The following is a 55,529-nucleotide window of genomic DNA, read 5'->3' as shown; positions in this document are numbered from 1 at the left end:
GAGCCACCTCGATCACCCCCAGCCGCGCCGCCCCCTCCGCCGTCAGCCGCACCAGCTTCGCCCGCTGGTGCTGCGGATTGTCGGCATAGGCAATCAGCTTTTCAGCCGCGAGCACATCGGCAAGCCGCTGCACGCCCTGGCGGGCGAGGCCGAGCGCCCGGGCGATCTGCGCCACCGACATGTCGCCGCGCCGTGCCGCGGCCAGCACCTGCCAGCGGGCGCTTGTCTGTCCTGCGGGCTTTGCCAGCTGGTCGCCGGCCGCCGTCAGATGGCCGGCGAGGCGTAGGGCTGTGATCGCGAAAGCGGAAAAGGCATTCCCTTCCATCGTCCGCTCCGGTCGATTTTGTTTGACAACATGTTGTCTATTTTGTATCTCATCCATAGTGACAACATATTGTCATATACAGTTGATGAAGGCAATGCCGAAGGAGGAGGCCGCCATGAAGAAGACCTACAAGGGAAGCTGCCATTGCGGCAAAGTACACTACGAGGTGGACATGGACGTCGAAGAGGGCACCGGCCGCTGCAATTGTTCGATCTGCGCCAAGCGGCGTTACTGGGGCGCCAACGTCAAGCCGGAGGATTTCCGGCTGATGTGCGACGCGGCAGAGACATCCGACTACCAGTTCAACACGATGAGCGGCCATCACCGCTTCTGCCGCACCTGCGGCGTGCCGGCCTTCGGCGACGGTTATGTCGAGGCGATCGGCGGCGCCTATGTCTCGATCAACATTGCCTGTCTCGACGATATCACCCCTGAGGAACTGGCGGCCCTGCCAGTCCGTTATTACGACGGCAGGCATGACGCCTGGTGGAACGAACCTGAAGTGACGAGTTATCTCTGAAGCAAAATAAATGCATCCTTGTCGGATCGTCATCCTCCCGTTCGTCCTCGGTCCATAGCGGATAAGGAGAACTGATGTGAAAGACGAAGCGAATGCCAGGCACGAGGAAGAGGCGGTCATTGCCATGCTGATGATGCGGGCCAAGGCGCTGGGAGAAAAGAATGCCGAGGAGGCGCTTTCCTATGAGGCCGAAGATTCCGTTGAGTTTTCGCTGGCGCCGCCGCTGGTCATCAACGGCAAGGACGAGACGGGCCTGCGGGCCTGGTTCGACACCTGGCAAGGCCCGATCGGCGGTGAAGTGCGCGATGCCAAGCTGACGCTCGGCGGGGATGTCGCTTTCTGGAGCGGTCTCACCCGCATGACCGGGACGAAGACCGACGGCACCGAGGTCGATCTCTGGTTCCGCCAGACCCTCGGCCTCGTCAAGCGGGATGGCCGCTGGCTGGTCGCCCACCAGCACGCTTCGGTGCCTTTCGCCATGGATGGCAGCGGCCGCGCGCTGCTGGATCTCCAGCCGCAAACTGCGCCTTAGACGGCACTCTCCGCCGCCTTCCGGCGGCCGGCGCGAATGCCGATCAGTCCGGCGCCCATCAACAGCGGGATTGCCGTCGCATAGATATCCGTCGTCAGCGCATAACCGGCCGATTTCGCCAGGAAGCCGGCGAGGATCGCCGGCAGGCTGAAGGCGAGATAACTCTGAACGTAGAAGGCTGACAGCAGCCCGGCCCGCTCATCCGCCTTGGCAAGCGGCATGATGGTGCCGATCGAACCGAGGAAATTGGTGCCGAAACCGGCGCCGGTAAAGACGGTGCCGACGAGAAGCAGCGGCACATTGGCAAGATGCACGCCGGCAACGACCGTCAGAATGCCGAGCGTCTTGGCCGACACGCCGAAACCGAGATTGGCCGATGCCGCCTTGCCCCGCCTGAGATAGACGGCGATCGCTCCGCTGACCATCAGCGCCGTCACCACGGCCCCGCCGGTCAGCGGCGCGCCGCTGCCGGTCGTGCTGGCGACCAGCGACGGGACCAGCGAGAGATAGAAACCGGCAAGCGTCCAGTTGGCGATGTTGATCGGCGTCACCAGCGACAGCGGCTGCTTCACCTGCGCGGGAATGGCGATCCGCGGCATCAGCGAGGCGAGCGCCCCCGGTCGCCTGCCACCGGTCTCGTGCGTCAGCCAGATGGCGACTGCCAGCATCGTGAAGGCAAGAAGCAGCAGCGCGTAAATGAGATGCATTGGGAAAGGGCCGTATTGGATCAGGGCGCTGGTGCCGACCGCGCCCACCGCCATGCCGCAAAGCGGCGCGATCGAATTGACGATCTGCCCCTTTACCCGGTCGACATCGACGAGCGCGGCGCCGAGCGAGGCGCCGGCAATCCCGGTCGCAATACCTTGCACGATCCGCGCCGCAATCAGCCAACCCGGGCCGCTGGCTGCGACGAAGAGGCCCATGGCGATGATTTCGAGCACCAGGGCGAAAAAGATCACCGGCTTGCGGCCGAGATGGTCCGAGAGCGAGCCGACGGTCAAAAGCGCCGCCAGCAGCGCGAAGGCGTAGACGGCGAAGACCACGGTGATCAGCACCGGCGAGAGCGAGAAGTTCTGCTGATAGATCCGATAGAGCGGCGTCGGCGCGGCGGAAGCACCGAAGAAGGTGGCGAGCGTCAGCGCATGAAAGCCGATCGAGGGGTGCTGCGCATTCTTTGTGGATTTGGCTGCGGCGACCATATATAAGCCCCTTAAAGCTAAGCCGTTGCGTTAGCTCCATGTAGGGCGGACGTATCGCAAAGGCAAATTATTTGCGTTTATGGTTCTGTCAAAGATTTTGAACCATGGGGCGTCAAGGGATGAAAAGTGCATGTCGGTAAAAGAGAATCTCCGGCCAGGCGGCAGAAGCGCCCGGGTTCAGGCATCGGTCCACAAGGCGGTCCGCGAACTGCTGGCCGAAATGAACCGTGCCGAGGTGACGATACCGCTAATCGCCGCCCGGGCGGGTGTGACGCCGTCGACCATCTATCGCCGCTGGGGGGATCTGCAGGAGCTTCTCGCCGATGTTGCCGTCGAGCGGCTTCGGCCGGATATGCAGCCGGTCGATGCCGGCAGCGGCAAGGCCGATCTTCAAGCCTGGGCAGAGCAATATGCCGAGGAAATGTCCTCCGGGCCGGGCCGCGAGATGATCCGCGACGTGCTGGCGGCGCAGGCAGCGGTTAATGCCTGCAAATGCTGCGAATATACCCGCCAGCAGATCGTCCTCATCGCCGAGAGGGCAAAGACCCGCGGCGAGGTCTTTCCGGATGTGGATCTCGTCATGGATCAGGTTGTCGCGCCGATCATGTACCGCATCCTGTTCGGCGACATGCCGGATACAGCGCGGGTGCGCGATCTCGTCTCGCGCCTTATGTCCACGACGGATTGAGCTTGCCTCTTACTCCGCGGCCGCGCGCTTGAGGCCGGAGATCTGGGTAATATAGGCGCGCAGCGCTGCCGGCCGCACCGGCTTGTGCTGGACGGCGATGCCGTATCGCTCGGCTTCACTGCGCACTTCAGGCGTGCGGTCGGCGGTCACAAGCAAAGCGGGGATATCGGCGCCGAACTGCCGGCGCAGATGCAGGATCGCGGCAATGCCGGTGCCGTCGTCGAGATGATAATCGGCGATGGCGAGATCCGGCGGCCCGTCACGACCGTCGCCTGATATCACGTCGGCGAGGCCGTCGAGCGCCCTGACCTCGCAGCCCCAGCCGCTGAGCAGCAGCCGCATGCCTTCGAGGATCTTCGGTTCGTTATCGATGCAGAGGATTTTCAGCCCCTTGAGTGGCTGCCCCGGCCGGTCGGCGGGCGTGACGGCCGTCGCCGCCTCGGCCGGGCGGGACATGTCGAGCGGCATGGCGATGCGGAATTCCGTGCCCCTCCCATGTGTCGACTGCAGCTCGACCGGATGGTTGAGCACCCGGGCAATGCGGTCGACGATCGACAGCCCGAGCCCGAGGCCGGAGGCGGTTTTTGCGCCTTCGTCGAGCCGAGCGAATTCCTTGAACACCGTGCGGAATTTCGACGGCGGAATGCCGATGCCGGAATCGATCACCTGGATGATCGCCTGGCTGCCGCGCCGCCGCGCGCCGACCAGCACCTTGCCGGTGATCGTGTATTTGATGGCGTTGGAAACCAGGTTCTGCACCAGGCGGCGCAGCAGGTTGGGGTCGGAGCGGACCCTGAGCGAGGTCGGCATGACCACCAGCTTCAGCTGTTTTTCACGGGCGATCGGCGCGAAATCGGTCTCGATCCGCTCCAGCAGCTCGGAGAGCTTGACGGCGGCAAGCCGCGGCCGCATGGCGCCGGTATCGAGCCTGGATATATCGAGCACCGCGCCGAGAATGGTCTCGACCGATTCCAGCGCCGAATCGATGTTGCGCACGATCGGGCTGTTGTCGGATTGCGCCATGCGCTCGACCAGTGCCGAGGAATAGAGCCGGGCGGCATTCAGCGGTTGCAGGATGTCGTGACCGGCGGCGGCGAAAAAGCGGGTCTTGCCAATATTCGCCTCGTCGGCGGCGGCGCGTGCCTCGCCGAGTTCATGGTTGACGCGGGTAAGCTCCGCCGTGCGTTCGGCGACGCGCTGCTCCAGCGTCTCGTTCGCCTGTTTCAGCGCCTGGTCGGCGCCGACGCGCTGGGTAATATCGGTAAAGGTGGCGACGATACCCTTGTCGGGCATGGCGTTGGAGCGCACCTCGATGATCCGCTCGCCGCCGCCGAGCACCAGCGAAAAGGGTTTGTCGAGCGTCAGGAAATGCCGCACCGTTTGAGTGAGATCGCCGGGGGCGATGTCGCCGCGCTGGCTGAGCGTGGTGACAATGTCGGCCAGGGGGAAACCGACCTGGCCGGCACTTTCCGGCAGATCCAGCAATTGCCGGAAGCGCCGGTTCCAGATCGTCAGCCGGTTGGAACTGTCGAAGACGGCAATGCCCTGATCCATCTGCGAAAGTGCGGTCTGCAGCATGTCCTGGTTATATTGCAGCGCCTCGCTCGCCTGGTCGAGCAGCCAGGCGGTGTCGGAAGAGGCATCCTCGATCTTCTGCAGGATCAGTGACAGCACCAGCCTTGCCGAGGACGAGCCGATGGCGCTGCCGAGCAGTTGTTCGCTGAAATGGATCAGCGCCATATCGGCCGGCTGTTCGTCCTCCAGCTTGCGGCCGGAGCTTTGTTCGTAGGTCGTCAACGAGCGCTGCATGCGCTCTTCGCCGAGATAACGCGAGATCGCTGCTTTGAGATCGCCGACGCTGATGCGGGTCTTCCAGCCGCGCGTCGCAAATTGCGAGCGCGAATGCCGCTTGACGAAGATGCCGGCCTGGATGCGTTCCAGCGGCCTGGCATTGCGGGTGAGCGAGCCGACGATAAAGAAGGCGGTGTTGACGAGCAGGCTCATGACTGTCGCATTGACCAGCGGATCGGCATCGGCCGCGGTAAACAGCGTCGTGCCGGGGAAGATGAAGCCGAGCACGGCACTGGCCACATAGGAATAGTCGGGGCCGCCGAGCGAGGGCAGGAACAGCAGGTAGATCCAGATGACGAAGCCGGAGGAAAGCCCGAGGATCGCACCGCGTGCATTCGCCCGCCGCCAGATCAGCCCGCCGAACAGCGCCGGCGCGATCTGCGCGATGGCGGCAAAGGAGAGCAGGCCGATCGAGGCAAGGCCGGCGGTGCTGTCGGTCGAGCGGTAGTAGGCGTAGCCGAACAGCAGCACCGCAAAAATGGCGCTGCGGCGGATATTGAGCAGCGTCTTGGCGAAATTGTCGCGCTGGCTGGCGCGACCGGCGAGTTTGCGCCTGAGGAAAATCGGCATGATGATGTCGTTCGACACCATGATCGACAGCGCCACGGAATCGACGATGACCATCGCGGTGGCGGCGGAAAAGCCGCCGATGAAGGTGATCAGCGACACCACCGGCATCTCACCGGCAAGCGGCAGCGACAGCATATAGAAATCGGCATTGCCGGCGCCGCCGAAGGTCAGCAGCCCGCCGATCGCCACCGGCAGCACGAAGAGATTGATGGCGATAAGGTAGGTGGGAAACAGGAAGCCTGCGAGTTTCAGCTGTTTCGGCGTCCGGTTTTCGACGACGGTCACATGGAATTGCCGCGGCAGCAGGATGATCGCGAAGGCCGACAGGAGGATCAGCGTCATCCAGCGGCTGATCGGCGTATGGTAGTTGAGCGCCGACATGACCAGTTCGTTATCGACGGTCTTTTGCCAGAGGTCGGCCGGACCGTCGAAAAGAAACCAGATGACGCAGATGCCGGCCGTCAGGAAAGCGACGAGCTTGACGACGGATTCCATCGAGACGGCGAGGATGAGGCCATCCTGGTGTTCCGTCGCATCCGTATGCCGGGTGCCGAACATGACGGCGAAACAGGCAAGCACCAGCGTCGCGAGCAGTGGCAGGTCGAGGAAATAGAGATTGCCGCTGCCGATGCCGTAGTCGGACGGATTGACCATGGCGCTGACGGTGCTGGAGATCGCTTTCAGCTGCAGCGCGATATAGGGAATGGTGCCGATCAGCGAGATCAGCGCCACGATCGTCGCGACCGTCGGGTTCTTGCCGTAGCGCGCGGCGACGAAATCGGCCACCGAGGTGAGCTTCTCCGCCTTGGCGAGCTCGATGATGCGGCGAAGCAGCGGCATGCCGAGCGTGAAGACCAGGATTGGGCCGATATAGATGCCGGCAAATTCCAATCCGCGCTGCGCGGCAAGCCCGACGCTGCCGAAATAGGTCCAGGAAGTGCAGTAGATCGCCAGGCTCAGCGCATAGACGACCGGCCATTCGCCTTCCAACGCGCCCGGGCCGCGATCGAGCGTGCCCTGGCCGCGGTTCTTGCGGTCGCCATAGCTTGCCACGGCGAAAAGCAGGAGCAGATAGCCGAAGGCAGACGCGAATATGACCCAGCCTGGAAGCATTGACCCTCCGCCGGCGGGAACCCGCCGGGACCTCCCGCAACAGGATCAGCTTAAGTTATTTCAGGTGCTTTGAAAATTCCCGACCGTCTAGGCCTTAAGTCAAAGAACCCACCGGGGTATGGCGAAATAATTGCGATTGCCGATTGATTAATTGCGGTGAAGATGGTGCTAATAAAAACAATTGCATATCGTTGAACTGCATCAGAGGGAGACGGATCCGATGCTCAATGAGTTCAAGGCCTTTATCGCCCGCGGCAATGTCATGGATCTTGCCGTCGGCGTCATCATCGGCGGCGCCTTCGGCGGCATCGTCAAGTCTTTGGTCGACGACCTGATCATGCCGATCGTCGGCGCCATTTTCGGCGGCTTCGATTTTTCGAATTACTTCCTGCCGCTATCGTCAGCGGTCAACGCCCCGACGCTTGCCGCCGCCCGCGCGCAAGGGGCGGTGTTTGCCTATGGCAGCTTCCTCACCGTTCTCATCAACTTCCTCATTCTCGCCTGGATCATCTTCCTGATGGTCAAGGGCGTGAATACGTTGCGCGCACAGGTCGAGCGCCAGGAAAAGAAAGCGCCGGAAGAGTTGCCGCCGCCGCCCGCCGATGTCCAGCTCCTGACTGAGATCCGTGATCTCTTGGCAAGACGCCCGACCGTCTGACGAGCGTTCGGCCTTGCCATCAGGGCAACGCCCATTCATCACCAAAATCGATAGGCCATCACTTGTTGTCATGGGATTTGCCGGCATAAATCCTTTATGAAGGCGGAAACCGGAGAGATGCATGTCGATCGTGAAGAGCCTCAGCCCGCGCGCCATGGCGGCGCCAGAAAGCGGGATCGTTGAAGTCGTCAATTATGCCCGCGGCCGCGAAGGCCTGTTGCCGCTCTGGGTGGGTGAAGGCGATCTGCCGACGCCCGATTTCATCAGCAGGGCGGCGATGGATGCGCTTGCTTCAGGCGAGACCTTCTACACCTGGCAGCGCGGCATTCCCGAACTTCGCCAGGCGCTTGCGGATTATTACGCCAGACATTTCGACGTCCGGCTTCCCGTCGAACATTTTTACGTCACCGGTTCCGGCATGCAGGCGATCCAGATCGCCGTGCAGACCCTGACCTCGCCGGGTGACGAATTCGTTTATCTCAGCCCCGCCTGGCCGAATATCGCCGCCGCCCTCGAGATCGCGGGTGCCCGCTCCGTCGGCGTCGAGCTGCAGTTCGAAGGCGGTAAATGGACTGTCGATCTTAACCGCTTGGCAGCCGCCATCACCCCGAAGACCAGGGGCATTTTCGTCAACACGCCGTCAAACCCGACGGGCTGGACGGCGACGAAGAAGGATCTTGGCGACATCCTGGCGCTGGCCCGTAAACACGATCTCTGGATCATGGCCGATGAGATCTACGCCCTCTATTATTATCCGGGCGGTCGCGCTCCCTCTTTCCTCGACGTCATGCAGCCGGACGATAAGATCATCTTCGTCAATTCCTTCTCGAAGAACTGGTCGATGACCGGCTGGCGGGTCGGCTGGATCGTCGCCCCGCCCGAAATCGGCCAGGTGCTCGAAAACCTCGTGCAATATTCGACGTCGGGCGTGGCGCAGTTCATGCAGAAGGGCGCTGTCGCAGCCCTCGATCAGGGCGACGATTTCGTCGCTGCCAATATCGCTAAGGCGGCCCGCTCCCGCGATATTCTCTGCGATGCGCTTGTCGCCACCAACCGCGTCGAGACGCTGAAGCCGGACGGGGCGCTTTACGCCTTCCTGAAGATCGACGGCATCACCGATAGCCGCCACGCTGCCATCGATATCGTCGACAAGACGGGCGTCGGTCTTGCCCCCGGAGCCGCCTTCGGCGCCGGCGGCGAACTCTTCCTGCGCGCCTGTTTCCTGCGCGATCCCGCCCAGATAGCGATCGCCGCCGAGCGCCTCTGCGACTATATCCTCAAGCGCTGAGAAGCCGTCCGACTGGGCGATTTTGTGCCGGAATCGCCGGATCGATAAAACTTGAACAAAGCCCGAAATCGACCCCTAACCACGACTGCAAACATACCGGTTCAAAGGGCCTCGAACGGCCATTCGATAAGAAAATTGGAAAGAAAAACCGGGCCTGATGCCCCTGCTATAAAACAAAGCAGGGATGCGGGACATGGCGGTTTTGGTGACGGGCGGCGCCGGATATATCGGCAGTCACATGGTTTGGGCGCTGCTCGATGCGGGCGAGGATGTGGTCGTGCTCGACCGGCTTTCCACCGGCTTTCGCTGGGCCGTGGCCCCGGCGGCGCGTTTCTACCTCGGCGACGTCGCCGATCCCGACATATTGAAAAAGATCTTCATCGAAAACGACATCGAGGCGATCATCCATTTCGCCGGCTCCGCCGTCGTCCCGGTTTCGGTCGCCGATCCGCTCTCCTATTACGACAACAACTCGGGCAAGACCCGGGCGCTGCTTTCGGCTGCGGTCAAGGCCGGCATCCGAAACTTCGTCTTCTCCTCGACGGCGGCCGTCTACGGTCAGCAAAAGAGCGACCTGCCGGTGAAGGAAACGGCCTCTCTCAATCCGGAAAATCCTTACGGCCAGTCGAAGCTGATGACCGAATTCATGCTGCGCGACGCCGCCGCCGCCTATGATTTCAACTATGTCGCGCTTCGCTACTTCAACGTCGCCGGCGCCGATCCCGATCACCGCGCCGGCCAGTCGACCTCAGGCGCCACCCATCTGATCAAGGTTGCCTGCGAGGCCGCTCTCGGCAGGCGCGACAGCGTCAGTGTCTATGGCATCGATTATCCCACCCATGACGGCACTGGCGTGCGCGACTACATCCATGTCAGCGATCTTGTCGACGCGCATGTGAAAGCGCTGCAGCACCTGCGCAGGGACAAAGGCTCGCTCGTTGCCAATTGCGGGTATGGCAGCGGCTATTCCGTGCTTGACGTGTTGAACATGGTCACCCGCCTGCACGGCCATTCCTTCAAGATCCACATGGCGCCGCGCCGCGCCGGCGATTCGGCCAGCGTCGTCGCCGACGCTTCGCTCGCCCGCCAGGTGCTCGACTGGAAACCGAAGCACGATTCGCTCGAAACCATCGTCCAGAGTTCGCTCGATTGGGAACTGTTCCTGTCGAACAGAAATGTCGACGACCTGCACAGCATTCACCGGGCACTCGCCGCCGCGTCTTTCTGAAGCGCTTCCGGCAAGAGTGCGCGGCGGCTTTGCCTCGGTCGCCTGTTGATCATCCCCGTGCCTGCGGGACCTGCATGACATGACGTGAATAGGGAAAAATCGAGCATTCTTCTGGCTCCGGCCACGGAAAAAGAGAAGATGAGGAACTTTCTAGCCTCCTTGCGGCTGCAAAAAGACAATCCGACCTTTCTGACGGCGCAGTTCCAGGCCCTGTCGTCGCAGATCCCCATTCTCTATGTCCTCCTGATCATCAATGCCCTTGCGGTGGCAGTCACCCATCTCCAATCCGCGCCCCTCTGGCTCTCGTGTTATATTCCGGTCGGCTTGAGTGTCGTCTGTGTCTTCCGGCTCTGCTGGTGGGAAACCAGGGGCAAGCATGTCACCGCCGAACGGGCCTACAGGCTGATGAAGGTCACGATCTCAGGCGCCTGCATCCTGTGCGTTGCTTTCGGCGGCTGGGCGATCGCGCTTTACCAGTATGGCGATGCTTACCAGCAGGGCCAAATCGCCTATTTCCTGGTGGTGACCGGGATTTCCTGCATCTTCTGCCTGATGCATCTGCCGCTGGCGGCGGTGCTCACCACAATCATCACCTTCTCGGCCATGGTCGCGACCTTCATGTTCTCGGGCAATCCGGTTTTCGTCGCCACCGCCGTCAGCGGCCTGTTCCTGATCCTCCCTTTTCTCCGGGTGATCGACAGCTATTTCCAGAATTTCGTCGGCCTCGTGCAATTGACCGAGGAGCTGAAGCAGAAGCGGGCGGAAGCCGAGGAGCTGAACCTCGTCAACAGCCGCAACGCACTGCATGACCAGCTGACCGGCCTTGCCAACCGCCGCAGCTTCTTCCTCTCGCTGGAACAGCGGCTGCAGAAGCACCCGTCCCGGCCGCCCATCATCGGCATTCTCGATCTCGACGGCTTCAAGCCGGTCAACGATGTCTTCGGCCATGCCGCCGGCGATCTCGTGCTCAAGGAGACGGCCCGCCGGTTCACCGCGCTGGTCGGCGAAGAGGGCATTGTCTCGCGTCTCGGCGGCGACGAATTCGGCATCATTTTCCCCTGTTCGATGACACGCCAGGCGATCGCCGATCTCGGTCAGGCGCTCTGCGCCGCCGTCCGCGATCCCTATGAAATCCCCGACGGCTCGGTTCGCGTTTTCGGTTCCTGCGGCATCGTTTATCCCGACGCCGGCGAATACACCGCCGAAGATCTCTACGAGAAAGCCGATTTCGCCCTCTACCAGGTCAAGAGCAAGCGCAGCAGCGGCGTCGAATTTTTCTCGGCCGAACACGAAAAGATCCTGACGCAGCGCTACCTGATCGAACTCGAGCTGCAGGCGGGCGATTTCGTCAGGGAATTGAAACTCGACTATCAGCCGATCGTCGAATTGAAGAGCGGCCGCGTCGTCGGTTACGAGGCGCTTGCCCGCTGGGACAGCGCCCGTTTCGGCCGCATCAGTCCGGAAGCCTTTATTCCCGCTGCCGAACGCACCGCCGTCATCGGCCGGATGACGCGCATCCTGTTCGCCAAGGCGCTCGAAGCGCTGGCGATCATTCCACGCCATCTCAAGCTCTCCTTCAATCTCTCGGCGCGCGATATTTGCGACCACGAAACCTCGATGGCGCTGCTCGCCATGATCACCCGCTCCGGCATCGATCCCAGGCGCATCGAGTTCGAGATCACCGAGACGGCGCTGCTCTCCGATTTCGACACCGCCGACCGGGTCATCACAATGCTGCGCGCCGCCGGCATATCGATTGCGCTCGACGATTTCGGCACCGGCTTTTCGAGCCTCAGCCATATCCACCGTCTTGCCTTCGACAAGCTGAAGATCGACAAGGCCTTCGTGATGAATTTCGATCGCGATGCCCGCTGCATGAACATCACCCGCTCGGTCGCCAATCTCTGCCAGAATCTCGGCATTGCCTCCGTCGCCGAAGGGGTCGAAAGCGAAACGATCGCTGAAGGGTTGAAGGCGATGGGCGTTCGCCTGGCACAGGGCTATCATTTCTCCCGGCCGCTGCCGCTGGAACTTGCCATCGATTATGCTGCAAAGTGCGAGAGCGCCGCTTCCGCCCGCAAATCGCTGTCTGCCTGAACCAAGCTTGAATCGACTGGAGCCACGCCTCGTCCTCGGCTATTCCTATCGCAAAGGATGAGGTGAACCATGCAGGACGGCGAAATCATCATTGAACGGCGGGGAATTGCCGGCCTCGTCCGGCTCAACCGGCCGCGGGCGCTGAACAGCCTGACGCTGCCGATGATCCGGACGATCGCCGAGGCGCTTCATGGTTTTGCCGGGGATGACCAGGTGGCGGCCGTCGTGATAACGGGGGAGGGCGAACGCGGCCTCTGCGCCGGCGGCGATATCCGCGCCCTGCATGAGAGCGCCCGGGCTGGCGACGGCCTGGCGGCAAGCTTCTGGCGCGAGGAATTCCGCCTCAACCACCAGATCGCCTCCTACCCCAAACCCTATGTCGCGCTGATGGACGGCATCACCATGGGCGGCGGCGTCGGCTTGTCGTCGCACGGCCGCCACCGCATCGTCACCGAGCGCACGCGGTTGGCCATGCCGGAAACCGGCATCGGCTATGTTCCCGATGTCGGCGCCACCTGGCTGCTGCCGCAGGCATCAGGCGAGGCTGGAACATGGCTCGGCCTGACCGGGCTCGATATTGGTGCGGCCGACGCGATCCATGCGGGTCTTGCCGACGTTCAGATCGCTTCGTCGCGGCTTGGCGAGGTGATCGATGTTTTGTCAGCCCTGCCGCGCGGCAGCGCCTCCGGCGATGTCGATGCAGTGCTTCAGGCGCTTTCCGAGCCTGCCGGAGAAAGCCGGCTCAGCCAGAATGCGGCGATGATCGATCGCGCTTTCCGTTTCGACACTGTCGAGGAGATCCTGGCAGCGTTGGCAGGCGAGGAGGGTGACTTCGCCGCCGAGACGCGCCGGGTGATGCTGACCCGCTCACCGACCAGCCTGAAGCTGGCCTTGACGTTGCTGAGAGCCGGTCGCCGCAGCGCCTCACTTGCCGAGTGCCTCGGCCGCGAACTCGGCGCCTGCCTGCAGATGCTGGATAATCCCGACTTTTTCGAAGGCATCCGCGCCGCCGTCATCGACAAGGACCGCAATCCGCAATGGTCACCCGCCTCAGTCGAGGCCGTCGGGGCCGCGACCGTCGAGCGCTTCCTGAAACCGGCCGAACCGCCGCTTGAGCTCTAAGCTATCGCCACATGCCGCGCATGCGGGCGCCGACATCGATACGCACCTGCCGCGCCTGGGCTTGCGCGGCGGACTGCGATTTCACCTGCGGCCAGCTGCAGGCTTCGAAGAACTGCAGCAGCGTCGCCGGAATGAAGCGGCTGCGCGAGGCGTAAACGTGCCGGTCGCCCTGCGCGTTCTGCCCGTAGGTGAAAAAGCGTTGCGGCACGACCAGATCGAGACCGTCCCGCGCACGTGTCATCGCCACATAGAGCAGCCGGCGTTCCTCTTCGATTTCGGCGGTGGCGCCGACGGCGAGATCGCTCGGAATGCAGCCATCGACGACATTCAGCATGAAGACCCTTGTCCATTCCTGGCCCTTGGCGGAATGGATGGTGGACAGGATCAGATAGTCCTCATCGAGCAGCGGCACGCCGGCCTGGTCGCTGGTCGCATCCGGCGGATCGAGGGTGAGCTCGGTGAGAAAACGTTCGCGCGAGGCATAACCGCCGGCAATCTGCTCGAGCTGTAAGAGATCGGCCTGGCGTGTCGCGGCGTCTTCATGCAGCCGTTCCAGATGCGGCGCGTACCATTGCCGCGCCAGTTCGATTTCCGCCGGCCAGCCGGCCTTGCCGGATTTCAGCTCCTGCAGCATCGAAACGAATGCAGTCCAGTCCTCGCCGGAGCGTGGCGGCGTCGGCATTTCGGCCAGCGCCGATAGCGGGCTGGCATCCTCGGCCATCAGGTCGAGCGCCTTCTGCGCCGTCGACGGCCCGACGCCGGGCAGGATCTGCATCAGCCGGAAACCCGCCACCCGGTCGCGCGGGTTCTGCGCGAAGCGCAGCGTAGCCAGCATGTCCTTGACATGCGCACTGTCGAGAAACTTTAAGCCGCCGAACTTGACGAAGGGAATGTTGCGCCGGGTCAACTCGACCTCCAGCGGCCCGCTGTGATGCGAGGCGCGGAACAGCACGGCCTGCTGCTTGAGCGTCAGGCCCTCCTCGCGATTGTCGAGCACCATGTCGGCGACATAACGCGCCTGGTCGGCCTCGTCGCGCACCGTGACGAGCCGCGGCCGCTCGGCCGATTGCCGCTCGGTCCACAGGTTCTTGGTGAAACGCTCCGAAGCGAGATCGATGACGGCGTTGGCCGCCGCCAGGATCGGCTGCGTCGAGCGGTAATTGCGGTCGAGCGTGACGATATCGGCAGCCGGGCTGAAGGCGCCGGGAAAATCGAGAATATTGCGCACCGTCGCTGCACGGAACGAATAGATCGATTGGGCATCGTCGCCGACGACGGTCAGCCCCTGGCCACCAGGCTTCAGCGCCATCAGGATCGAGGCCTGCAGCCGGTTTGTGTCCTGATATTCGTCGACCAGCACATGGTCGAAGCGGCTGCCGATATCCTCGGCAATCACGCTCTCGCCGACCATCTGCGCCCAGTAGAGCAGCAGATCGTCGTAATCGAGCACGTTCTGGGCCTGCTTTGACTCGACATAACAGGCGAAAAGCTCGCGCAGCTGTTTCTCCCAGGCCGCGCACCAGGGAAAGGCGTCGCGCAGGACCTGCTCGAGCGCGGTTTCCGAATTCACCGCCCTGCTATAGATGGCAAGGCAGGTGCCCTTGGCCGGAAACCGGCTTTCGGTTTTGGAGAAACCGAGATCGTGCCGGATGAGGTTGATCAGATCGGCGCTGTCTTCGCGGTCATGGATGGTGAATTCAGGATCGAGGCCGATCTGCTGGGCGTAGTCGCGCAACAGCCGCGCGCCGATGCCGTGGAAGGTGCCGGACCAATTGAGCGCGTCGGCCATGATGCCGGCATTCGCACCCAACACATCGCGGCAGATGCGCTCGACGCGCCGCGCCATCTCGGCCGCGGCCCGGCGCGAGAAGGTCATCAGCAGAATGCGGCGGGGATCGGCGCCCTTGACGATCAGATGGGCGACCCGGTGCGCCAGCGTGTTCGTCTTGCCCGAGCCGGCGCCGGCAATGACCAGCAGCGGCCCGGCAATATGGCTGCCGTCAGTGAGCGTGCCGTGTTCGACGGCCATGCGCTGCTGGGGATTGAGCTTTTCGAGATACATCCAGCCGTCCGGTCGGGCTTCCGCAGAATCACTGGGGAAAGATTAGATGTTCCTTGAATGTTCGCGATTTCCGCCGCTGTCAAGCGTTGTGGTGTGCGAGTGCCTCAATCGGGGAAATCCGGGCCGACCACCCGTCGCACCAGTTTCAGGCTGCGATCCGGCTGAAGAATATAGGTTTCCTCCACCCGCTGGCCGGTCCCGTTGTAGAATTGGTGATGGACGGCGCTGCCGATCGGCGATTTGGTCAGCTTCGTTCGCGGCTGGCCGCCATAGGTGATGCTGCCGGGGATCGGTTCCAGTGCCGGCCCCTCGGCCGAAGAGCAGCCGGTCAGCAAGACCCCGGTTAACAATGCCCCGGAGAATAGGGTGGGCAGAACCGCGTTCATCGTCGTCATCCCTCTTTCGACTGCATCCAAATATGGAAATCGCAGCCCCTTTCGCCAAGGGTCGCAACGAAATGCCTCGCTGCGGCGTTAAACCAGATCAACCAGCAGGAGACGGTGAAGGTGCTTGGGGTTCCGGCATTCATGGTGCATGAAAATTCCGGTGGCGAAGGGCACGGCGACGCGGCGACCCGCGCCTCGGTCGAGGGCGCCCTTCATGCGGACGGCGATCTCGACGCCGAGGAAATCACCGTCACCACATCGGGCTCCTATGTCATTCTCGAAGGTTTCGTGCACCAGCGCGGCGATGTCGAGCGCGCCATCGAGATCGCCGAAAGCATCGTCGGCCGCGGTTATGTGCGCAGCCGCCTGTTGCGGCGCTGAGGGAACCAAGTGTCTTCCCGGGTGTTGAAATGCCGGATCGAAACGCTGGAGACCATCATGCAGTTGCTTCCTCGCCTCTGGGCAACGACCTTGATCATGGGGTGTGGTGTCTTTGCCGGCTCCGCCTACGCCTCGCTTGAAACCGGTACAAACTATTCCGCCCTGCCGAAAGACCAGATCGCCCTCAACGAATATACCGGGACGAGCGCCTGCACGCCCGCAGAGCCGCTCTACCTGCCATCCTTCATCCGCGCGACGGACGGCACGATCATCGGCGTCGGTTATCTCGAGGTGGAGGATGAGGCCGGCGCGGCCTGCTGAGCCATCCGGCTTGCCCAAACGAGGCTCGCCCGCGTTGCCGCAGAGGTAACGAGCCTCTGACCATCATCATGATGGCTGGGCATCTTCTATGAATACAGCGATATCAGGCGCAACGCCCGTTGCACCAAAACCCGGCACGGCTTCGATGCAGGGTTAAAGAAATTAAAGCATTGCACCGTTCTGGCACGCTCCATTTACGGAAATGCCGACCGAAGGACCAGTTCAACGTGGGACGCGTGCTTTCACGTCTTGTCGACGCGTAGCGCCCTAATGCAGCTTCAGCTTTGCCTCTTCGGCCGCCGCCAGGAATTCGGCTCTCGCCTCTTCCACGCTCTTGCGTCCATCGAGTGCCGCCCGGCAGGTGCTGCGGGCCTTGATATAGTGCAGCCCGCGGGCGTTCGGCCAGAAATCCGCCAGGCATTTCAGCGCATCGAACGGCCCGCTGACCGTTCGCGCGACGGCATCTTCGAAACCGACCTTGACCGGGCTGTTCCATTTTTCAGTTGCCATCAATGCTCCTCCACGATTGTCGACAGAAACAAAGCATGCAGCGCCTCCCTATTCCTCGGTGGAGACGCCGCAATAACAGCTATTCTAGCGTGATTTTCGCGGCCAACAATGGTGAATCGTTTGTTGCTGATAAGGCGAAAAGTCAGCCTGCATGGGGAAGGATCGCGGGTGCGCGTGCCAATCGGAATTTTTCCGTAATCGCAAATAAGTTGTATAGCGCGGACGCGATACTACCGTTACCGTGCTGGGAAAGCTAAGGGCTCGACATGAGTTTAAATCGAAATTGATCCGGGCCGCTTTTCTTTGCGAGGCGCTGGTTATACCGGCTCTCGCCCATGGCGCAGAAATATCGGCTGAAGACGCTCTCCTCGTGCGCCTCTCCAAACCGATCCAAAGAATGCAGTGAGAATATTTGCGGGCCAACCTTGGGAGGCTGGGGAAGGGGGGACGATAGATATCGCCGCCTATATCCCATCAGAGAAGTCTTCATCGATAGTATGTCGAGGGCATATTCGATTGTGTTAACTCGCTGCCCCGCTTCCAGGGCCTGCATATTCGCATGGATCTTCAGCTTGAGGTCCTTTGCGGCCGCAATATCCCGCACTTTGCCCCGACGGCCATGCCAGATCCGTCAAACGCCGACCCAACCGCTTGCGAGCGCATTGGCCCATTCGTTACGGCCGCGTTCGCGGGCAAGGTTCGACATCGTCATGTGATCGTAGGAGACGCGCCGGAAGGTCACGTTCCAGCAGCCGTTCACCTTTTCCAGGATGGCATAGGATGCGTCGGGCGAGCCGGTTTCAACCATGTGAAACACCGGTTCGTCATCGTCATAACCGGGGCAGCCGACGCTGCCGGGATTGACGACAAGCCGGCCGTCGGCCAGCCGCACAGAGCGCGGAATGTGGGTATGGCCGCAGAGGATGACGGGAAAATCGATCCCCTCGGCGAAGCTTTCGATCCGCTTTCGCCCGGACATATGCACCAGGCCATCAGCCGTCAGGTCTTCCAGCCAGTAGGTGAGATCGTCCTGCGGCGTGGCATGGCAGAGAAACAGCTCCTGCCGGTGGACGAGCGTCGCGGGCTGGGTGCGCAGCCAGTCGAGATGGTGCGGCCGCAGCTCGGCATGCGCCATGCTGTCGGAGCTACCCATCTCAGCCGGTTCCAAGAGAGACCAGCCAGCGATCGTGATTGCCGCGGATCGAGGGGAAATTGCGCGCCATCAGGATGTCGGCCGTTCGGGCTGCGTTCATCGGACCGCTGAGATGATCGCCGAGATTGACGACGTCGCTGATGCCCAGTGCTGCGATATCGGCAAGCACGCCTTCAAGGGCGAGGTCATTGCCGTGGATATCGGCGATCACTGCGATTTTCATGGTATCGTCTTTCGGCTCAACGCGGTTTTTGCGGGCTTTTCCGTCCACTTGATAAGCATGGCGGGTCGAATCCACAACAGGCCGGTGAAAAACAAATAGGCCATATGCACCCACCAGGGTGACGTGCCGAGGAGAAGCGAGGCAAACGTGGTGGCCGCCCGCGCGTAGACGATGACGAGGATGATGACCAGGCCGGTGCCGATCAGTTTTCTCAAGCGTAGGGGCATTCAGGTCTTTTGGTTGGCAGGTTTCGCGGGCTTCTTCCGTTACTTTCGACCAACTGCTAAAGCTTCGACATCGAGGAGCGAGAACGTCGAGGGAACAAGCTGCACGGATTGTCTTCGCAATTCGCGTTATGTTCTGGGTGATTGCGTTGCTCTGTGCAGCCGTGGTGGCTTCTAGTCTGCAGTTTTCTCTTTGAAATCGTTGGAGAAACTGGTGCTGCCGAGTGGGATTGAACCACCGACCTCACCCTTACCAAGGGTGTGCTCTACCACTGAGCTACGGCAGCAGGACCAGGACCCGTGGAGCCAAGCGGCTCAATTGCGGGAACGGGGCGGCTATTGCCACAGCTTGACGGCAAGCGCAAGCAGCAAATTCCAACTTCGCGTGGATTGGCGCGCAGGGGCCTTTTGGATCGGCGCGAATTCGGCTAATCCTGTTTGCATGAACGACAAGACCGAAACCGGCCAGCAGAGCCGCAAAGAGGCCATCGAGGCACAGGCGAAACTGCGCCGCGAGCGCGCCGCCGACAAGCTCAGAGAAAATCTTTCAAGACGCAAACAGCAGGTGCGCGCCCGCCGTTCCGGCCAGGCCGACGAAACAAATGGCCTGCCCGCCGCAAAAATGGACGAATCGTAATGTTCCGTCCCTCGCCAATTGAAGCGTTTTGATAAATCCCCTAAACACCCCACTCCTTCTTTCAAGGCAGAACTTTCAGGAAGTAAGCCCACATGGATCGTATCAGAATCGTCGGCGGTAATGAGCTGAATGGCATCATTCCGATTTCCGGCGCCAAGAATGCCGCACTGCCGCTGATGATCGCCTCGCTTCTGACCAGCGATACGCTGACGCTGGAAAACGTGCCGCATCTGGCCGATGTCGAGCTCTTGATGCGCATCCTCGGCAATCACGGCGTCGATGTCGCCGTCAACGGTCGCCGCGAGCGCCAGGAAGATTCCTACGCCCGCACGATCCATTTCACCTGCCGCACCATCGTCGATACCACCGCTTCCTATGAGCTGGTCTCGAAGATGCGCGCCTCTTTCTGGGTCATCGGCCCGCTGCTTGCGCGCGAAGGCTATTGCCGCGTGTCGCTGCCGGGCGGCTGCGCCATCGGCACGCGCCCCGTCGATCTCTTCATCGAGGGCCTGACGGCGCTCGGCGCGACCATGGAAATCGATGCCGGTTATATCAATGCCAAGGCGCCGAATGGCGGCCTGATCGGGGCGCGCTACACCTTCCCGAAGGTTTCGGTCGGCGCCACCCATGTGATGATGATGGCGGCAACGCTTGCCCGCGGCACGACTGTCATCGGCAATGCCGCACGCGAGCCCGAGGTCGTCGATCTCGCCAACTGCCTGAACGCCATGGGCGCCAAGATCTCCGGCGCCGGCACGGCCACCATTACCATCGAAGGCGTCACCTCGCTCTCCGGCGCCCGCCACCGCGTCCTGCCGGATCGCATCGAGACCGGCACCTATGCCATGGCGGTTGCCATGGCCGGCGGTGACGTCGTGCTCGAAAATACCGATGTGGCGCTGCTCGACACCGCGCTGGAAACCCTGCGCCGCGCCGGCGCTGACATCTCGTCGACCAACAACGGCATGCGCGTCAGGCGCAACGGCGCCGGCATCAAGCCGGTCGATATCGTCACCGATCCCTTCCCGGGCTTCCCCACCGATCTGCAGGCGCAGTTCATGGCGCTGATGACCCGCTCTACGGGCATCTCGCATGTCACCGAAACCATCTTCGAAAACCGCTTCATGCATGTGCAGGAGCTTGCCCGCCTCGGCGCCAGGATCACGCTGTCGGGCCAGACGGCGAAGATCGAGGGTGTCCAGCGCCTGCGCGGCGCCCCCGTCATGGCGACCGATCTGCGCGCCTCCGTCTCGCTCGTCATCGCCGGCCTTGCCGCCGAGGGCGAAACCACCGTCTCCCGCGTCTATCACCTCGACCGTGGTTTCGAGCGGCTCGAAGAGAAGCTGACCCGCTGCGGCGCCGTCGTCGAGCGCATCAGCGAGTAAGCGCTCTTCATCGCGGTTGCGTAATTGATCGCGGCATCTTATTTCCCTTGTCTGACGCATCGCCATTCCGGCGATGCCAGAACAGGATGTTTCCAGGCTAGGCGGCCTGGAATCCGAATCCTGTTCTGAATATTGGTAAGAGCATGATGTTGTCCGAAAACCGCTCACACTTTTCGGCATCATGCTCTGGGGATTGAGGCTGAATGACCGATCTGAAGCTTGTCGCGCTCGATGACGAAGACCTTGCGGTCATTTCCGCGCATATGCAGGACAGCGTCTTCAAGGTCGGTGATATCGACTGGTCGCCGCGCGAGGCGCAGTTCGCGCTTGCCGTCAATCGTTTCGTCTGGGAAGGTGCCGAGCGCAAGCGCAAGGGTTTCGAGCGCCGCCGGGCGGCCCTGGTCTTCAAGCGGGTGCTGGCGGTCCGCTCGCTCGGCATCGATCGCGGCAAACGGGACGAGGTGTTGTCGCTGCTGGCGCTGCGTTTCGACAAGAAGGACGATGGACCGGAGGGCACGATCGAGCTGTCGCTGTCCGGCACTGCCTCGATTGCGCTCGATGTCGAATGCATCGAGGTCCAGATGGCCGATATAGGCGGTGCCTGGCAGGCCTCCTCCAAGCCTCGCCACCTCTGACGCGGCTGACGCCGGACGTTTGAACATTGTGGTTTCGAGTTGAGAAGGAATATCGGCCTTGGCAATCTGGCTGGATCAGGCATCGGAAGGTTTCGAGCAGCATTTCGCCGCCTTCCTGACGACGAAGCGTGAAGTATCCGAGGATGTGAACGCCGTCGTTCGCGCCATCATCGACGACGTGCGTGCACGTGGCGATGTGGCGCTTGCCGAATATTCGCTGAAGTTCGACGGCATCGATTACGCCACCGTGCCGATGCGCGTCACGCCTGAGGAGATCGATGCTGCCATCGAGGCCGTGCCTGCCGAAGTGCTGGGGGCGCTGAAGCTCGCGGCACTGCGCATCGAATCCCATCATCGCCGGCAGCTGCCGAAGGACGATATCTATGAGGACGATCTCGGCGTCGGTCTCGGCTCGCGCTGGACGGCGATCGAGGCCGTCGGCCTCTATGTTCCGGGCGGCACGGCGAGTTATCCGAGCTCGGTGCTGATGAATGCCGTGCCGGCCAAGGTCGCCGGCGTCGATCGCATCGTCATCGCCGTTCCCGCGACCGGCGGCGCCGTCAATCCGGCGGTGCTTGCCGCCGCCAAGCTCGTTGGTGTCACCGAGATTTATCGTGTCGGCGGCGCCCAGGCGATCGCGGCTCTTGCCTATGGCACCGAAACGATCGCCCCGGTCGCGAAGATCACCGGCCCCGGCAATGCCTATGTCGCCGCCGCCAAGCGCCATGTCTTCGGCACGGTCGGCATCGATATGATCGCCGGCCCCTCCGAGGTGCTTGTCATTGCCGACAAGGATAACAATCCCGATTGGATCGCCGCCGACCTCCTGGCGCAGGCCGAGCACGATGCCGGCGCCCAGGCGATCCTGATCACCGATAATGGCGAATTCGGCAAGGCGGTGGAGCAGGCGGTCGAACGCCAGCTGAAGACCTTGAACCGCGCCGAGACGGCGGCGGCAAGCTGGCGCGATTTCGGCGCCGTTATCCTGGTTGCCGATCTGAAGCAGGCCATTCCGCTCGCCAACCGCATCGCTGCCGAGCATCTGGAGCTTGCCGTCGCCGATCCGGACCGGCTGCTCGACGGCATCCGCAATGCCGGCGCAATCTTCATCGGCGCTCATACGCCCGAGGTGATCGGCGATTATGTCGGCGGGTCGAACCACGTGCTGCCGACGGCGCGTTCGGCGCGTTTCTCCTCCGGCCTTTCGGTGCTCGATTTCGTCAAGCGCACCTCGATCCTGCGGCTCGGCCCGCAGCAATTGCGCACCCTCGGTCCGGCGGCGATCGCCCTTGCCGTCTCCGAAGGCCTCGATGCCCATGCGCGATCGGTTGCGATCCGCCTCAACCTCGAAAGGTGAGGGGATGGCGGCGGGCGATTTCCGGCTTTGCGACGTCGTCCTGGACGATACGATCGGCCGTTCGACGCCCGATGTCGAGCATGAACGCGCCGTCGCCATCTTCGATCTGATCGAGGAGAACAGTTTTGCGCCGCTCGGCCATGCCGGCGGGCCTTACCGGCTGAACATCTCGCTGGTGGACTCCAAGCTGGTCTTTGCCATCACCACGGAGGAGGGCGGCAATGTCGCCACCCATATCCTGTCGTTGACCCCCTTCCGGCGGATCGTCAAGGATTACTTCATGATCTGCGAGAGCTATTATGAAGCGATCCGTTCGGCGACGCCAAGCCGCATCGAGGCGATCGACATGGGCCGGCGCGGCATCCACAACGAAGGTTCGCAGACGCTGAAGGACAGGCTGGCCGGCAAGATAGAGGTCGATTTCGACACCGCCCGACGGCTGTTCACCCTGGTCTGCGTGCTCTACTGGCGCGGGTGACGGCCATGGATCTCGGCGCCGACATCAAGGAGGGAAAGAGGCCGGGCGCCATCCTCTTCATGTGCGGGATGAATGCCATCCGCTCGCCGATGGCCGAAGCGATCGCCCGTAGTCTTCTGCCCGCCAATACCTACATCAGGTCGGCCGGCGTGCGCGCCGGCGAGCGCGATCCCTTTGTCGATGTCGTGCTCGATGAGATCGGCCTGTCCCTCGGGCGCCGCCTGCCGCAGACGCTGGAAGAACTCGAGGACGATTATTTCGATCTGATCATCACGCTGTCGCCGCCGGCCCACCACGCCGCACTCGAGCTGACGCGGTCGAGCGCGGTCGATGTCGTCTACTGGCCGACGATGGATCCGACCGTCGTCAGCGGCACGCGCGAGCAGATTTTGGAAAGCTACCGTGAGGTCCGCGATCACCTGTCCGGCCTCATCGAAAGCCGGCTCCTCAAACGAAATGGCATTGCCGCGCAATCGGCATAAAAACAAATAAAGGAAAGCCTGATCAACAAGGTTCACAAACCCTCGTTGATTGTGTAGTTTCCGCCCAAATTTTAAGGGCGCGCGCTGCGCTGCCTATTCAACCCACAGGAAGAAAACCACTATATGCCTAAAGAAGAAGTCCTCGAATTCCCCGGTATCGTCACCGAACTTCTGCCGAATGCGACGTTCCGGGTGAAGCTCGAAAACGAACACGAGATCATCGCCCATACCGCCGGCCGCATGCGCAAGAACCGCATCCGCGTTCTCGCCGGCGACAAGGTGCTGGTGGAAATGACGCCCTATGACCTGACCAAGGGCCGCATTACCTACCGTTTCAAGTAAGCTTGCCCCGAAGGCCCTGCTAAGGGTTTTCGCTCCCGTCTGCCGATGGTCGAGGTTCCATGGCGCTGAAATACAAGCTCATTCTCGCCTCGGGCTCGCCCCGTCGCGTCGACCTGCTCAACCAGGCAGGCATCGAGCCTTCGCGCCTGATGCCGATGGATATCGACGAGACGCCGAAGAAGTCGGAGCATCCGCGTTCCCTAGCGCGCCGGCTTTCGGCTGAGAAGGCGGAAGCAGCGCTTGCCGCCATCAAGAGTGATATCACCTGGAAGGGCAGCTATATCCTGTCTGCCGATACAGTGGTCGCCGTCGGCCGGCGCATTCTCGGCAAGGCCGAGTTCGCCGACGAGGCGTTGAGCTCGCTGCATCTGCTGTCGGGACGCAACCATCTCGTCTACACCGGCGTTTGCCTGGTGACGCCGGATCGCAAGATCCGCCAGAAGATCGTCGAGACCAAGGTGCGCTTCAAGCGCCTCTCCGGCTTCGAGATCGAAAACTACCTGGCCTCCGGCCAGTGGCGCGGCAAGGCAGGCGCCTATGGCATTCAGGGCCTTGCCGGCACCTTCGTGCAGAAGATGGTCGGCTCCTACACCAATGTCGTCGGCCTGCCGCTTTATGAAACCATCGTGCTTTTGACCGGCGAAGGCTTCGACGTGCATAGCCGGTGGCCAGAGGGCTGAGTCCCGAAGGCCCATGCTTAAAGCGCGTCACGATTTTTAGATCAGCGCGTCGCGCTTTAAGGCTCTATTTTCTCGCATGTCGTTATCGCGAAACCGCTGCACAATTTTGCGCGACGTGCTTTAGGACGGACCGATCATGCCCGAAGACAAGAAAGCTGCCGCCAAGGTCGAACCGCTGCGCAAGGCGCGCCCTTGCCCCGAATGCGGCAAGCCCTCGCACCGCGAACATTACCCCTTCTGCTCCAACCGCTGCCGCGAGGTCGACCTCTCCCGCTGGCTGACCGGCGCCTATGCCATTCCCGTTGCCGACGACGAGACAAAGGCCGAATATCCCGATGAGGAAAACTAGAGAATTAGGTCGGCGAAGCTCTTATTTTTCCTCATGAATCCGCAAAACCGGCAAGACCGTCAAAAAAGAGTCATTTGACGCTTGCCATGGCCGAACAAGATGCTATAACCCCGCTCGCTTCCGGGGCGAACCAAGGCCCCGCGGTTCTTTTTCCAAAGGGAACCATCGGAAGCAGGTTAGCCCAGGTAGCTCAGTTGGTAGAGCAGCGGATTGAAAATCCGCGTGTCACTGGTTCGATTCCGGTCCTGGGCACCACAGCACCATCACTGATGATCGTTATCTTTTCGACTTCTGTGCCTGCGCGGCTCGTAGTGGTTTGACAGATTATTGATGCGGGTTTGACAGGCTTTCGTTTTCGTTTGTGCAATTCCGCCTCGAAATTGGCTGCCGCGTCGGCCACCAGATTCGTCCGATCGGCGCGCCTGGAGCTTCGACTTGGTGAAGAAGAATAGCTGCTGAAATACTGCCTCCCCCGCACCCCTTTGCGCCAGCAGATGCCCCCAAAACTTTCCGACTGGCGAGTGAATTAGCACCTAGCTCGGCGGCCTTGACCTGACCATCGACAAGCACCCCAGAGAATCACTTCTGGAAAACGTTGTGATGGACTTTTGCCGAAACGCATCGTCGCGATTCTTAATCGTGCCCACCAAATGCGGCCGCCGACAAGTCCAAACTGTGAATTGTGTGGAAAGCCGCAGGTTAATGGCGCGGTTTCACAAGTATTTTCATAGGGTTAGTGTTTCAGGTGAAACACATTGATTTTAAACAGCTTTTAATTGTGGATTGGAAAAAAGTTAGTTGGTGCAGATGCTTACCGTATGCACCCGGTCCACGGGCGTTAACTTTCAACCCCTTGACGGACTCAGTGTGTTTACATTTTACTTTCCCCACTGGTCGCCGATCGGGCGAGCAGCGCACGAAAAAGGCCGGGGGTGCAACCCCGGCCTCGTGTCGAATAAACCGAATGCCTCAATCGGCGAAACAGCTCACCCCTTAACAATCCCAAGGATACTTCGGGAGGATGGCCTGTCAAGCAGATCGAGGTTTCTTAACCAATAGGAAACTCGAAAATGAAGCATACAAACCACCGCCTCACCCTCGACGACGCCGTACAGGTTTGGCTACACAGTTGGAACGGCGAGTATCAGCACGAGATCGCCTTCCGCTTCGGCGTCAATCAGGGACGGGTCAACGAAGTGCTGAAGGGCAAGCGCCATCCTGGCAGCGAGCAGATTGCTCGGGAAAAGCGTGATCTCCATTAGGGCCGGGTGACCTAGCAGATCCCCTTGCTTAAACACCGCCCCGCCGAAACAAAGAGCTTCGGCGGGATCGGCCCAAACCCTTTTGTGAAAGAGCCGTGACCGTGCTGTTCAAAATTCTAAGCTCACCATTTGCACAGACGGCCATAATTACAATCGTGACTATTGTGTTGACGCAGATCGCTCTGGCGAAAGGACGTTTGAGGTGGGCTAACCGACATCAACATTCTTTCCTGCTTCCGAACGCGGGTCCGAACGGGACGCAGCTTTTAATTAATACGCGTGAGATCTGGGTGACTAACACCGGCCGTGCCGCAGTTGAGGACATCGAAATTGTTTTCAACTGGGAGCCTCAGCATTTTGAAATTTGGAACCCGCGTGAATATTCTCAGGCTCACCTTCTCAATGGAAGGTTTTCGCTGAAGGTGCCGACACTTGCAGGCAAGGAGTTTTTCTCCGTGGCCCTTCTGTCAACTGCGCCCTTGCCAGAGATAGTCAACGTTCGAAGCAAGAACAGTATCGCCAAACCATTTATGTTGCTGCCCACGCGGCAGTTTCCCACATGGTTCAATGTAATTGGCTTAGCCCTTCTGATCCTTGGCATGGCGATTGTAATCTACGGCCTGGTGGTCCTGGCATCTTTGTTGTGGGCAGGTAGCCCGCCTCCGCCGCCGAAACCCTGACAAGCATCGTGACGCTCATCCTTGACCTGCTCGCGCAATGGTCCGCCTTGGCTCCGAAAGCTTACGGCTATTGCCGATCTATGAACGGTTGGAAGCCGAGCTTGACACACTCCCCCATCAAGAAAAAAAGATGGGCGAGGTGCGAAAACGCGCAGAACGGAATTTCGCCAAAATCCGTTGCTGGCGCGCGAAAGGAAGCCATGAGGGGGAACCAGGCGTATGAAACCCATTGCATACGCCGCGAAGTTCGAACCGATATCGATGAATGATGGGCTCATCGTCATCTTCCATGACGTACCTAGGGAGCGGTCGAGCAGAAGCTTGTGAGATGGCGATGGATCTCTTGATGAGCCTGGTCGCCGGCCTCGCTCATCTTGTTGGCGATTGCGTCGCCGGATCTCACACCAGAACCCTCGATCGCCCGCTGGCTTTGGTGCCGCCAATCCATGAGGCTGTGTTGAAGTCGCCGCTCGACCCCCCCAAACGCATCCATCTGTCCGGGTGACCGTTCCAGCATATTTGGACGTCGTAGAAAAGCCTCACTTAAAATCGCATCTGCGCAGGGCAAACGCATCGCGTCGCATGTTGAACCTAACTATTTGCTTATAGAGAATTTTTGATGTCAGTAATTCGCAAGCTCCTATTCGGGCTGACTGCAGCTTTGGCCGTTATGATTGTTGTCGGCGCCGGTTGGCTCTGGCAGGTCGCCGGCGCCTATGGGTTCAACACGGTCTTGCGCCGTGGCGGAACCTACTGGATCACCGTGAAGCCTGACGATGAGCGGCTATCGGCGTCGATGCAATTGGCGTTGAAGAACCCAGTCCCGGCCGTGCAGCCGGGGTCGCTGGTGGTAGCGATGGGTCCCAGGCAGTATGATGCGAAGGCCGGCGCCTTCATCGCGGATGCTGCCTCCTCTGACATCCGTGACCTGACCCACCAAGATTGGGGAAGTGCCTTTGCCGGCGCGACGAATGCGATGGTTTCTTATCCGCTCCTCATCGGCGACGATGGGCAAACCCATGTGAACGTGAAAAGCCGCTGGCTGGCCAACCGTACCTTTGTCGCCAAGGATGGCTCAGGCCGCATCGTGATCGGCACGACGAAGGAAGCATTCTTCTCGCTTGACCGCTTGGCGGAATTTCTCAAGGCGTCGCCGCTGGATCTCAAGGTAGCCCTCAACCTCGACGGCGGACCCATCGCTTGCCGCAGCGTCCGGCTGAACGGCTATAGCCAGAAATTTTATGCGCGATGGGAAGCGCAGGTCGAGGATGACAATGTCAAACTGCTGCGTTGGCCGATTCTTCAGGCCGCTTGGGCTATGCCGATGGTTTTGACGGTCGAGCGGAGATAGTTTGAGGTCGAAGCCGCAAGTCCGATACTTCTCGTCTCCGCCGGCCGCTTGGATCTCTAGCGACCCGTCGGGGCGGCAGCTGACCAAATGCTCAGCAGGAGGACAGCACCGGTGGTCTGCGCCGCCGACTCGGACTTTAGAATCTTTATGCACCGATCCGCTGTATCTGCATGTCGGCGGAAGGCTCGGCATGACGGCCTGATTTCGGCCCGGCTGCTTGGCGCGATAAAGCGCGCGATCGGCTTCCAGTCGGCGCATCGAGACATTGCTCGATGGATTGCAGCGATTAAGTGAAGTCCACACGTTAACAAAGAATGCTTTCGCTGGAGCGCCGCCGATCTTGCCCGCGCAATTTGGATAGAATGGGAAAAACCGATCAACGGTTGTTCCGTCGGCCGCGCGGCTTTGGCGGCAAGCCGTTCACGTCAGCAACAAGCCGGCCGCGCCGACAAGGATCGCTATGCCGGTTGTGATCGCCAGCCGCACCGAATAGCCGAGGCTTCCAGCACTTGCCGCAAGACCGGCTTTGGCAAGGAGATTGGCGCAGGCGGCAACCGCGATCGCGTGGGCGGCCGCATCCGCAGGCACGGCTGGCGACGACAGCTTGGTGATCGAGAGGGTGATCGCATCGAGATCGCCCAGTCCCGTGATGAAGGCGACGGCAAGCAGCGACTGAGTTCCAAAGGCGGCCAATGTCGCCCGTGTCACGATGGTCACGGCGGCAAGCAGAAGTGCAAAGCGGAAAACGACCATCACCTCCAGCGGATTTTTCGGTGAAAAATCGGAACCGCCCTCGGAGCGCCGCCACAATCCGGCAAGGCCACCGCCCGCGGCAAGGATCGCAGCAGCCGGGCCGAGCGATGCGGCGAGTTCCATCAGCACATCCGGCGCGATGACGCCGCAGATCAACAGCACGCGGGTGAGCGATACGGCTCCAGCCAGCATCGCTCCTGCCGAAAGCAGCGGTGAGAGGGCGGGCATCTCGACCGACTGGCGGGCAAAGGAAAGGGTCAGCGCCGTTGAGGACACGATGCCGCCGCAGGCGCCTGTCAGCAGTATTCCGGCCGTGGCGTCGCTGAGCCTGATCATCACGTAACCGGCAAATGAGACGGCTGCCACCAGGACGGTCAGCATCCACAGTTCGAAGGGATTGATCATGTCCCAGGGGTCGACCGTCTCATTGGGAAGAATGGGAAGAATGACAACCGTCATGGTCAGCAGGATCAGCGCGGCCCGCAACTCGAGCCAGGTCAGTTTCCGGAGAAATCCATGCAGCGGCTCCCGCGCCGCCAGAAGCGCCGTCACGGCCACGGCACTCGCCGCCGTCGCCGTCATGTCGGCAACCACGGCGCCGAAGCCGAGCGCGAACACCGTGATCGCGGCGATAGCGCCGGTTGCGCTGTAGTCTTTCTCCTGCTCGGCCTGCATGCGGCTGAAGCTGAGGATGGTGATGCAGAAAAACGCAAAGATCGCCGTCGGCAGGATCGGGCCGGTGATCGGCTGCAGAAAACCGCAAATGCCGCCGAGGAAGCTCGACAGGCCATAGGTGCGGATGCCCGCCACTCTCTTGCCCGGCGCGGCCTCGCGTTCCTGCCATCCACGTTCGATGCCGACGAGGATGCCGATCGCGAGCGCGAGGCTGAGACGTTGAAATGCGTCCGTCATAACCAATGAAGTCATCGTCGACTCTTCGCAACATCCGGCGCGAGCGCTTAAATCCCTGACTCTCGAGCTGCCGGGCGCCGTTGCCTTCCCAGGATGAGTGCATCGGCATCCGGCACGGCAGTTCCGGTGCAGTATAGTCGATGATCCGCCCGGGCCAAATCGACCAGGACGCGAGGTCAGTGGCGCACTGATAGCAGCGCGAAGCGTGGTGGCGCGGACCAGAAGGCGGCCGACTGACCGCTCTGTTCAGCGGTCAGTTTCGCCCCTTCGATGTCTTCGCCAGCATCTCGCTCAGTGTTGCCGCCGAGAGCATGGATTCGGCCAAAAGCTTCTTGAGCTTCTGGTTCTCCTCCTCCAGGGCTCTCACCCTTCTGGCATGGAGGCCGACATTTCCGAACTGCAGCGATTGCCACCGATAGAAGGTCGGCTCGCTGATGCCGTATCTGTGGCAAACATCGGCCACCGTCACTCCGGCCTGATGCTCCTTCAGAATGCCCGTAATCTGGTCGTCGTCAAATTTTCGTTTGCCCATCACCGCTTCAGTCCTCACGAAATGCTCTGTTAAAACTGTCGAGAAGCGGTCTGACAGCATAGAGCGCTACGCTGCTTTTGCCGGTTTCGATCAGTGTCTGTGCGGGCATGCCCGCGACCAGTTCGACATCACGCATTTTCGCCAGCCGCTCGTCCGTTACGCGGATTGTCGCGGCAAAGTAGGGCTGGCCGCTCTGCGTATCGGTGAGGCGGTCGGCTGACACATACTCGACCCGACCTTTCAGCAGTGGAACGCGCCGCTGATTGTATGGAAGGAGGTGAACCTGTGCCTCTAGCCCCGCATGGACAAGATTGATGTCCTCCGGTCTGACATGGGCAGAGACAATCAGGCGATCGGAGCGTGGCAGTAGATCGACGAGCGGTTCGCCCGCGCCGACCACCCCGCCTGATGTGTGGATACGCAGGTTCATGATTGTTCCATCTTCGGGAGCCCTGATATCGGTCCTTGAAAGCTGGTCGTCGATCGCCCGCAAGCGCTCGCGCAATTGCATGATCCGACTTTCCGTATCGCGCATGCCCTGGGCGACTTCGCTCAACCGGTCGCTTTCAAGCTTTGCGAGATCGGCCTGTGCCTCGCTGATCACCTGGTAGGCGCGAGCGATCTGTGCCTCGACTTGGCCCTGCTGGCCGTCAAGGTCTGCTTTTTCGCGCTGCAGGTTGAGAAGCCTGCTCCTTCGTTCCAGTCCTTTAGCAGTGAGGACCGTAACCTGATCCAGTTCTTCCTGCGAGATTGCGGCTCTGTCGGCCAGCGCTGCCTTCTGCGCGCCAAGTCCGACGATTTCCTGCCGCACCTGCGCGATTTTTTCATTGGCGATCTGAATTTCCGCCTGCATGACCCGGCGGCGGGCTTCGAAGATTTTCTGTTGCCCGATCAGAATCGCATTGACCGAAGGATATTTGTCCATGGCCGCTCTGAGATCCTCGGGATAGGCGACATGGTCGCCGCCCGTTTGCTCCGCAAGCAGGCGGGCGCGGCTGCCTTCGGCGTCCCAAAGCTGGCCTTGAATGCTGTCGCGCTCCGAGCGGGACTTCGTGTCGTCGAGTTCTATCACGATTTGCCCGGCCATCACCGTATCGCCGTTTCTGACAAGAATTCGTCGCACAATTCCGCCTTCCAGGTGCTGAATGGTCTTGCGGCTGGTCTCCGGTTCGATCACGCCCGACGCGACCGCAGCGCTATGCAGCGGCGCCAGAGCCGACCAGATTCCCAATCCAATCACAAAGACCAGGATCAGCAGGTTGCCCGTCCAGACGACGCCTCTGAGCACCGGCATGGGCGAAGGGGCGGCGGGTCCGCGCTGTTTTTGTTCGATCACCGGCAGATAGGCCGTCTGTTGCCTGGCTGTCGATCGTTGAGCAAACCGCTGGCCCATCCTTGACGAATTTGAAAGTTTCGCCGGCGTTGCGTCCAGTGGAACAAGGGTCATGGCATCGTCACTCCCTAGGTTCCCGTTCGAGCCGGTGGTTGAAGATAGGTTTCATAGATCCGCTCGCTGTCGCCGAAGGCAGCCACCATTCCATTACGCATGATGGCAATCTTGTTGGTGACCGGCAGGATCCCCATCCGATGCGTTATGATAACCACGGTCATCCCCCTGGATCTCATGCGCTCGATTGCGGTAAACAGCATGCGTTCGCCGTCATAATCCAGGCTCGAATTCGGATCGTCGAGAACGATAAGAGACGGATTTCCATAGGCCGCCCGTGCCAGTCCCAGCTGTTGGCGCTGCGCCCGCAGGAGCAGGTTGCCACCTTCACCGATGTCGGTCTCGTAGCCCTGCGGCAGCCGCATGATCGCGTCGTGCAATCCAACCAGCTTTGCGGCGTCTATTGCCTTGCCGGGATCACCTCCGTCCAGCCGGCCGATCACATCCTTGATTGCTCCGCCGAAGAGTTCGATATCCTGCGGCAGGTATCCGACATGGCAGGTTCCCCCGCAAAGGCGCAGAGCCGAGATATCGACCCCGCCGAGAAGCGCATATCCGCTTGTCGCCGGCACGACGCCCGCCATGATGCGACCAAGTGTCGATTTTCCCGACCCCGACGGACCGATGAGCGCAATGCAATCGCCAGGCGCCAGGCGCAATGTGATATCGCTCAATATCGGCCGATCGGCGAATGGCTTGATATAGCTGACATTATCGAGAACGAGGCCATTGGGTTCCGGCAGCGGCACCATTCGGGCATCGCATTCCGATGCAACTGTTATCAGCATTCTGTTCAAGCGATTGAAGGCGTTGCGCGCGAACATAAAGGAGCGCCATGCCCCCATTGCGCCTTCGATCGGTGCGAGCCCGCGCCCGAGCAGCAGGCTCGCAACGAAGATGATTCCGGGACTGCCGCTGTTGACGAGCACCAGCCATGTCGCCGATCCCATCATCAGGATCTGCGCAAGCGTGCGGATCGATTTGGAGAAACCAAGAATGATCTCCGTGCGATGCATCGCGATGTCCTGGGCCCTTCTTGCCATTTCCGCATCGCGATAGACGATCAGCGCTGCGCCGTCCTGCATGCCCATGGCCCGGATCACTTCGATGTTTTTCAGCGCGGTCGCAAATCGCAGATAGCTCCGCGAAAGGGCAAGATTGGCGTGAGCAAGCGGCGCCCGCGTCGCCAGTTCCGTCGCCAACGCAAACAGCAGCAGCGCAACTGCGCACAGAAGACCGATGGTTCCAAGCAGCGGGTGAACAAGAAAGAGCAGAAGCAGGAATACCGGCGCCCAGGGAACGTCAAATAAAAGCGAGCTGGCCGGTGAATCGAGGAACTGCCGTAATGCGGCGAGATCCCTGTAGCACTCGGTGGCTGCTCCCGTATCGGCGTGAGCGGCATATTCGAACGATGCGGTGAGCACCATGGGCCGCAGCCTGTGGTCCAGCCAGCTGCCGATGCGCGAAAGCGCTGCCCTGCGCACGATATCCAGCGTCGACCCGACCAGGACAGCGATGGCGATGATCATCGTCAGCATCAGGAGCGTGTCGGTGCTTCGGCTCGACAGGACCCTGTCATAGATCTGCAGGAGATAGATGGAAGGCGTGAGAAGAAAGAGATTGTAGCCGCAGCTGTAAAGGAAGACCAACCCGAAGGCTCCGGCACAAGCCCGGAACGCAACAACAAGCTGTGTCGGCGGGAGCGGTGGCTTTATGGAAATCGTTGTCATTATCAGATCTCGCTGCACTTGATACTGACAAGAAGAGGCTGCTTACCTTGAGGGCCGCCGGCCGAAACCAGCGGCCCTTGATGTCTGAATTCAGGAGCCGAGATGGTCGACGTCGATATGACCGAAGGCGTTTATGAAGTGATCGAGAGAATTGGTCACTGTCGTCGTTTCGGGATCCGAGTGAACCAATGCCGACGAGATATCGCCGCCATGAGCCATGTTTCCGTTGCCGCCGTTACCGCCGACACCGGCGAGGATGGTGGCATGCTGATCGGCCATAAGCTGCGTATATTGTGTCGCGGTCGTCGCCGCAGCCACCGCAGCCGTGTCGCCGCCGCTTGTGTTTCCTTGACTGCCATTGGAGTTGGAATCTCCGCCGTCGCCGCCGGGGCCGCTATGCGCGAGTGCCGCCAGGAAGTTGTTCTGGGCTTGGCTAAAGCCACCGTTTCCGCCATGGCCGGCGTCCCAATCTGCCGTCTGCCAAACGTGATCGCCGTTGTGCACATCGGTCGTTGCCCCGTAGACCTTTTGTGTGGGGTCGACATAGGCGACCGGGTTGTAGTTGATGTTCCCATCATTGTGGCCATCACCACCGTTGCCGGCATTCGCGTCACCCGCATCCGGATGGTTGAGATGAATCGTGTCGGAGATTTGTGGAATAGGCATTGATGTCACTCCTTCTACTTGGTTTGGTGCGTGTTTGTTTTTACGGCGTCCCCCTGCGGCCTGCGTTCCAGCATGTCACCGCAGCCAATACGACCGCGGACGAATATTGCCTGCGATTTAAACTTCGAACTACCCGGATATTCGGGGACATTCCTTGGGATGTATACTTGCTATGGCTGGCGTTATTTGGATTGGTGTTTGGTGATTTGGCGCAGGGCGGCATGGTCATGATCGTGTCTTCGACTTCACCGAAGCGACGCCAGACCTCTCATCCAAAGACCGATTTGGTGGCTTTCAACGCGCACAACGGGCACGTCGGCCATGACAGCCAAATGGCTACAGAACTAGCCGACTGGATGTAGACGAATTGCAGGCTCTGCTTTTGCTAGGTTCAGATGCACAATGCCTCAACAATTCAGGCTGCAAGGCGCCGCATGCTTGGCGGATCTGCGGTCGACCGCGAATGGAGACGGTAATGGCGGAATCTCGTCCCTTATTGGAAGACCTGCCCAAGACGGGCACCGATCAACACCTCGCCCCCAACGTGGCCGCGGGGCACCTGGCATTGGTGCCGACCTGGCTTCCATTGGATGTCGCTTCCGGTCCAAGCCATAATTCAGCCGGCAGCGGTGGTGACGGGATCAGCGAAGGCGTGATCAGCAGCAACGCACTGGCCGTCTTCATGCCGTCCAATGCGGCGATCGCGGGACCTCATTCGAGTGCCGACGCTTTCCAGGGCAACGATGCGCTCATCAATCAGCATCCCACCGAAATGGCTGGGATCGGCGGGAATGGCGGAAGCGGCAATGTTGCCATCGGCAGCGGCGAGGGCGCCAGTCATGCCGGCACCGGCGGCAATGGCGTCTTCTACGGTGGTCTCGTCAGCACTGAAGTCGCGCTATTTGCCCCCGTCAATACTGCCGTGGCCGCTGGCCCCGGCGCGGAGGCTCACGCCGACCAATCGAACAACGCAATGTTCCTTCAGGGCGCAACCCAGATAGGCGGCATGGGCGGCTCGGGTGGAGACCATAATGTCGCGACCCATGGCTCGTCGATGAGCCCGGGAACTGCGCTGACATTGACCGGCGACTTTTACGCGGGCCACGGCGGCAATGGATATTTCGTCGGCAGCATGGTCGACGTGAGCATCGCCATCTTCTCGCCGATCAACATCGCCATCGGCGCCGCAGGCGGCTCGGCGGAGGCTCATCAGACAAACAACGTCATTTTCGATCAGGGCACTGTGCAGATCGCAGGCATCGGCGGTAATGGCGGTGGCTTCAACCTGTCGTCGGACACGATTTTTACCGGCAACCATGCCGGTGGCGGTGGCGGCGACGGATCGTCGACCGGCAGCATGGTCGACGTTAATTTCGGTTATTTCCATCCCATCAACATTGCCGTTCCCGCCGGTGGAACGGCGGACGCCCAACAGGTCGATCATGTTCTCTATGATCAGCACGCGCTTCAATTGGCCGGTATCGGGGGCCACGGCGGAGAGGGCAACCTCACGGACGCCCATTCGGCTCTCGTAGACGGCATTCTGAGTTTCATGCATAGCTAGAGAATCATGCATAGCCAGAGAATGAAGTGTGAGCGGTTTTCGGACGACATCCTGTTCTCGATGATAGAATCCTCACTTGTAGTGCGCAGGCCCAACGGCACGAGACTGTTCCTGGTGCCATTTTTCAAACCATATGTTGGTTCGCTTCCCGCCCGGTATTCGTCTCTTCGGCCGGCATGGGCCGCAACGGCCGGCTCACGGATACCAACCGTTCCACCATGATCTTATCCATTGTCGACGATTCCGGCCGATGGAGGCCGTGATCTGTCGGCGCCGGCGCGGTTCCAAAGGGAAAAACGATGCTAAACTGGTATTAATGCGTCATCAGAACGCAGTTTTCAGTAATCATAACGGGTAGTCGGCGATCTCAGACTTTTTTGCTCTTCGCGTTTGTCGTTTTGCTGTCGATGTTTACGGCTGTATTGAATTGCGATAGGCAACCAAGGCCGCGCCGATCGATGGATCGTTGTATCGAGCAGCTTATTGCCGAATATGGCGGTAGAAGATCGGTTGGCTTTTCAGTGTCTTTTGAAGATTTGTTTACCCGCTTCCCGTACGTAATTTTTCGAAGACTCAAAACTCTTCACGGGCAAGTCGAACCAGAAGCTCATGATGAAAAATATCTTGAATGTGCTCTGCGAGCCACAATTATCTATCGATGATATCTTATAGACTATAAGAATTATCGTGAGAGATCAGACTATTGATATTGAGAATACACTCGCTTTTTATCATGACATGCAGCGAGAACTGGAATAATATGAATAGCTGTTGGGTTGCACAACTTCTGGGGAGCACGCAAGTGTCCGACAGTGCTGGAATAAAGCGCCGGCGCAATGCACCAACTGTGATCATTATTGAGCATTCGACACTGGCGCGCACGACCGTGGTGAAGCTTCTTGAGCGTGAACTCGCCGGGTGGAACTTTATCGATTTGATCTCGACCGAGAGTCTCGATCGGGCGCTTGGAGCCGAGGTGCGTTTGATTGCATTGGATCTGGCCGGGAGAGGCGTTGAGAGCACGAGCCTGCGCGATGATCTCGCCGCGATCGCTGCACGTTTTCCTGAGATTCCTATCACGTTGCTCTCAAGTACGGATGACGCCATCATCGCCCGTCAGGCGCTCAAGATGGGCATCCGCGGCTTTTTCTCGACCTCCCTTCCCATCGACATTGCCCTTGCCGGTCTTCGTCTGGTTCTGGCAGGAGGAACATTTTTCCCACAGCTTTTGGGGACGGCCGCAAACGGCTCGAATGAGCATAGCCCGGCCAGAAGTGAGGCCGAAAAAAGCTTGGATGAGAGAACGCAGTACTTGGCGCTTGCCGATTTCACTCCCCGGGAGGCGGATGTCCTCGCTGAGTTGCAATCCGGCTGTTCAAATAAGGTCATTGCAGGAAAACTCAATTTGTCAGGGCATACGGTGAAGATGCATCTGCAGCACATAATGCGAAAGCTGCAGGCGCAAAACCGGACTGAAGTGGTTGCCCGCTTGATTCAAAGAGCCGCCGGCGGGCCTGACGCCTCGCCGAGTTAGACCGCCCGCGCGGCCGCCGGTCGCATATCGATCGGAGCCTTCGTGTCATCTGGTTTCATATCGTGAATCCTCGGATGGGAACCGCGAGTCCGGCCGTCCGTTACCCCAGAGCGTTCCGGGTTCATCTAACCCGGAAAGGCTCTCGTGAACGGAGGAGATGACATGCGCAAGAAAAAGGCCATCGTCGAGGCGGCGCTCGAGTCCGAGTATGAGCGCCAGCCGCTCGGGATCATGAATACGGAGCAGGCTCTGCAGCTTGAGGATTCCGACGGGCTTGTTTTCAGTCATCCGGATAAGGAGGCCGGCGTGACGGATGATTTTGTCGATCAGGAACAGCTGCGCCGTTTGGTGCAGAAGCCAAAGTCGCCGCCTGTGTCCTTGTGACCCTTGCAAGACGCGGCGCTGCCGACCTCAGGCAATCATATAGCCGCCGTCCACCGGCATCGATATCCCGTTCACCATTGCCGCCTCATCCGAGAGCAGGAACAGAACAACCTCGGCGACATCAGCCGGTTCAGCGAAGCGGCCGACGGGAATGCGCTGCATCATTCCGGCGGCCTTCTCGGGATCGCTCCATGCTTTCACCGCCATCGGCGTCAGCGTCACCGTCGGGTGGACGCCATTGGCGCGGATGCCGTGCGGCCCGAGCTCTTTGGCCATGACTCGCGTCAAGCCATCCAACCCACCCTTCGACGCACAATAGGCCGCGTGGTCGGGGAGGCCGATGAAGGAGGCAACCGACGAGACATTGACGATGGCGCCGTTGCGGCCCTCCCTGATCAGGAAACGGGCATATTCCTGCGCGACGATCATCGGCGCACGCGTATTGACCGCGACAAGGCGGTCGAACGCCTCGACTGTCGTCTCCAGGAACGGTTGAAGTTCGGTCGTGCCGGCGCAGTTGACGAGGAAATCGGCGGGAAGGGCAGCGATCGCCGCCTTCCTCGTCGCATCGGCGTCGGCGAGATCGACCTGTATGGCGCGGCAGCCGGATTCCCCTCGCAGCGCGTCGACGTCGGCAGCACTCCGGGTCAGGGCGCTGACCTTCGCACCCCGTTCTGCGAGCATCCGTGCAATTTCGCGTCCGATGCCTTTTCCGGCACCGGTAACGATGACGGTCTTTCCATTAAAGTCCATGGTCGTCTCCCTTACAGTCGCTGGCCCGTTTCCCGATCGAAGATATGTGCACGGCGGGGATCGATGTGGAAGTACATTGTCCGTCCGGGATCGACCTCGATGCGCTCGCGGATCAGCGCGTCGATCGGCACGCCTCCCGTGCGGCCGAAGATCAATGTCTCCGAACCAGTGGGCTCGAACACCGAGACCTCCACCGGAACGCCGTTGTCGCCGATGGTGATGTGCTCCGGTCGGATGCCATAGGTAACGGCTCTTCCCTCGTCCGCATTGGTATTTTCCACCGGAAGGGCAACGCCCTGGTCGGTGACGACGACCTTGCTGCCGTTTCGGGTTTCTACACGGCCCTGAAGGAAGTTCATCGATGGGCTGCCGAGGAAGCCGGCGACGAAGAGGTTGACCGGGAAGTCATACAAATCGAGGGGCCTGCCGATCTGCTCGACCCTGCCGTCGCGCATCACCACGATCTTGTTGGCCATCGTCATGGCCTCGATCTGATCGTGCGTGACATAGACGGTGGTGGTCTTCAGCCGCTGGTGCAGTTCCTTGATTTCGACGCGCATGGTGACGCGAAGTTTGGCGTCGAGGTTCGACAGCGGTTCGTCGAACAGGAACACCTGCGGATCGCGGACGATGGCGCGGCCCATCGCCACGCGTTGACGCTGCCCGCCCGACAGTTGCTTCGGATAGCGGTCGAGATAGCGCGTCAGGTCGAGGATCTCGGCCGCCCTGCCGACCTTCTCGTCGATCTCCGCCTTGGGGCGCTTGGCCATCTTCAGCGGAAAGCCCATATTCTCCGCCACCGTCTTGTGGGGATAGAGCGCGTAGCTCTGGAAGACCATCGCGATGTCGCGCTCCTTCGGCGGAGCGTTGGTGACGACACGGCCGCCGATCCGGATGTCGCCGCCGCTGACGGTCTCGAGACCGGCGATCATGCGCAGCAGCGTGGACTTGCCGCAGCCGGAGGGGCCGACCAGCACGACGAATTCGCCGTCCTCGATGTCGACGCTCACGCCGTGCATCACCTGAAGCGCGCCATACCTCTTGGTGACGTCGCTAACCTGTACATTTGCCAATCTCGTTCCTCCCTAAAGCAACGCGGCTTGTGTGTTGACGGAAGTCATCGGCTCATCCCTTCCAGACGATATAGGCGCCGAGCACCGCCGAGATTGCCGCTGCGAACCATACCGAAAGCCCGGACGGTTCGATGAACCGCATCCAGAACAGCGAGAGCGCGACCCAGATCACCACCGAGATGAAGAGCCGGTCGAACCAGTTCGTTTCGATCGGCAGGAAGCCCGGCTTGCGTTCGTTATTTCCTGATTGAGACGTCATGACTTTACCCTTTCACCGCACCGAAGGTCAGGCCGGCAACGATGTGACGCTGCACCACCGAAAAGACGATGAGGGCGGGAACCAAGGTCAGCATCGAGATCGCTGCCATGATGCCCCAGGCAGTCCCCGTGGTCGTCACATATTCCGACAGGCCGGTGGTCAGCGTCCGCGCGTTGAAGTTGGTGAGCGTCGCTGCCAGCAGATATTCGTTCCACGCAAACACCCAAGTCAGGATCAGCGTCACCGCAAGTCCCGGCCGCGCCAAGGGAAAGACGATGTCATAGAGCACGGTCCATGGGCTGGCGCCATCCATATAGGCTGCCTCGTCCAACTCCTTCGGAATGCCTTCCACCGTCGGGCGTAGCGTCCAGATGGCGAAGGGAAGGTTGAAGGAGCAATAGACCAGGATCATGCCCAGCCGGGAATCGGCGAGCGAGAAGTCGCCGATCCTGTAGACCTGCGTCAGCAGCAGGAAAAGCGGCAGCAGGAAGACCGCCGGCGGCGCCATGCGGTTGGTGATCGTCCAGAAGAAGATGCTTTCCTTGCCGGCGAGGTCGAAGCGGCTCAGCGCGTAGCAGGCAAAAAAGCCGAGTGTGGTGACGAGCAGCGCGTTGCCCGACGAAATGATCATCGAGTTGAGCATGTATCCGCGCAAGGTCGGATTGGTCAGCACATCCTGATAGTTCTTCCAGAAGAAGCTCCGGAGAATGACGTCGGGCGTCGAGAACAGGTCGAATGGCTGTTTCACCGATATGACGAAGAGCCAGTAGATCGGGAAAAGCGTCGCCAGGCTGATCAAGGTCCACAACACGACCGGCAGCCAGGGGGTCTGGTTCTTCATCGCGTCAGCCTCTCTTCACACGGGGCGCAATCAGGCCGACATAGAGCAGCCAGCAGACGACGATGGTGAGGTAGAGGACGATGACCGAGATGGCCGAACCATAGCCGTAATTCGTCTTGGGGAAGACTTCCCGGAAAATATGGACGCCGATATAGCGCGTCGATGAACCCGGGCCGCCTCCGGTCAGCATCAGCACCTCGTCGACGGTGCGCAGCGCGTCCATCAGCCGGATGAACACCGTAGCGAGCAAAGCCGGGCGGATCAAGGGAAGCGTTATGTGCCAGAAGATCTGGCTCTTGCCGGCGCCGTCGATCTGCGCCTGCTCGAACGGGTCTGGCGGAAGCGAGACGAGGGCCGCGATCAGCGACAGGGTGACGAGCGGCGTCCAGTGCCAGATGTCCATGATCACCGTCACCGTGAAGGCCGCAACGGCGCTCTGGCCGATATTCAGATCGTAGCCGAACCAGTTCCTCAGAAGATAGGGGATGATGCCGATCGATGGCGTGGTCATCAGCTTCCAAACGGAGCCGACGATGATCGGCGCCATGATCAGCGGCAGGGTGTGGATCGTGCGAAACACCGCCTTTCCGGGGAAGTCCTTGAGCAGCGCCTGGGCGAGGATATAGCCGAGCACCAGCTCCGATACGACCGCGAAGAAGACGAATGCCAGGGTGATGCCGAGCGATGCCAGGAACTGGGCGTCGAAGACGAGCCGCCGATAATTATCGGCCCAGTTGAAGACCATGCCCGGATTGGCCGCGAACGGGTTCCATGCATGGAACGAGACCCAAAGTACGTAGATGAACGGAAAGATCCCGAACAGCCCGAGGATTATTATGGTCGGTGACAGCAACAGCCACCCGAGCTTCTGCGAATGCATCGCCTACCCCCATTGAACGCTATATGGACGTCCGCTCCAGCCGGGAGCGAAAGATGCCGGGTCGTCGGAACGACCCGGCAGTTGGGGAGGAGGTCTTATTTGCGATAGCCGAGCGAGGTGAGTTCCTCTTCGGCCTTGGCCGCCATCTGGTCGAGGCCTTCATCGGCGCCGATCTTGCCGGTCAGGATGTCGTAGAAGATCGGCGCGGTCGCTTCACGCACCTGAGCATGGAAGGGGTAGGGAGGAGCGCCCGCAAACAGTTTGCCTTCGTCCTTCAGCATCGTGTAGAAGCCGCCGAGCTTGGTATCCATCTCTTTCACCTTCGGGTCGTCGAAGGTTGCCTTGTTGGTGATGCGCGGTGCAGCGATGGCCCATTCTGGCTGCACTTCGTTCTGGCCGATGAATTCGAGGAACAGCAGCGACGCTTCCTTGTTTTTGGAGGTCACCGGCACGCCGAAGGCGCCGCCGTCGTAGTAGCCGATATAGCCCTTTCCGGCTTTCGCATCGTCCAATACGCCCGGCTCGAGCGGCGGCAGAGCGAAACCGACCTGTCCAACCACCTTAGACTGCGCCGGATCGCTGGCGATCCATGCGGCATTCTCACCATAGATCAGCCCCTGGGCGACGCGGCCGGCAGCGAATGTCGTTGCGGTTTCCGTCCAGGTCGACTGCGTCGATTCAGGCGGTGCGATGTCGCGCAGGTGCAGCCAATATTTCAGCGCGGCCTTCGCCTTGTCGCCGTTCATGGTGCCGCCGTGTTCGACCGTCGCCGCATAATTGTTCTTGGCGTCGATGCCCCAATTGTAGACGCCGAAGGTAGGCACGATGGACTCGAAGAATTCATACCAGGAGGCCGGATGGCCCGTATGGGCCTGAGCGGTCGTGCCCCAGAGCTCCATGCCATTGTCCTTGCCGTACTTCGTGAAGAATTCGGCAATCTCGGTATATTCCGCGTGGGTCGTCGCCGGCTTCAGGTCCTTGCCGGTTTCCTTCTTGAAGGCCTCTTTGATCTTCGGATCGTCGAAGAGGTCCTTGCGATAGAGATAGGTCTTCAGGAAGGCTTCCATCGGCGTGCCGAACAGATCGCCGTTGGCGTCCTTGAAGTAGTCGGCGAAGCTGGTGAAGTTGGAGTCGTCGTAAGTCGGCGCTTTCAGATCAGGTTGATCTTTCAACGTCTTGGTGATGTCGACGAGGAAGTCCCTGGCCAGATACGAGTAGATGATGTCCTGCTCGATATAGACCATGTCATAGATACCGGTCTTGGCTTCCATGTCCTTGATGGCCTTGTCGTACATCTGATCCCAGGATGTCGTCTCGATCTCGACCTTGATGCCGGTCTTCTTTTCGAATTCCGGAGCGAGAACATTCTTGATGTAGTTCGATGGCGGGGTGCTTTCGGTGACGCCGTGCAGCGTCACGCCCTTGTATTTAGCCCCGGCGTCGGACCAGAAGTCAGCCCGGGCCGGCGACGCGGTAGTAGCGAGGCCGAGCGTCAGCGCAAGCGCGCTAGCCTTCAAAACGTAATTCATTTCATCCTCCCCAAAGTGCAGCGAGATCATTTCGCCGGCATTTGTGTAGGCCAAAAAACGCCATCGCGCAACATTTGTTGTCTAAACATGCAAATGATTGGTCTATCCTATTGATTTCCGCAGAAACTAATTTCCATGAAAAAGCTGACGCCATCAAGCTCAAAATAAAATGCTGCAATGCAAAGAGATTTTGCCAAGCAGCAAAAAAGTGACCATCGAAATTATTTGTTGCCTTACCAAACTAAAAGGCATAGCTATGCCCGATCAACGGCATTTTCGTGGAGGAAGAACCTATGCGTCGATTGGGTATCCATTCATTTGTATGGACGGGCGGCCAAACGCAGGAAGGGCTGGAGATGGCCCTCAACAAGACGGCCGAACATGGATATCGCACCATCGAATTTGCCTATCTGCGGCCTGAGAAATTCAACCTCGATCGACTGGCAAAACTTGCGCAGTCCCTTGACGTCGAGATTGGCGTGACCATGGGTCTGCCGCTCGATAAGGACGTTTCAAGCGAGGAGGCGTCTGTGGTGTCCGCCGGCAAGCAGACGCTGGCCGACGCCGTACGTGCCGTCCGTGACATTGGCGGCAACAAGCTCGGCGGGATTCTCTATTCCGCGCACACCAAGTACAATCGCCAGCCGACGAAGAAGGGCTGGGACAACAGCGTCGCCGCGATCGCCGCGACCGGCGAAATCGCCCGTCAGGCGAATGTCGATCTCGTGCTGGAGGTGGTCAACCGGTTCGAGACCAACCTGCTGAATACCGCGGCGCAGGGGCTGAAGTTCATCGCCGAGACGGGATCGGAGCATGTTCGTCTCCATCTCGATACGTTCCACATGAACATCGAGGAAGCCAATCCGGCCGCCGCGATCCGCCTGACCGGCGACAAGATCGGTTACTTCCACATCGGTGAAAGCAATCGCGGTTATCTGGGTGACGGCGTCATCAATTTCGATCTGATTTTCGACGCTCTGCTCGATATCGGCTACATCGGCGACGTCGTGTTCGAGAGCTTCTCGACGACGGTCGTCGACGAAGGCCTGTCGCTCGCCTGCGCAATCTGGCGTGATACCTGGGAGGATAATGATCCGCTCGCGGCGCACGCCAAGCGCTACATCGAGCTGAAATATGACGAGGCCAAGCGCCGCCGCGCCACAAACGCGCGACCCTGATTATCCTTCTGACAGCCTGTTCCAGTCGTGTAAGGGTGGGCGGCGTGAAGGGAATGGAAATATGAACGACAGCGTCTCCATCGGAAGTTCGCCGCGCAGGATCCGGCAGAACAATATCGTCGCCGCCTTGCAGTCGATCTACACCCACCGAAGCCTCAGCCGCGCCGATCTGGCCCGCAAGCTCGGTATGAATCGCTCTTCCTCGGGAGAGATCGTTGCTGCACTGACGGAAGGCGGATTCGTTCAGGAGTCGGACGACAGCGGCAAGCAGCGGCTGGAGCATTCCCGGGCCGGTCGTCCCGGCATCCTGCTCGAACTGGTGCCCGATGCTGCATTTTTCGTCGGAATCGAAATTGGCGTCGAACATATATCGGCCGCAGTGATCGATCTCTCCGCCGAGGTTCGGGCATGTCGGAAAATGGCGTTCGACACACCGTCTTCGACCGTGGAGGAGGCCGTCGCGCAGGGTGTCGAGCTCATCGTCGGCGAGATGACGAAAGGGATGATCGGAAGGTGCAAGGGCTTGGGCATATCGACGCCGGCCCATATCCAGCCGGATGGATTTGTCACCCTGGCGCCGATCATCGGCTGGCGAGACGTGCCGTTGAAGGAGATTGGCCGGTCAGCCTTCCCGACCGTCGTCCCGATTGCGGTTGAAAACGACGCCAACGCCTTTGCGATCGGCGACAGCTACCGTCACGGCGCCGCAGGCGTGACCCTGTTCCTGCTGATGGAAACGGGCGTCGGCGGCGGCATCATGATCGACGGCAAGTTATTCCGTGGCGGCCACGGTCTGGCGGGAGAAATCGGCCACACGCTGGTGCCGGGAAGCGGCGGCCAAAAGTTCGAGCAGTTGATCGGCCGCGAGGTGCTGATCAGGCAGTATCGCGAGGCTGTCGGACGCGAGGACGCGGATCTGCAGGAATTCCTGGGCGACGTTCGTGATCGTGTCCCGGCCGCGGTCAATATCGCCGAAACCTGGTCGCGCCATCTCGCCTATGCCTTGCTGCAGGCCTGTCGCCTGCTCGACCCGGACAGGATCGTGCTCGGCGGCTCCGTCGCATCCCTCTATCCGATGGTGGCTGCCCGCGTTGCGGTCCACATGTCGGAAGGCCAAAGCATCGCTTTTCCCACGCCGGAGATCGTCGTCGACGATGATGCGGAGTTCGGCTCCGCCTTCGGGGCGGCCTGCATGCTGCACCAGCGCTTTCTGTCGCTGGAAAACGAGGAGTTCGGCAGCGAGGACGGTGCGCCGGTGCAATCGGCGCTGAGTTAAAGACAACCGGGATCGAAAGCAGGATTGCACATGGCTTTAACACTGGCTCCGGACGCGCTTGGTCCCACGGTTTGCGTCGGCGAGATCCTCGTCGAGATCGTCGCGACCACGGTTGGAGACGGGTTCCTCGAAGCCCAGCCGCTCGTCGGTCCGTTTGCGAGCGGCGCGCCGGCGATCTTCATCTCACAGTGCGGCCGGATGGGCGGTCAGGCCGCCATGGTGGGCGCCGTCGGTGATGACGATTTCGGCCGGGTCAATACCGATCGCCTCAAACGCGACGGCGTCGATATCTCGGCGATCTCGATCGATCCGGCCTATCCGACGGGAAGCGCTTTCGTTCGCTACCGCAAGGATGGCTCCAGAGATTTCGTCTATAACATCGCCACCTCCGCAGCTGCGCGCTTCGGCTGGTCTCGAACGGTCGGTGATCTCATCGATCGGACCGGGCATCTTCACGTCATGGGCTCGGCGTTGTCGGTCCCGAGTGCGCGCGCGGTGATCGACAGAGCGGTCGACATCGTCAAGGCGCGCGGCGGCACGCTCTCGGTAGATCCGAACATCCGCAAGGAATTGAAGCTGGACGAGGACACGGAGCGCCGCTTTTCCAAGCTCGTCGCCATGGCCGATCTGCTTCTGCCGTCCGGAGAGGAACTCGAGCGTGCCGCAGGTGTCGAAGGCGAGGCGGAAGCGATCCGCCGCTTGTTCGAGATCGGCGTCAAGGAGATCGTGCTGAAGCGCGGCGCCGGCGGCGCGAGCTACTTCGACAGCCAAGGAGACCGCATCGACGCTCCGGCATTCCTGGTGCAGGAGGTCGACCCGACCGGCGCCGGCGACTGCTTCGGCGGTGCCTATCTCACCTGCCGGCGGCTCGGAATGTCGCCACAGCAGGCTCTGACCTATGCCTCGGCCGCGGGTGCCCGCAACGTCACGCTGCTGGGGCCGATGGAAGGCGCCGGCACTCGGCAAGAACTCGATGCGTTTATCGCGTCAACGGAAAGGCGGCCGTGATGCAGGTGCATCTCAACGAACTGGCCAGATTTAGGATCGAAGGCCAACCCAGAGGTATCGTCTCCGTATGCTCGGCCCATCCGATCGTGCTGCGCGCCGCCCTCCGGCACGGGCGGCAACAGGCAAGCACTGTGCTGATCGAAGCGACCTGCAACCAGGTCAATCATCTCGGCGGCTATACCGGCATGACGCCGGACGATTTCGCGTCGCTGGTGATGAAGATCGCGGCCGAGGAGGGGTGCCCCGAAAAAAGCATCATCCTCGGCGGTGACCATCTCGGCCCCAATCCGTGGCGCGACCGCCCGGCGGAAGAGGCGATGGCCGAGGCGGAGAAGATGGTTGCCGCCTATGTCGAGGCCGGGTTCCGCAAGATTCATCTCGACGCCTCGATGGGCTGCAAGGGCGAGGCACTGGCGCTCGACGACGAAACCACGGCTCATCGCGCCGCCCGGCTGGCGGCAGTTGCCGAGGCCTCGGCCAAGAGGGCCGGAGGCGCAATGCCGGTTTACGTCATCGGCACCGAAGTGCCGCCGCCGGGCGGAGCCGACCATGCCCTGACAGCGATCGAGCCGACGGCAGCGACAGCGGCGCTGAAGACGATCGAAGTCCACCGCCGGGTCTTTGCGGAGGCAGGCCTGGCGGAGGCGTTCGGGCGCGCCATCGGGCTGGTCGTTCAGCCGGGCGTCGAGTTCGGCAATCACAATGTCATCTTCTACGACAGCAGCAAGATAGCGGCGCTGCAATCGGTGCTGACCGAGGAGCCGCAGTTCGTCTTCGAGGCGCACTCGACGGATTATCAGGGCACCGGACCGTTGACTTCGCTGGTGAGGGATGGGTTTCCCATTCTGAAGGTCGGCCCCGAGCTGACCTTTGTCCTGCGCGAGGCGCTCTACGCGCTGGATGCGATCGCTTCGGACCTGTTGCCCGACTACGGCCAGCGTCCGCTCTATCAGGTGATGGAAGCGCTGATGCTCGGTCAGTCAGGCGATTGGTGCCGCCACTACCACGGGACCGAGGCCGAGATGCGCTGGCTGCGGCATTATTCGCTGTCTGACCGGATCCGCTATTATTGGGCGTCGGCTGAAGCACAAGGTGCCGTCCGGTGCCTGTGCGCGGCCCTTCGAGGACAATCCGTACCGCTGCCATTGCTGTGGCAGCATATGCCGGCCGCGCTGCATTTCGCAGACGCGCCGCTCGACCCGGATGCGGTTCTGATCTGGAGAGTGATGAAGAGCCTTTCAGACTATCACGCCGCCTGCGGCGTCGGGAAGAATGAGCAACCAGTATCAAGATAGGAGGAGAAATCGATGAATGACTTGAATGGGAAGATCGCGGCGGTCACAGGTGCGGCATCCGGCATAGGATTGGCCTCGACGGAGGCAATGCTCGCCGCAGGCGCGACGGTCGTGCTGGTGGACCGGGATGAGAAGGCTCTTGAGGCGGTTTGCAGCCGGCTTGGCGAGCGCGCTATTCCGCTGATGATCAATCTGCTCAATCCGAACGAGTGCGCGGGACTGCTGGACGGCGTGCTGTCGAAGACCGGCAAGCTCGATATCCTGCATGCCAATGCCGGCACCTATATCGGCGGCGACCTGATGGAAACCGACCTCGATACGATCGATCGGATGCTCAATCTCAACGTCAATGTCGTCATCAAGAACGTTCACAACGTCATTCCGCACATGATCGAACGCGGCACCGGCGACATTGTCGTCACCAGCTCCGTCGCCGGACATTCGGCCATCCCCTGGGAGCCGGTCTATTCCTCGTCGAAATGGGCGATGACCTGCTTCGTCCAGACCATGCGGCGTCAGCTTCTGAAAAATGGCATTCGTGTTGGGTCGGTTTCTCCTGGGCCGGTGATCAGCGCTCTGCTCGCGGATTGGCCGGAGGAAAACCTTCGCAAGGCCAAGGAGGCCGGCGCCTTGATCGAGCCCAAGGAAGTCGCCGACGCGATCATCTTCATGCTGACCCGGCCGCGCAACGTCACCATCCGCGATATCGTGGTGCTCCCAAGCGCATTCGACATCTGAAGGAGCCTGATATGAGCTACCAGCAGAAATTTCGCCTCGACGGCGAACGTGCGGTGGTCACCGGCGGAGGGCGTGCGATCGGGCTGTGCTGCACCGAGGCGCTGGCCGAGGCGGGTGCCGCGGTCGTCGTCATCGAACGCAGCGAGGCCGACGCCAAGCAAGCGCTGGCGCTGCGCGACAAAGGTTACGATGTCGACGTCCGTGTGGGCGACGTCACCGACGCCGGCCGAATGGACGAGATCGCCGCCGAGCTTGCTGACGCAGGGCGGCCGGCGACGATCCTGGTCAACAATGCCGGGATCGGCCAGAACGGCATCTCGGCGGAGGATGTCACCGACGCCGATTGGCTGCGGATGATGGACGTCAATCTCAACGGCGTCTTCTGGTGCTCGCGCGCCTTCGGCCGTCACATGATCCCGATGAAGCGGGGCGCCATCGTCAACCTCGGCTCGATGTCGGGGCATATCTGCAACCGGCCTCAGCCTCAGACGGCCTACAACGTTTCCAAGGCGGCCGTCCATCACCTGACGCGCTCGCTGGCCGCCGAGTGGGCGCAGCACGGCATCAGGATAAACGCCGTCGCGCCCACCTATATCGAGACGCCGATGGTGGTGGCCGTCGAAGCCAATCGCGAGCGGATCCCGATCTGGCTCGCCGACACGCCGATGGGCAGGATGGGAACGCCGGAGGAGGTCGCAAGCGCCGTCCTCTTCCTGGCGTCCGGCGCCGCCAGCCTGATGACCGGAGCCATCGTCAACGTCGATGCGGGGTTCACCTGCTGGTAGCCTGAGCGAATGTGGAAACGTTACCACATTTCTTGACTCGTAATTCTGGCCCGTCTATTCCACTGTGGAAACGTTGCCATACAGGGAGGAGCTTGATGAAATCCGCACGGTTGAACCGACTTTTCGGCGTGTCCGGAAATTGTTTTGACGTTGCTATCGATCACGGCATGTTCAACGAACGGACCTTCCTCGCCGGCATCGAGAACATGAAGACGGCCATCGAGGTGATCGCCCAGGCCGCACCCGATGCCATTCAGCTTCCGCCGGGCACCGCACCCATTCTGCAAGCGATCCCCGGCAAACATCGTCCGGCTTTGGTGCTGCGCACCGATATCGCCAACATCTACGGCAATCCGCTGCCGTCGCAATTGTTTTCCGAAATGATCGACAGGGCGGTGGAGCAGGGCGTGGTGTTGGATGCCGCCTGTGTCGTCGTCAATCTTCTGATGCTGCCCGACCAGCCGGAGGTCTATCGCGCCTGCGTGCGCAATGTGAACAGCCTGAAGCGCGAATGCGAGATCTACGGCATGCCGCTGATGGTCGAGCCGCTCGTCATGCAGGACAATTCCAAGGGCGCCTATATGGTCGACGGGGCGATCGACAAGATTCTGCCGCTGGTGCGCCAGGCGGCGGAGCTCGGCGCCGATATCATCAAGGCCGACCCCTGCGACAATGTCGCGGAATATCACCGCGTGGTCGAGATCGCCCAGGGTCTGCCGGTGCTGGTGCGCGGCGGCGGCCGCGTTTCCGATCAGGAAATCCTGATCCGCACCAAGCAGTTGATGGAGCAGGGCGCCCGTGGCATCGTCTATGGCCGCAACGTCATTCAGCACAACAATCCCGGCGGCATGACGCAGGCCTTGATGGCAATCGTCCATGACAAGGCTTCCGTCGAGCAAGCCTCGCTGCATATTGGCTGATGCGCCTCTGGGAGGAGATGTCATGACGAAAATATTCCGCTTCGGCGTCATCGGCTGCGGTCTGATGGGGCGCGAGTTTGCCAGTGCCGCGGCGCGCTGGCTGCATCTGGCTGATGTGAAGGCGCGGCCGGAAATCGTCGCCGTCTGCGATACCAACGCGACGCTGCTCGACTGGTTCACGGATCATGTGCCGACCGTTCGGCAGGCGACCGCCGACTATAAGGAGCTTCTGGCCAATCCCGAGATCGATGCGGTCTATTGCGCCGTCCCGCATGTGCTGCACCAGCAAATTTATATCGACGTCCTGAAGGCAGGAAAACATCTTCTCGGTGAAAAGCCCTTCGGCATGGACGCAGCTCAGAACCGGGAAATCACAGCGGTTCTTTCCGAGCACCCCGAACTGCTGGTCCGCTGCTCGTCGGAAATGCCGTTCTTCCCCGGCGCCCAGAAGGTCATCGCGCTCGCAAGAAGCGGCGAGATGGGGGAGATCCTCGAAGTCGAGGCTGGGTTCCTGCACTCTTCGGATATCGACCGGCAAAAGCCGATCAACTGGAAGCGCATGACCGAGATCAATGGCGACTATGGCTGCATGGGTGATCTCGGCATGCATGTGCTGCATGTGCCGCTGCGCCTTGGCTGGCGCCCGGCGAACCTGCATGCGCAACTGGTCAAGAAGGTCAGAGAACGTCCTGACGGCAAGGGCGGCATGCTGCCCTGCACCACCTGGGACAATGCCACGATCAGCGGCCGCGTGCGCAGCGGGGATCAGGATTTCCCGATGGTGCTGAAAACCTGGCGCATCGCCCCCGGCGAATCCAACACCTGGTACATCCGTATTCTCGGCATGAAGAAAAGCGCATTCTTCAGCACGAAGTCGCCGCGCCAGTGGCAGTGGATGGATTACAACGGTGGTGCGCAGGCCTGGAGCACCGAGGATCTCGGTTATGCCTCGCTGTTTCCCGCCATCACCGGCAAGATCTTCGAATTCGGTTTTGCCGACGCCATCCAGCAGATGTGGGCGGCCTTCGTCGATGAGCTTGCCGGCGGTAATGCGAACGGTTTCGGCTGCGCAACGCCGGCCGAGGCGCAGGCCCATCATGCGGTCCTGACGGCCGCCCTCAGATCCGGCCGCGACGACGTCGTCGTTCCGGTCGACTATGACGGGGCGTCGGTCTGATGGAGCCGATCGCACGCTTTGCCGCGATCGAAGAGGATGGGTCACTGCTCACACCCTTGTGGAACGAAGGAGGCCGCTGATGCGAACCGGGGAGGAGGTTCACCATCGCGACGGCCGGAAAGAGGGCGGGATCGTCTGCGCCGGAAACTTCATTGTCGATCGCGTCCACACCCTGTCCTATTGGCCCGAACAGGGCAATCTCGCCCATATCCTGCACCAGGATCTGGGCGTGGGCGGCGGGGCTGCCAATGTGGTCACGGATCTCGCCTCGCTTGGATTTCCCGCAAAGCTGGCGGCGGCGGGATGCATCGGCGCCGATCAGGACGGAGAGATCGTCAAGGCCCGGCTTGCGGTTGCCGGCGTCGATGTCGATGGGCTGACCGCGCTTGCCGATCGGGTAACGGCGCACACGCATGTCATGAATGTGCCCGGTCAGAACCGGACCTTCTTCTATCATGGCGGCGCCAATGATGCCGTCACCGACAGGCTCATCTCACCCGCGACCTTCGCCAAGGCCGGCTATCGGCTGTTCTATCTCGGTTATCTCATGCTGTTGCCTGGCCTCGACGAAATCGGCCCCGACGGTCTTTCCGGAGCGTCGCGCCTGCTCGAAGCCGCGCGCCGCGCGGGACTGACGACCTGCGTGGATTTCGTCTCGAGCGAAGACCCGGAATTTGCAGCCAAGGTCGGCGTCGCTCTGCCCTTCTGCGATTTTGTGATCATCAACGAGATGGAGGCGGGCCGGGCAACCGGTGTCAACGTTCGCGATGCGAGGGGAGATCTGATCGAGGCGGGGCTTTTGCAGGCCGGCGAGCGTCTGCTGGCCGCAGGCGTCGCAAAGGGAGCGATCATCCACGCGCCGGAAATCTGCTTCTGGTTTGCGCCGGGCGCTTCGCCGATCAGGACGCGATCGCAACCGGTCGATCTCGATGACATTGTCAGTACCGTCGGCGCAGGAGACGCCTTTTGCGCCGCCGTGCTCTACGGGCTGCATGAGAACTGGCCCGTCGAGCATATTTGCGCTGTCGCCCATGCTGCGGCTGCGCGTTGCCTCAAGGGTGCGACGGCCACCGACGGTATCCCCGACATATCAATCCTCCTTCGCGAGGCGAAGCAGACAGTCGAAAGGGAGGAGCAGATATGAAGCTATTCTTTACGGCAGCCGCGTCCGGCGCCTTTGCCGGTTTGGATGGGGAGGCAGCAGGGCGATGAGCTACACGGAAACGGCCCGGCTCCTGGGCAAGGTGGCGTTGGTCACCGGCGGAGCGAGCGGCATCGGCAAAGCGGTATGCAAACGCTTCGCCGCCGAAGGCGCCAAGGTTGTCGTCGCCGACCTCGACGGTGAACGCAGTGCGCGGGTGGCGGAAGCGATCGGCGCTCATGCCTTTGGTGTCGCGCTTGATGTGACCAGCCAGGATAGCATCGACGAAACGGTGCGTTTTGCCATTGCCGCCGCCGGTCAGGTCGACATCCTGGTCAATGCCGCAGGCATTTACGAGGTCGAGTCGATCCTGGAGATATCCCGGGAGCGGACGGCGAAAGTATTTCAGGTCAATATCGAAGGCCTGATTTTCATGACGCAGGCCGTGGCCCGGCACATGGTGGAACGAGGGGCAGGTGGACGCATCATCAACTTCTCGTCCCAGGCCGGACGCCGGGGCGAAGGACCTGCCGTGGCTTACTGCGCCTCCAAGGCGGCCGTCATCAGCATCACGCAGAGCTGCGCTCTGGAGCTGATCCGCTACGGAATCAATGTCAACGCCATCGCTCCGGGCGTCGTCGATACGCCGATGTGGGACGTCGTCGATGCAAAACTCGGCAGCCGGGAAGGTTTGCAACCCGGCGACGTCAAGCGCCGCGTGGCCGCCGCCGTCCCGGCCGGACGATTTGGCGCCGCCGAGGAACAGGCTGCGATGGCGGCCTTCCTGGCCGGGCCCGATGCAGCATACATCGTGGCGCAGTGTTACAATGTCGATGGCGGCAATGTCATGAGCTGAGCGCTTCTCTTCATCAGCAGGAATAGGCAATCAAGTTTGAGGTCTGGAGGAGTGGTATGAGAGCTGTACGCTTGGAGTCGATCGGGTCTTTGACCATGCGCAGCGTCGAGAAGCCGGTTGCCGGGCCGGGCGAGTTGCTTGTCCGGGTCGTGGCGGCAGGCATCTGCGGTTCCGATCGCCACATGTTCAAGGGCGAATATCCGACCTCCATCCCCGTCACCCTGGGCCACGAATTTTCAGGCATCGTGGAAGCGATTGGCGATGGTGTCTCCCGCTTTGCCGGCGGTGAGCTGGTGACGGTGGATCCGAATATTGCCTGCGGCACCTGTCCGGCTTGCACGCGAGGGCGGCCGAACTTGTGCGAGAGCCTCACCGCCATCGGCGTAACGCGGGATGGCGGCTTTGCCGAATATGTCGCGGTGCCGCAGGCGCAAGCATTCATGCTGCCGGCCGACCTCGATCCCGTTCACGGCGCCTTCAGCGAACCACTGGCCTGCTGTATCCACGCCATCGATAAGGCAGGGATCCGTCCGGGCGATGGCGTGGCGATCCTCGGCGGCGGCGTGATCGGCCTGCTGATGGTGCAACTGGCCCGCCTGGCCGGGGCGGCCAAGATTATTTTAGTGACGCGTCAGCAATCGAGACGCCAAACCGCTCTGCACCTGGGCGCGACGAACGCCTTCGACCCGGTCTCGTCGGATACGATTGCTTCGGTCCGGGAGGTGACGAAAGGCGGCGCAGATGTGGTGATCGAATGCGCCGGCGTCAGCGACACGCTTCAAAGCGGTCTGAAGATGGCGCGGCGCGGCGGCACCTTCGTGCTTTTCGGGGTCACGCCGGCGGGTGTCGAGGTGCCGGTTCTGCCATTCGATCTGCTGATCAACGAAGTCGATATCAGGCCCGCCTACCTCAACCCCTTCACCCATTCGCGCGCTGCGGCAATGGTCGCAAGCGGGGCATTGGAACTGGACGCATTGGTCACCAGAACCATCGGTCTCGAGGAGGTCGCCGAGGTGGTGGGCAACGCGCCCTTGCCGGGCGAGATCAAGGTCATCGTCCGGCCCTAGCCAGCTTCGGGGTCTCGCCTCAGCTGCGGACCGGACCGGTGGAATCGCGCGCGATCAGCGTGACTGGCACCTTGACGATCGCACCCTGCCGAAATCCCTCGCCTGTCTGCTGTGCCTCGATTAGCGCTTCCAGCAGCCGTGCGGCCTGCTGCCCGACATTGCGGATCGGCTGCGCGACCGTTGTCAGCCGCGGAAAGACATAGGCTGCCTCCGGCAGGTCGTCGAAGCCGACGACCGAATAGTCCTTGGGAACGGAAAATCCGCGATCCTGGATGGCATGGATTGCGGCAATCGCGGAAATGTCGGTGGTGCCGATGATCGCGGTGACCTCGGGCCGGGACGCCAGCAGTTCCCGCGCCAGCCGGTAGGTCTCGGCAAAGCTGTGCTCTTCCGCCATCGCCACGACGGCAGGCGTGATGCCGTCTTTGGCCATTTCCGCCGTGACGCCCTGGAGGCGAAGCTGGATCGGCTGGCTGTGTGCCGGCGCCCCGACGATGGCGATCGCCCGGTGGCCGAGGCCGATCAGATGGCGCGCCATCAGCCGTCCGCCTTCCTCGTGATCGGCCATCACGGCGTCGTCGGCGATGCCGCTCAGCTCGCGGTCGATGGCGATGATGGGAATACCGGCATCCCGCAGCACCCCGAAATGCTCGATGCTGCCGAACGCGCTTGCGACGATGACGCCATCGACGCGCTGGGCAAGCAGCATCGAGATATAGCGCGCCTCGTGATCCATATTTTCCGCCGTGCTGCAGATCAGCGTCTGATAGCCGTGCTGAAACAATTCCTGTTCGATGGCATGGGCGAGGATGCCGAAGAACGGCACGTCGATCGACGGCAGCATCAGTCCGATCATCCGGCTTGGTGCACCGCGCAGCATACGGGCGCCCTTGCTGGGCGTGTAGTTCAGTGTCCGGATCGCTGCCTCTACGCGATCCCTGAGCTCAGGCGAGGCGTAACCGCTGTTGTTGAGCACACGCGAGACCGAAGAGACCGACGTTCCCGCAAGTTTGGCGATATGTCTGATGCTGGTCGTCACGGGCCCGCACTTCTCTCTTTCTGCAGCACGGAGCGTCTTTGCAGCTGCGCAAGGGACGCTGTAGCAGTTTGAATGCCGCACAACTTATCCCTAAATCGATTCC

Annotated in this window: 57 protein-coding genes, 2 tRNA genes and 1 pseudogene (1 of these 60 only partly in view); 39 read left to right on the top strand and 21 right to left on the bottom strand. The window is 61.0% G+C overall.

Translation table 11 applies throughout. The features are described from left to right. Window positions 1–325, bottom strand: partial view of a MarR family winged helix-turn-helix transcriptional regulator gene (locus ATY29_RS08030; protein WP_003570493.1) — the 5' portion only. It extends 119 nt beyond the left edge of the window; the window shows 325 of its 444 coding nt (coding positions 1–325); its start codon is at window positions 323–325; the stop codon falls past the left edge of the window. A gap of 115 nt (window positions 326–440) precedes the next feature. Here ATY29_RS08030 and ATY29_RS08025 point away from each other — a divergent pair, with 115 nt between their 5' ends. Then, window positions 441–845 carry a GFA family protein gene (locus tag ATY29_RS08025; protein ID WP_003570491.1) on the top strand — a complete coding sequence of 135 codons (405 nt, stop codon included), beginning with the start codon at window positions 441–443 and terminating at the stop codon, window positions 843–845. Between the two features lie 76 nt (window positions 846–921). Beyond that, window positions 922–1,377, top strand: a complete 456-nt coding sequence (locus tag ATY29_RS08020) for a YybH family protein (RefSeq protein ID WP_003570489.1) — start codon at window positions 922–924, stop codon at window positions 1,375–1,377. Here ATY29_RS08020 and ATY29_RS08015 read toward each other — a convergent pair. After that, entirely contained in the window at window positions 1,374–2,576 is a 1,203-nt protein-coding gene (locus ATY29_RS08015) for an MFS transporter (RefSeq protein WP_097535768.1), read from the bottom strand. The genes ATY29_RS08020 and ATY29_RS08015 overlap by 4 nt on opposite strands. 130 nt (window positions 2,577–2,706) lie before the next feature. On the opposite strand from ATY29_RS08015, the gene ATY29_RS08010 reads away from it, so the two are divergent. Beyond that, complete coding sequence (locus ATY29_RS08010) at window positions 2,707–3,264, top strand: TetR/AcrR family transcriptional regulator (protein WP_003570487.1); 558 nt, start codon at window positions 2,707–2,709, stop codon at window positions 3,262–3,264. Window positions 3,265–3,273: 9 nt separating this feature from the next. On the opposite strand, the gene ATY29_RS08005 is transcribed toward ATY29_RS08010, so the two are convergent. Beyond that, complete coding sequence (locus tag ATY29_RS08005) at window positions 3,274–6,798, bottom strand: PAS domain-containing hybrid sensor histidine kinase/response regulator (protein ID WP_097535766.1); 3,525 nt, start codon at window positions 6,796–6,798, stop codon at window positions 3,274–3,276. A gap of 220 nt (window positions 6,799–7,018) precedes the next feature. Here ATY29_RS08005 and mscL point away from each other — a divergent pair, with 220 nt between their 5' ends. From mscL to ATY29_RS07980, 5 genes are all read left to right on the top strand, one after another. Beyond that, a complete protein-coding gene (gene mscL / locus ATY29_RS08000) occupies window positions 7,019–7,456 on the top strand; it encodes a large conductance mechanosensitive channel protein MscL (protein WP_003570485.1) in 438 nt (145 codons plus the stop codon). A gap of 121 nt (window positions 7,457–7,577) precedes the next feature. Beyond that, on the top strand, window positions 7,578–8,744 hold the full coding sequence (locus ATY29_RS07995) for a pyridoxal phosphate-dependent aminotransferase (RefSeq protein WP_003570484.1): 1,167 nt from the start codon (window positions 7,578–7,580) through the stop codon (window positions 8,742–8,744). 193 nt (window positions 8,745–8,937) lie between these two features. Next, window positions 8,938–9,972, top strand: coding sequence for a UDP-glucose 4-epimerase GalE (galE, locus tag ATY29_RS07990; protein ID WP_003570481.1), 1,035 nt, complete (start codon window positions 8,938–8,940; stop codon window positions 9,970–9,972). A gap of 138 nt (window positions 9,973–10,110) precedes the next feature. After that, window positions 10,111–12,069 (top strand): putative bifunctional diguanylate cyclase/phosphodiesterase, encoded by a 1,959-nt coding sequence (locus tag ATY29_RS07985; RefSeq protein WP_025415294.1) that lies wholly within the window; start codon window positions 10,111–10,113, stop codon window positions 12,067–12,069. Window positions 12,070–12,138: 69 nt separating this feature from the next. Next, on the top strand, window positions 12,139–13,191 hold the full coding sequence (locus ATY29_RS07980) for an enoyl-CoA hydratase/isomerase family protein (RefSeq protein WP_097535764.1): 1,053 nt from the start codon (window positions 12,139–12,141) through the stop codon (window positions 13,189–13,191). A gap of 1 nt (window position 13,192) precedes the next feature. Here ATY29_RS07980 and ATY29_RS07975 read toward each other — a convergent pair whose 3' ends face one another. Together ATY29_RS07975 and ATY29_RS07970 are read right to left on the bottom strand one after the other, a co-directional pair. Beyond that, complete coding sequence (locus ATY29_RS07975; RefSeq protein ID WP_097535762.1) at window positions 13,193–15,253, bottom strand: ATP-dependent helicase; 2,061 nt, start codon at window positions 15,251–15,253, stop codon at window positions 13,193–13,195. 104 nt (window positions 15,254–15,357) lie between these two features. Then, on the bottom strand, window positions 15,358–15,639 hold the full coding sequence (locus ATY29_RS07970; RefSeq protein ID WP_003570474.1) for a hypothetical protein: 282 nt from the start codon (window positions 15,637–15,639) through the stop codon (window positions 15,358–15,360). 120 nt (window positions 15,640–15,759) lie between these two features. Here ATY29_RS07970 and ATY29_RS07965 point away from each other — a divergent pair, with 120 nt between their 5' ends. Together ATY29_RS07965 and ATY29_RS07960 are read left to right on the top strand one after the other, a co-directional pair. Beyond that, complete coding sequence (locus ATY29_RS07965; protein ID WP_097535780.1) at window positions 15,760–16,020, top strand: BON domain-containing protein; 261 nt, start codon at window positions 15,760–15,762, stop codon at window positions 16,018–16,020. A 57-nt stretch (window positions 16,021–16,077) separates the two neighbouring features. Next, complete coding sequence (locus ATY29_RS07960) at window positions 16,078–16,341, top strand: hypothetical protein (protein ID WP_097535778.1); 264 nt, start codon at window positions 16,078–16,080, stop codon at window positions 16,339–16,341. A 267-nt stretch (window positions 16,342–16,608) separates the two neighbouring features. Here the strand turns inward: ATY29_RS07960 and ATY29_RS07955 are convergent, their stop codons facing one another. The 4 genes and pseudogenes from ATY29_RS07955 to ATY29_RS07935 all read right to left on the bottom strand — a co-directional run bounded on the left by ATY29_RS07955 (window position 16,609) and on the right by ATY29_RS07935 (window position 18,738). Next, window positions 16,609–16,851: a DUF982 domain-containing protein gene (locus tag ATY29_RS07955; protein WP_003570471.1), complete on the bottom strand. Its 243-nt coding sequence runs from the start codon at window positions 16,849–16,851 to the stop codon at window positions 16,609–16,611. Window positions 16,852–17,482: 631 nt separating this feature from the next. Further along, window positions 17,483–18,227 (bottom strand): annotated as a pseudogene (locus ATY29_RS07945) (metallophosphoesterase family protein). Further along, window positions 18,224–18,454, bottom strand: coding sequence for a DUF2842 domain-containing protein (locus tag ATY29_RS07940; protein ID WP_003570465.1), 231 nt, complete (start codon window positions 18,452–18,454; stop codon window positions 18,224–18,226). The pseudogene ATY29_RS07945 and the gene ATY29_RS07940 overlap by 4 nt, the downstream one beginning before the upstream one ends. Window positions 18,455–18,663: 209 nt before the next feature. Continuing rightward, window positions 18,664–18,738, bottom strand: a tRNA-Thr gene (locus ATY29_RS07935). Between the two features lie 155 nt (window positions 18,739–18,893). On the opposite strand from ATY29_RS07935, the gene ATY29_RS07930 reads away from it, so the two are divergent. The 14 genes from ATY29_RS07930 (at window position 18,894) to ATY29_RS07870 (ending at window position 28,089) form a co-directional block, all read left to right on the top strand. Next, window positions 18,894–19,088: a hypothetical protein gene (locus ATY29_RS07930; protein ID WP_010069185.1), complete on the top strand. Its 195-nt coding sequence runs from the start codon at window positions 18,894–18,896 to the stop codon at window positions 19,086–19,088. 92 nt (window positions 19,089–19,180) lie between these two features. Continuing rightward, window positions 19,181–20,473, top strand: a complete 1,293-nt coding sequence (gene murA / locus ATY29_RS07925) for a UDP-N-acetylglucosamine 1-carboxyvinyltransferase (protein WP_097535758.1) — start codon at window positions 19,181–19,183, stop codon at window positions 20,471–20,473. 203 nt (window positions 20,474–20,676) lie between these two features. Next, on the top strand, window positions 20,677–21,108 hold the full coding sequence (locus ATY29_RS07920) for a DUF2948 family protein (protein ID WP_097535756.1): 432 nt from the start codon (window positions 20,677–20,679) through the stop codon (window positions 21,106–21,108). Between the two features lie 58 nt (window positions 21,109–21,166). Continuing rightward, the gene (gene hisD, locus ATY29_RS07915) at window positions 21,167–22,465 is read left to right on the top strand and encodes a histidinol dehydrogenase (protein WP_025415301.1); all 1,299 of its coding nucleotides are present in this window, start codon (window positions 21,167–21,169) and stop codon (window positions 22,463–22,465) included. 4 nt (window positions 22,466–22,469) lie between these two features. After that, entirely contained in the window at window positions 22,470–22,943 is a 474-nt protein-coding gene (locus ATY29_RS07910; RefSeq protein WP_003570455.1) for a UPF0262 family protein, read from the top strand. 5 nt (window positions 22,944–22,948) lie between these two features. After that, window positions 22,949–23,425, top strand: a complete 477-nt coding sequence (locus ATY29_RS07905; protein WP_003570454.1) for an arsenate-mycothiol transferase ArsC — start codon at window positions 22,949–22,951, stop codon at window positions 23,423–23,425. A gap of 123 nt (window positions 23,426–23,548) precedes the next feature. Continuing rightward, complete coding sequence (gene infA / locus ATY29_RS07900) at window positions 23,549–23,767, top strand: translation initiation factor IF-1 (RefSeq protein ID WP_003545338.1); 219 nt, start codon at window positions 23,549–23,551, stop codon at window positions 23,765–23,767. Between the two features lie 59 nt (window positions 23,768–23,826). Next, on the top strand, window positions 23,827–24,447 hold the full coding sequence (locus tag ATY29_RS07895; RefSeq protein WP_003570453.1) for a Maf-like protein: 621 nt from the start codon (window positions 23,827–23,829) through the stop codon (window positions 24,445–24,447). A 136-nt stretch (window positions 24,448–24,583) separates the two neighbouring features. Continuing rightward, the gene (yacG, locus tag ATY29_RS07890; RefSeq protein ID WP_049732883.1) at window positions 24,584–24,796 is read left to right on the top strand and encodes a DNA gyrase inhibitor YacG; all 213 of its coding nucleotides are present in this window, start codon (window positions 24,584–24,586) and stop codon (window positions 24,794–24,796) included. Between the two features lie 179 nt (window positions 24,797–24,975). After that, window positions 24,976–25,051 (top strand) — tRNA-Phe (locus ATY29_RS07885). Window positions 25,052–25,866: 815 nt separating this feature from the next. Further along, entirely contained in the window at window positions 25,867–26,058 is a 192-nt protein-coding gene (locus tag ATY29_RS07880) for a hypothetical protein (RefSeq protein WP_097535754.1), read from the top strand. 95 nt (window positions 26,059–26,153) lie between these two features. Next, a complete protein-coding gene (locus ATY29_RS07875; RefSeq protein ID WP_097535752.1) occupies window positions 26,154–26,738 on the top strand; it encodes a hypothetical protein in 585 nt (194 codons plus the stop codon). Window positions 26,739–27,066: 328 nt separating this feature from the next. Beyond that, entirely contained in the window at window positions 27,067–27,243 is a 177-nt protein-coding gene (locus tag ATY29_RS36790; protein WP_165779403.1) for a hypothetical protein, read from the top strand. 114 nt (window positions 27,244–27,357) lie between these two features. Beyond that, window positions 27,358–28,089: a phosphodiester glycosidase family protein gene (locus ATY29_RS07870; protein ID WP_097535750.1), complete on the top strand. Its 732-nt coding sequence runs from the start codon at window positions 27,358–27,360 to the stop codon at window positions 28,087–28,089. 420 nt (window positions 28,090–28,509) lie between these two features. On the opposite strand, the gene ATY29_RS07865 is transcribed toward ATY29_RS07870, so the two are convergent. The 5 genes from ATY29_RS07865 to ATY29_RS07845 form a co-directional block, all read right to left on the bottom strand. After that, window positions 28,510–29,769, bottom strand: coding sequence for an MgtC/SapB family protein (locus ATY29_RS07865; RefSeq protein WP_097535748.1), 1,260 nt, complete (start codon window positions 29,767–29,769; stop codon window positions 28,510–28,512). Window positions 29,770–30,007: 238 nt separating this feature from the next. Further along, complete coding sequence (locus tag ATY29_RS07860) at window positions 30,008–30,286, bottom strand: transposase (protein ID WP_003570447.1); 279 nt, start codon at window positions 30,284–30,286, stop codon at window positions 30,008–30,010. A gap of 7 nt (window positions 30,287–30,293) precedes the next feature. Beyond that, window positions 30,294–31,733 (bottom strand): HlyD family type I secretion periplasmic adaptor subunit, encoded by a 1,440-nt coding sequence (locus ATY29_RS07855; RefSeq protein WP_003570445.1) that lies wholly within the window; start codon window positions 31,731–31,733, stop codon window positions 30,294–30,296. Window positions 31,734–31,747: 14 nt separating this feature from the next. Beyond that, window positions 31,748–33,463: a type I secretion system permease/ATPase gene (locus ATY29_RS07850; protein WP_097535746.1), complete on the bottom strand. Its 1,716-nt coding sequence runs from the start codon at window positions 33,461–33,463 to the stop codon at window positions 31,748–31,750. A 90-nt stretch (window positions 33,464–33,553) separates the two neighbouring features. Then, the gene (locus ATY29_RS07845) at window positions 33,554–34,129 is read right to left on the bottom strand and encodes a hypothetical protein (RefSeq protein ID WP_025415308.1); all 576 of its coding nucleotides are present in this window, start codon (window positions 34,127–34,129) and stop codon (window positions 33,554–33,556) included. A gap of 2 nt (window positions 34,130–34,131) precedes the next feature. Between ATY29_RS07845 and ATY29_RS07840 the strand changes: the two genes are divergently transcribed. The 4 genes from ATY29_RS07840 (at window position 34,132) to ATY29_RS07825 (ending at window position 37,611) form a co-directional block, all read left to right on the top strand. Continuing rightward, window positions 34,132–34,491 carry a hypothetical protein gene (locus tag ATY29_RS07840; protein WP_038573584.1) on the top strand — a complete coding sequence of 120 codons (360 nt, stop codon included), beginning with the start codon at window positions 34,132–34,134 and terminating at the stop codon, window positions 34,489–34,491. A 113-nt stretch (window positions 34,492–34,604) separates the two neighbouring features. Continuing rightward, window positions 34,605–35,693, top strand: a complete 1,089-nt coding sequence (locus ATY29_RS07835) for a hypothetical protein (protein WP_097535743.1) — start codon at window positions 34,605–34,607, stop codon at window positions 35,691–35,693. Window positions 35,694–36,453: 760 nt separating this feature from the next. Continuing rightward, window positions 36,454–37,227, top strand: coding sequence for a response regulator transcription factor (locus ATY29_RS07830; protein WP_037092481.1), 774 nt, complete (start codon window positions 36,454–36,456; stop codon window positions 37,225–37,227). 162 nt (window positions 37,228–37,389) lie between these two features. Beyond that, window positions 37,390–37,611 (top strand): hypothetical protein, encoded by a 222-nt coding sequence (locus ATY29_RS07825; RefSeq protein WP_003570438.1) that lies wholly within the window; start codon window positions 37,390–37,392, stop codon window positions 37,609–37,611. A 27-nt stretch (window positions 37,612–37,638) separates the two neighbouring features. Here ATY29_RS07825 and ATY29_RS07820 read toward each other — a convergent pair whose 3' ends face one another. From ATY29_RS07820 to ATY29_RS07795, 6 genes are all read right to left on the bottom strand, one after another. After that, window positions 37,639–38,364, bottom strand: a complete 726-nt coding sequence (locus ATY29_RS07820; protein WP_003570437.1) for an SDR family oxidoreductase — start codon at window positions 38,362–38,364, stop codon at window positions 37,639–37,641. Between the two features lie 11 nt (window positions 38,365–38,375). Beyond that, window positions 38,376–39,437: an ABC transporter ATP-binding protein gene (locus tag ATY29_RS07815; protein ID WP_097535740.1), complete on the bottom strand. Its 1,062-nt coding sequence runs from the start codon at window positions 39,435–39,437 to the stop codon at window positions 38,376–38,378. Window positions 39,438–39,489: 52 nt separating this feature from the next. After that, a complete protein-coding gene (locus ATY29_RS07810; protein WP_025415311.1) occupies window positions 39,490–39,696 on the bottom strand; it encodes a DUF2160 family membrane protein in 207 nt (68 codons plus the stop codon). 4 nt (window positions 39,697–39,700) lie between these two features. Next, entirely contained in the window at window positions 39,701–40,537 is an 837-nt protein-coding gene (locus tag ATY29_RS07805; RefSeq protein WP_003570432.1) for a carbohydrate ABC transporter permease, read from the bottom strand. Between the two features lie 4 nt (window positions 40,538–40,541). Further along, window positions 40,542–41,417 carry a carbohydrate ABC transporter permease gene (locus tag ATY29_RS07800; protein ID WP_003570431.1) on the bottom strand — a complete coding sequence of 292 codons (876 nt, stop codon included), beginning with the start codon at window positions 41,415–41,417 and terminating at the stop codon, window positions 40,542–40,544. Between the two features lie 95 nt (window positions 41,418–41,512). Beyond that, a complete protein-coding gene (locus ATY29_RS07795; protein WP_025415312.1) occupies window positions 41,513–42,946 on the bottom strand; it encodes an extracellular solute-binding protein in 1,434 nt (477 codons plus the stop codon). A gap of 293 nt (window positions 42,947–43,239) precedes the next feature. On the opposite strand from ATY29_RS07795, the gene ATY29_RS07790 reads away from it, so the two are divergent. The 11 genes from ATY29_RS07790 (at window position 43,240) to ATY29_RS07735 (ending at window position 54,387) form a co-directional block, all read left to right on the top strand. After that, on the top strand, window positions 43,240–44,124 hold the full coding sequence (locus ATY29_RS07790; RefSeq protein WP_003570428.1) for a sugar phosphate isomerase/epimerase family protein: 885 nt from the start codon (window positions 43,240–43,242) through the stop codon (window positions 44,122–44,124). A gap of 61 nt (window positions 44,125–44,185) precedes the next feature. Continuing rightward, entirely contained in the window at window positions 44,186–45,400 is a 1,215-nt protein-coding gene (locus tag ATY29_RS07785; protein ID WP_025415313.1) for an ROK family transcriptional regulator, read from the top strand. Between the two features lie 30 nt (window positions 45,401–45,430). Further along, on the top strand, window positions 45,431–46,408 hold the full coding sequence (locus ATY29_RS07780; protein ID WP_025415314.1) for a tagatose kinase: 978 nt from the start codon (window positions 45,431–45,433) through the stop codon (window positions 46,406–46,408). Then, entirely contained in the window at window positions 46,408–47,703 is a 1,296-nt protein-coding gene (locus tag ATY29_RS07775; RefSeq protein WP_097535737.1) for a class II D-tagatose-bisphosphate aldolase, non-catalytic subunit, read from the top strand. Before ATY29_RS07780 ends, ATY29_RS07775 begins: the two co-directional genes overlap by 1 nt. A 12-nt stretch (window positions 47,704–47,715) precedes the next feature. Next, window positions 47,716–48,441 (top strand): SDR family oxidoreductase, encoded by a 726-nt coding sequence (locus ATY29_RS07770; protein WP_097535734.1) that lies wholly within the window; start codon window positions 47,716–47,718, stop codon window positions 48,439–48,441. Between the two features lie 11 nt (window positions 48,442–48,452). Continuing rightward, on the top strand, window positions 48,453–49,226 hold the full coding sequence (locus ATY29_RS07765) for an SDR family NAD(P)-dependent oxidoreductase (protein WP_097535730.1): 774 nt from the start codon (window positions 48,453–48,455) through the stop codon (window positions 49,224–49,226). A 95-nt stretch (window positions 49,227–49,321) separates the two neighbouring features. Beyond that, window positions 49,322–50,146, top strand: coding sequence for a class I fructose-bisphosphate aldolase (locus ATY29_RS07760; RefSeq protein WP_097535728.1), 825 nt, complete (start codon window positions 49,322–49,324; stop codon window positions 50,144–50,146). Between the two features lie 22 nt (window positions 50,147–50,168). Continuing rightward, a complete protein-coding gene (locus ATY29_RS07755) occupies window positions 50,169–51,323 on the top strand; it encodes a Gfo/Idh/MocA family protein (RefSeq protein WP_097535726.1) in 1,155 nt (384 codons plus the stop codon). Between the two features lie 79 nt (window positions 51,324–51,402). Then, the gene (locus ATY29_RS07745) at window positions 51,403–52,467 is read left to right on the top strand and encodes a carbohydrate kinase family protein (RefSeq protein WP_097535724.1); all 1,065 of its coding nucleotides are present in this window, start codon (window positions 51,403–51,405) and stop codon (window positions 52,465–52,467) included. Window positions 52,468–52,531: 64 nt separating this feature from the next. Then, window positions 52,532–53,320 carry an L-iditol 2-dehydrogenase gene (locus tag ATY29_RS07740; RefSeq protein ID WP_097535722.1) on the top strand — a complete coding sequence of 263 codons (789 nt, stop codon included), beginning with the start codon at window positions 52,532–52,534 and terminating at the stop codon, window positions 53,318–53,320. A gap of 56 nt (window positions 53,321–53,376) precedes the next feature. After that, window positions 53,377–54,387 carry a zinc-dependent alcohol dehydrogenase family protein gene (locus ATY29_RS07735; protein ID WP_003570412.1) on the top strand — a complete coding sequence of 337 codons (1,011 nt, stop codon included), beginning with the start codon at window positions 53,377–53,379 and terminating at the stop codon, window positions 54,385–54,387. 19 nt (window positions 54,388–54,406) lie between these two features. Here ATY29_RS07735 and ATY29_RS07730 read toward each other — a convergent pair whose 3' ends face one another. After that, window positions 54,407–55,426, bottom strand: coding sequence for a LacI family DNA-binding transcriptional regulator (locus ATY29_RS07730; protein WP_003570411.1), 1,020 nt, complete (start codon window positions 55,424–55,426; stop codon window positions 54,407–54,409). Window positions 55,427–55,529 lie beyond the last annotated feature (103 nt).

Origin of the sequence: Rhizobium hidalgonense (assembly GCF_002914525.1) — a bacterium.
Lineage (GTDB): Bacteria > Pseudomonadota > Alphaproteobacteria > Rhizobiales > Rhizobiaceae > Rhizobium > Rhizobium hidalgonense.
The sequence above is the reverse complement of the archived record's forward strand: the minus strand, read 5'-3'. Positions and strand labels throughout refer to the sequence as shown.

Excerpts from the sequence above, each read along its gene's own strand:
- ATY29_RS08005 (WP_097535766.1), bottom strand. The coding sequence starts at position 6,798 with ATGCTTCCAGGCTGGGTCATATTCGCGTCTGCCTTCGGCTATCTGCTC.
- ATY29_RS08010 (WP_003570487.1), top strand. The coding sequence starts at position 2,707 with ATGTCGGTAAAAGAGAATCTCCGGCCAGGCGGCAGAAGCGCCCGGGTT.
- ATY29_RS07920 (WP_097535756.1), top strand. The coding sequence starts at position 20,677 with ATGACCGATCTGAAGCTTGTCGCGCTCGATGACGAAGACCTTGCGGTC.
- ATY29_RS07850 (WP_097535746.1), bottom strand. The coding sequence starts at position 33,463 with ATGACAACGATTTCCATAAAGCCACCGCTCCCGCCGACACAGCTTGTT.
- ATY29_RS07970 (WP_003570474.1), bottom strand. The coding sequence starts at position 15,639 with ATGAACGCGGTTCTGCCCACCCTATTCTCCGGGGCATTGTTAACCGGG.
- ATY29_RS07785 (WP_025415313.1), top strand. The coding sequence starts at position 44,186 with ATGAACGACAGCGTCTCCATCGGAAGTTCGCCGCGCAGGATCCGGCAG.
- ATY29_RS07795 (WP_025415312.1), bottom strand. The coding sequence starts at position 42,946 with ATGAATTACGTTTTGAAGGCTAGCGCGCTTGCGCTGACGCTCGGCCTC.
- ATY29_RS07860 (WP_003570447.1), bottom strand. The coding sequence starts at position 30,286 with ATGGGCAAACGAAAATTTGACGACGACCAGATTACGGGCATTCTGAAG.
- ATY29_RS07870 (WP_097535750.1), top strand. The coding sequence starts at position 27,358 with ATGTCAGTAATTCGCAAGCTCCTATTCGGGCTGACTGCAGCTTTGGCC.
- ATY29_RS07780 (WP_025415314.1), top strand. The coding sequence starts at position 45,431 with ATGGCTTTAACACTGGCTCCGGACGCGCTTGGTCCCACGGTTTGCGTC.
- ATY29_RS07905 (WP_003570454.1), top strand. The coding sequence starts at position 22,949 with ATGGATCTCGGCGCCGACATCAAGGAGGGAAAGAGGCCGGGCGCCATC.
- ATY29_RS07740 (WP_097535722.1), top strand. The coding sequence starts at position 52,532 with ATGAGCTACACGGAAACGGCCCGGCTCCTGGGCAAGGTGGCGTTGGTC.
- murA (WP_097535758.1), top strand. The coding sequence starts at position 19,181 with ATGGATCGTATCAGAATCGTCGGCGGTAATGAGCTGAATGGCATCATT.
- ATY29_RS36790 (WP_165779403.1), top strand. The coding sequence starts at position 27,067 with ATGGCGATGGATCTCTTGATGAGCCTGGTCGCCGGCCTCGCTCATCTT.
- ATY29_RS07765 (WP_097535730.1), top strand. The coding sequence starts at position 48,453 with ATGAGCTACCAGCAGAAATTTCGCCTCGACGGCGAACGTGCGGTGGTC.
- ATY29_RS07995 (WP_003570484.1), top strand. The coding sequence starts at position 7,578 with ATGTCGATCGTGAAGAGCCTCAGCCCGCGCGCCATGGCGGCGCCAGAA.
- yacG (WP_049732883.1), top strand. The coding sequence starts at position 24,584 with ATGCCCGAAGACAAGAAAGCTGCCGCCAAGGTCGAACCGCTGCGCAAG.
- ATY29_RS07985 (WP_025415294.1), top strand. The coding sequence starts at position 10,111 with ATGAGGAACTTTCTAGCCTCCTTGCGGCTGCAAAAAGACAATCCGACC.
- ATY29_RS07800 (WP_003570431.1), bottom strand. The coding sequence starts at position 41,417 with ATGCATTCGCAGAAGCTCGGGTGGCTGTTGCTGTCACCGACCATAATA.
- ATY29_RS07760 (WP_097535728.1), top strand. The coding sequence starts at position 49,322 with ATGAAATCCGCACGGTTGAACCGACTTTTCGGCGTGTCCGGAAATTGT.
- ATY29_RS07960 (WP_097535778.1), top strand. The coding sequence starts at position 16,078 with ATGCAGTTGCTTCCTCGCCTCTGGGCAACGACCTTGATCATGGGGTGT.
- ATY29_RS07880 (WP_097535754.1), top strand. The coding sequence starts at position 25,867 with ATGAAGCATACAAACCACCGCCTCACCCTCGACGACGCCGTACAGGTT.
- ATY29_RS07910 (WP_003570455.1), top strand. The coding sequence starts at position 22,470 with ATGGCGGCGGGCGATTTCCGGCTTTGCGACGTCGTCCTGGACGATACG.
- ATY29_RS07830 (WP_037092481.1), top strand. The coding sequence starts at position 36,454 with ATGAATAGCTGTTGGGTTGCACAACTTCTGGGGAGCACGCAAGTGTCC.
- ATY29_RS08025 (WP_003570491.1), top strand. The coding sequence starts at position 441 with ATGAAGAAGACCTACAAGGGAAGCTGCCATTGCGGCAAAGTACACTAC.
- ATY29_RS07835 (WP_097535743.1), top strand. The coding sequence starts at position 34,605 with ATGGCGGAATCTCGTCCCTTATTGGAAGACCTGCCCAAGACGGGCACC.
- galE (WP_003570481.1), top strand. The coding sequence starts at position 8,938 with ATGGCGGTTTTGGTGACGGGCGGCGCCGGATATATCGGCAGTCACATG.
- mscL (WP_003570485.1), top strand. The coding sequence starts at position 7,019 with ATGCTCAATGAGTTCAAGGCCTTTATCGCCCGCGGCAATGTCATGGAT.
- ATY29_RS07955 (WP_003570471.1), bottom strand. The coding sequence starts at position 16,851 with ATGGCAACTGAAAAATGGAACAGCCCGGTCAAGGTCGGTTTCGAAGAT.
- ATY29_RS07975 (WP_097535762.1), bottom strand. The coding sequence starts at position 15,253 with ATGTATCTCGAAAAGCTCAATCCCCAGCAGCGCATGGCCGTCGAACAC.
- ATY29_RS07930 (WP_010069185.1), top strand. The coding sequence starts at position 18,894 with ATGAACGACAAGACCGAAACCGGCCAGCAGAGCCGCAAAGAGGCCATC.
- ATY29_RS07755 (WP_097535726.1), top strand. The coding sequence starts at position 50,169 with ATGACGAAAATATTCCGCTTCGGCGTCATCGGCTGCGGTCTGATGGGG.
- infA (WP_003545338.1), top strand. The coding sequence starts at position 23,549 with ATGCCTAAAGAAGAAGTCCTCGAATTCCCCGGTATCGTCACCGAACTT.
- ATY29_RS07735 (WP_003570412.1), top strand. The coding sequence starts at position 53,377 with ATGAGAGCTGTACGCTTGGAGTCGATCGGGTCTTTGACCATGCGCAGC.
- ATY29_RS07895 (WP_003570453.1), top strand. The coding sequence starts at position 23,827 with ATGGCGCTGAAATACAAGCTCATTCTCGCCTCGGGCTCGCCCCGTCGC.
- ATY29_RS07845 (WP_025415308.1), bottom strand. The coding sequence starts at position 34,129 with ATGCCTATTCCACAAATCTCCGACACGATTCATCTCAACCATCCGGAT.
- ATY29_RS07775 (WP_097535737.1), top strand. The coding sequence starts at position 46,408 with ATGCAGGTGCATCTCAACGAACTGGCCAGATTTAGGATCGAAGGCCAA.
- ATY29_RS07840 (WP_038573584.1), top strand. The coding sequence starts at position 34,132 with ATGTCACTCCTTCTACTTGGTTTGGTGCGTGTTTGTTTTTACGGCGTC.
- ATY29_RS07770 (WP_097535734.1), top strand. The coding sequence starts at position 47,716 with ATGAATGACTTGAATGGGAAGATCGCGGCGGTCACAGGTGCGGCATCC.
- ATY29_RS07745 (WP_097535724.1), top strand. The coding sequence starts at position 51,403 with ATGCGAACCGGGGAGGAGGTTCACCATCGCGACGGCCGGAAAGAGGGC.
- ATY29_RS07820 (WP_003570437.1), bottom strand. The coding sequence starts at position 38,364 with ATGGACTTTAATGGAAAGACCGTCATCGTTACCGGTGCCGGAAAAGGC.
- ATY29_RS07980 (WP_097535764.1), top strand. The coding sequence starts at position 12,139 with ATGCAGGACGGCGAAATCATCATTGAACGGCGGGGAATTGCCGGCCTC.
- ATY29_RS07810 (WP_025415311.1), bottom strand. The coding sequence starts at position 39,696 with ATGACGTCTCAATCAGGAAATAACGAACGCAAGCCGGGCTTCCTGCCG.
- ATY29_RS07855 (WP_003570445.1), bottom strand. The coding sequence starts at position 31,733 with ATGACCCTTGTTCCACTGGACGCAACGCCGGCGAAACTTTCAAATTCG.
- ATY29_RS07865 (WP_097535748.1), bottom strand. The coding sequence starts at position 29,769 with ATGACTTCATTGGTTATGACGGACGCATTTCAACGTCTCAGCCTCGCG.
- ATY29_RS07940 (WP_003570465.1), bottom strand. The coding sequence starts at position 18,454 with ATGCCCCTACGCTTGAGAAAACTGATCGGCACCGGCCTGGTCATCATC.
- ATY29_RS07805 (WP_003570432.1), bottom strand. The coding sequence starts at position 40,537 with ATGAAGAACCAGACCCCCTGGCTGCCGGTCGTGTTGTGGACCTTGATC.
- ATY29_RS07825 (WP_003570438.1), top strand. The coding sequence starts at position 37,390 with ATGCGCAAGAAAAAGGCCATCGTCGAGGCGGCGCTCGAGTCCGAGTAT.
- ATY29_RS07790 (WP_003570428.1), top strand. The coding sequence starts at position 43,240 with ATGCGTCGATTGGGTATCCATTCATTTGTATGGACGGGCGGCCAAACG.
- ATY29_RS08015 (WP_097535768.1), bottom strand. The coding sequence starts at position 2,576 with ATGGTCGCCGCAGCCAAATCCACAAAGAATGCGCAGCACCCCTCGATC.